This is a genomic window from Variovorax sp. P1_H2, from assembly GCF_056405295.1.
This window is the reverse complement of record NZ_JBFUCJ010000022.1, coordinates 1-57,671: the sequence shown is the minus strand read 5'-3', so window position 1 is coordinate 57,671 and position 57,671 is coordinate 1. Positions and strand designations below refer to the sequence as shown.

Here is a 57,671-nt window from a genome sequence, read left to right as displayed (position 1 = left end):
GCATCAGGCGCGCCGCCACCGCCGCATCGTTGAAGACGCAGAAGCCGCCGCCCTTGCCCGCACTCGCGTGGTGGGTGCCACCGGCCATGTTGGCCGAGACGCCCTCCGCCAATGCGTTTCGGCAGGCCGCAATGGTCGCGCCGGCCGAACGGCGCGAGCGCTCGACCATGGCCTCGCTCCACGGAAAGCCGATCTCGCGCATGGCGGCGGGAGCCACGCTGCCTTCGCTGATCGCGGCGATCCATTGCGGCGTGTGCGCCAGCGCCAGCTCGCCGTCGCTGGCGCGCGGCGCCTCCATCATTCGCACTTCGGGCAATTGCGCCTCGAGCCGTTCGCGCAGCATCGCGTAGCGCCCCATCGGGAAGCGGTGGCCGCTTGGAAGCGGCAATACGAACTGGCCGGAATTGAATGCACGCATGCGGAACATTCTCATGGACAGGTTTTAGAAAGCGCGTTCTAAATTGCTGCGACGCAACAAAAACCCCTTGTCCCAAACGCGTGGCTGCCTATACTTGAGCCCATGCTGCACCGCAACAAAAGTAAAGGGGCAGCTCAAGCGTGAATCTACCTTTTCAATTCAACTGGAGCACCCACATGGCCCTCACCGCCGACCAAATCATCTCTTCGCAAAAAGCCACCCTCGAAACGCTGTTCGGCCTGACCACCAAGGCATTCGAAGGCGTCGAAAAACTCGTCGAACTCAATGTGACCGCTTCGAAGGCCGCCCTGACCGAAGCCGCCGGCACCAGCCAGGCCCTGCTGAGCGTCAAGGATGCGCAAGAACTGATGTCGCTGCAAGCCAGCCTGTTCCAGCCCCTGGCCGAGAAGACCGCCGCCTATAGCCGTCACCTGTACGACATCGCCCAAGGCACCAGCGCCGAGTTCACCAAGGCTTTCGAATCCAAGGCCGCTGAAGCCCAGCAAGCCTTCGTCGGCCTGGTCGACAGCGCCGCCAAGAACGCCCCGGCCGGTTCGGAAACCGCCGTCGCCGTGATGAAGAGCGCCGTGGCTGCCGCCAACAACGCTTTCGAATCGGTGCAAAAGGCTGTCAAGCAAGCTTCCGACGTCGCCGAAGCCAACTTCCAGGCCGTGTCGACCACCGCCGTGAACGCAGCGAAGAGCACCGCTCAAACCGCGACCCGCAAGCGCTGAGCTAGCATTGTCTCCTTGGGTCCTTCGGGATCCAATTCAGGGCCTCGTCTTCGGACGAGGCCTTTTTTTTGCGCCCGAGTCGGGTCTTCGATAATGGCCGCCACACCATTTGGAGATTGGCATGGAAATCAACGGCAAGGTTTTTATCGTGACCGGCGGCGCTTCGGGCCTCGGCGAAGGCACGGCGCGCATGCTGGCGGCCCACGGCGGCAAGGTGGTCGTCGCCGACATGCAGGCGGACAAGGGCGAGGCCGTGGCGAAGGACATCGGCGGTGTCTTCGTCAAGTGCGACGTCAGCCAGGAGGCCGACGGCCAGGCCGCGGTGGCGGCGGCGCTCAAGCTCGGCAAGCTGGTCGGGCTGGTCAACTGCGCCGGCATCGCCCCGGCCGAGAAGACCGTGGGCAAGAACGGCCCGCACGCGCTGGCGGTGTTCAGCAAGACCGTCACGGTCAACCTGATCGGCAGCTTCAACATGATCCGCCTGGCGGCCGACGCGATGGCGAAGAACGAGCCCGAAGCCACCGGCGAGCGCGGCGTGCTGATCTCGACCGCCTCGGTGGCGGCCTACGACGGCCAGATCGGCCAGGCCGCCTACAGCGCCTCGAAGGGCGGCGTGGTCGGCATGACCTTGCCGATCGCCCGCGACCTGGCGCGCAGCGGCATCCGCAACATGACCATCGCCCCCGGCATCTTCGGCACGCCGATGCTGTTCGGCATGCCGCAGGAGGTGCAGGACGCGCTGGCCGCGAGCGTGCCCTTCCCCTCGCGCCTGGGAACGCCCGAGGACTACGCCAAGCTGGCCAAGCACATCATCGAGAACGACATGCTCAACGGCGAGGTGATCCGCCTCGACGGCGCGATCCGCCTGGCGCCCCGCTGACCGGCTCGACGCCGCCGAGGGCGCCGTCGGCGGCTTCATCGGGCTTGAGGCTGCCGGTGCGCTCCAGGCGCTCGAACTGCGCGATCACCTGAGCGCCGAACAGCACCAGCGTGGCGGCGATCTCCAGGCTCAGCAGCACCACGATCGCGGTGGTGAGCGAGCCGTAGACCACGTTCACCTGCGACAGCGTCGCGAAATAGAACACCAGCACCCGCCGCGTGACCTCCCACAGCAGGGCCGCCGTCACGCCGCCGATCAGCGCGTGGCGCAGCCGCAGCCGGCCGACCGGCATCACGAGGTAGAGCGAGGTCAGCATGAAGATCTCGCCCCCCAGCCCCAGCAGGTACAGCAGCACRCCCGAGACGCCCGACAGCGACCAGCGGTAGCCCAGCAGTTCGACGCTCTCCTCCCCGATCACCTGCAGCGCGCCCGACACCAGTGTGACCAGCAACAGCCCGATGCACAGGCACAGGATGTAGATATAGGGCATCACGACCGAGATCAGGAAATGGCGCGAGTGGTCGGCCTTGCGGTGGTGGAAGATCACCGCCATGGCGCTCTCGAGCACCGTGAAGGCCAGCGAGCTGAAAAAGATCATCGTCACCAGCAGCACCGGCCCGAGCACGTCGGAATGGGTCAGGAAGTTCGACAGCTCGGCGACGATCGCCTGCGACTGGCCCGGCAGCAGCCAGGCCAGGTAGCGCCCGACCGCGCCGAGCAGCGCCTCCTGCTCGATGAAATGCGACAGTGCGATGACGCTGACGATCAGCAGCGGCACGATCGACAGCAGCGCGTAATAGGCGACCGCGCCGGCCAGCAGCAGACCGTGGTTGGCCTTGAAGCTCTTGAGCGCCTGCCAGGCGAAACGCAGCGGGTGGCGCAGCACGGGGCCGATCGGGTGGGTGACGGAATGGCGGATCATTCGGTGCTTTCGGGCCATCGGTGGGTCGGGCGGCCGATGCGGGCCTGGCGGCTTGCGTATCATTTGGAGTTCCGAGCCTACATGACCATCCCCGCCTCTTTCATCCAGGAACTGATCGCACGCGCGGACGTGGTGGAAATCGTCGGACGCTACGTCCAGCTCAAGAAGGCCGGCGCGAACTTCATGGGCCTGTGCCCCTTCCACGGCGAAAAATCACCCTCTTTCTCGGTCAGCCCGACCAAGCAGTTCTATCACTGCTTCGGCTGCGGCGTGCACGGCAATGCGATCGGCTTCCTCATGGAGCACGCCGGCATGGGCTTCGTCGAGGCGGTGCACGACCTGGCCGGCCAGTACGGCCTGCAAGTGCCCGAAGACGACGCCTCGCCCGAGGAGCGCGCCCGCGCCGCCGGCCAGCGACAGAAGCAGGCCACGCTGACCGAAGTGCTCGAGAAGGCCGGAGAGGCCTACCGCAAGCAGCTGCGGCAGTCGCCCGGCGCCATCGAGTACCTCAAGGGGCGGGGCGTCTCGGGCGAGGTCGCGAAGCAGTTCGGCATCGGCTACGCGCCGGCCGGCTGGCGCTCGCTGGCCAGCGTGTTTCCGGACTACGACGATCCGCTGCTGGCCGAAAGCGGCCTGGTGATCGTCGGCGAGGCCAATGACGACGGCGACGGCAAGCGCTACGACCGCTTCCGGGACCGCGTGATGTTTCCGATCCGCAACGTCAAGGGCGAGTGCATCGGCTTCGGCGGCCGGGTGCTCGGCGACGAAAAGCCCAAATACCTGAACTCGCCCGAAACACCGGTCTTCAGCAAGGGGCGCGAGCTGTACGGCCTCTACGAAGCCCGCGCCGCCTTCCGCGACCGCGGCTACGCGCTGGTCACCGAGGGCTACATGGACGTGGTGGCGCTGGCGCAGCTGGGCTTCCCGAACGCGGTGGCGACGCTCGGCACCGCCTGCACGCCCGAGCACGTGCAGAAGCTGTTCCGCTTCACCGAATCGGTGGTCTTCAGCTTCGACGGCGACGCCGCCGGCCGGCGGGCCGCGCGCAAGGCGCTCGACGGCGCGCTGGCCTACGCCACCGACGTGCGCAGCATCAAGTTCCTGTTCCTGCCCGCCGAGCACGATCCCGACAGCTTCATCCGCGAATTCGGCGCCGACGCCTTCGCGCGCTTCGTCGCCGAGGCCACGCCGCTGAGCCGCTTCCTGATCGAGGCCGCGCGCGAAGGCTGCGAACTGTCGACGGCCGAGGGCCGCGCCCACATGGCCAGCAACGCCCGGCCGCTGTGGAGCGCGCTGCCCGAAGGCGCGCTCAAACGCCAACTGCTGGCCGAGATCGCCGCGCTGGTGCAGCTCGGCACCCAGGAACTGGGCGAGCTCTGGGCGCCGGCGGCACCGCGCCCGCCGGCCCCGGCGCCGGCCCGGTCGGCACCGGCCTCTTCCGAGATGTCCGAAGCAGACTGGGCCAGCCGCGACCAATGGTTCGACGAACAGGCGCGCCACGGTCCGGAGAAGAAGCGCTTCAAGTCCTTTCGCCAGCCGGCGCCACCTCGCCCGCCCCCGGGCGGCCGCCGCCTGCCGACCAGCCGGGCCGACGTCGCGGCGCGGCTGGTGTTGTCGAACCCGGCCGAGTGGGAAGCGCTGTCGCATGAGCTTCATGCCCTGCTGTGCGACCTGCCCGGCGAGCACGGGCAGTTGTTCGCCTGGCTCGACAGCCAGTCGCACGAGCATGGGGTCCAGCCCTGGGCGGCGCTGCGCGAGGGCCTGCGCGGCCTGGCCTTCGAGTCGCTGGCGGTGCGGGTCATGACCGGCCCGGACGGCGGCCCGATCGGCGACGCCGAAGGCGAACAGGCGGCCGACGCGGCCCGGGAGCTGCGCAACGTGCTCGATTACATGCTGGACGACCTGCTCAAGGCCCAGCAGAGCGAGGCGATCGCGACGGTGGGCAGCGATCCGCGGGCGCTGGAGCGCTACAAGGCGCTCGAGGCGCGCCGGCTGGAGTTGCGAAATCGCCTCAGGCCGAGCACAAACAGTGCTTGAAAAACGAGCGCCGCGCTATAATGTAAGGCTTAGCTAGACGCCAGCCAGCGTCTGGTAACAAGGCAAGAGCGACAGCAGCACCTCCGGGCCGACCCCAAGCGCAATGCACTTCCCGACGGGAAACGGGTCAATACACCGCAAGGACTGCACACCAAATGTTCGCCCGACATCTTGCCTTTTGACGGCTGCCAGGGGGCTCGCGTTCCCTCAGCCGCAGTGTTTGTGCTCCTGCCTGCGCCGGGTTCGAGGCGCGTGTGATTCCGCTTGGTCCATCTTGTTGTACGAGGTCGTATGCCCAGTTCAAAGAAGCCTGCCGTGTCCGCTGCCAAGAAGCCCGCTGCAGAAAAACCGTCGAAGACCGCCGCGCTGCAGGCAACCAAGACGGGTGCCGTCGCCTCCAAGGCGTCAGCAGCTACGAAAGTGAAAACCGTGCCCACCAAAACGACTCTCTCCGCCGAACCCACCACCGCCAAGCCCGCCGCCAAGAAAGTGGGTCGCCCGCCCAAGGCTGCCGGCACCACCACCACCGGCGCCAAGCGCGGCCGCAAGCCGAAGGCCGGCAACGAGTCGGCGGGCAGCGACATCGACCTGTCCGACATCGAAGACGAGCTGGTCGGTGAAGAACCGGCGGCCACGACGACCGAGGAAAAGGTCAAGCCGCTGCGCATGAAGATCAGCAAGGCGAAGGAACGCGCCTTGATGAAGGAGTTCGGCCTCGACGAGACCGTGCTGTCCGAAGAAGACCTGGCCAAGCGCCGCTCGCGCCTGAAGACCCTGATCACGCTGGGCAAGACCCGCGGCTACCTGACGCACGGGGAAATCTCCGACCACCTGCCCGACAAGCTGGTCGACGCCGAGACCATGGAAGTCGTGGTCACGATGCTCAACGACATGGGCGTGGCCGTCTACGAGCAGACGCCTGACGCCGAGACCCTGCTGCTGAACAACACCGCCCCGACCGCCACCACGGTCGAGGAAGCCGAGGAAGAAGCCGAAGCCGCGCTGTCGACCGTCGACAGCGAGTTCGGCCGCACGACCGACCCGGTGCGCATGTACATGCGCGAGATGGGCACGGTCGAGCTGCTCACGCGCGAAGGCGAAATCGAGATCGCCAAGCGCATCGAAGGCGGCCTGATGGCGATGATGGAGGCCATTTCGGCCTCGCCCGCGACCATCGCCGAGATCCTGCGCCTGGGCCAGGAAATCCGTGACGGCAAGGTCGTCATTTCGACCATCGTCGACGGTTTCTCGAACCCCAACGAGGCCGACGACTACGTGGCCGAGGAAGACTTCGACGAGTTCGACGAGGAAGACGACGACGACGGCAAGGGCGGCTCCAAGGCACTGACCAAGAAGCTGGAAGAACTCAAGCGCGACGCGCTCGAGCGTTTCGACCGCATCGCCGCTCTGTTCGAGAAGGTCCACAAGATCTACGACAAGGAAGGCTACGGCACGCCGGCCTACGAGAAGGCGCAGCACGCCCTGTCCGAAGAGCTGATGACGATCCGCTTCACCGCGCGCACGATCGAGAAGCTGTGCGACCTGGTGCGCACCCAGGTCGACGACGTGCGCAAGAAGGAGCGCGAGCTGCGCCGCATCATCGTCGACAAGTGCGGCTTCCCGCAGGAAGACTTCATCCGCGACTTCAGCGGCTACGACAAGAACGGCAACCGCGTGGCCTCGAACCTGCTGAACCTCAAGTGGGTCGAGAAGCAGGCCGCCGCCGGCAAGCCCTGGAGCGCCGTGCTGGCGCGCAACATTCCGCCGGTGCAGGAACTGCAGCAGCGCCTGACCGACATCCAGTCGCGCGTGGTGGTGCCGCTGACGCAGCTCAAGGACATCAACAAGCGCATGAACGAAGGCGAATCGTCTTCGCGCGATGCCAAGAAGGAAATGATCGAGGCCAACCTGCGCCTCGTGATCTCGATCGCCAAGAAGTACACCAATCGCGGCCTGCAGTTCCTGGACCTGATCCAGGAAGGCAACATCGGCCTGATGAAGGCGGTCGACAAGTTCGAATACCGCCGCGGCTACAAGTTCTCGACCTATGCGACGTGGTGGATCCGCCAGGCGATCACGCGTTCGATCGCCGACCAGGCGCGCACCATCCGCATCCCGGTGCACATGATCGAGACCATCAACAAGATGAACCGCATCAGCCGGCAGCATCTGCAGGAGTTCGGCTTCGAGCCCGACGCCAGCATCCTGGCCGCSAAGATGGAGATYCCKGAAGACAAGATCCGCAAGATCATGAAGATCGCCAARGAGCCGATCTCGATGGAAACMCCSATCGGCGACGAYGACGATTCGCACCTGGGCGAYTTCATCGAGGACAGCASCAACACSGCRCCGMTCGAGGCCGCGATGCAGGCSGGCCTGCGCGACGTGGTCAAGGACATCCTCGACAGCCTGACGCCGCGCGAAGCCAAGGTGCTGCGCATGCGCTTCGGCATCGAGATGTCGACCGACCACACGCTGGAAGAAGTCGGCAAGCAGTTCGACGTCACGCGCGAGCGCATCCGCCAGATCGAGGCCAAGGCGCTGCGCAAGCTCAAGCACCCGAGCCGCTCCGACAAGCTGCGCAGCTTCATCGATACGCTGTAGGCTCGCTCCAAGCAGGACAAAGAAGGCGCCTTCGGGCGCCCTTCTTTTTTCAAGAACACGAAGAATCGACCGGAGACCCCCCATGAACCCCGAAGCCGACAAACTCTGGCGCGCGCCGCGCTGGGCGCTGGCCGTGCTGCTGGCGGTGCTCGGCATGCTGGGCCCGTTCTCGATCGACACCTACATCCCGGCCTTCTCGGGCATTGCGCGCTCGATCGGCGCCACGCCGGGCGAGATGCAGCAGACGCTGTCGGCCTACCTGTTCGGCTTCGCCTTCATGAACCTGTTCCACGGCGCGCTGTCGGACAGCTTCGGCCGCCGGCCGGTGGTGCTGTGGGGGCTGGCCGTCTTCACGCTCGCCTCGCTGGGCTGCGCGCTGTCGCAGACCATCGGCCAGCTGGTGCTGTTCCGCGCCCTGCAGGGCCTGTCGACCGGTGCCGGCATCGTGGTCTCGCGGGCGGTGATCCGCGACATGTTCCCGCCGGCCGAGGCGCAAAAGGTGATGTCGCAGGTGACGATCTATTTCGGCATCGCACCGGCGATCGCGCCGATCGTCGGCGGCTTCCTGTTCGTCCACCTCGGCTGGCACAGCATCTTCTGGTTCCTGGTCGGCGTCGGCGTCGTGCTGTGGGTCGCCAACTTCAAGCTGCTGCCCGAAACGCTGCACAAGGACCATCGGCAGCCCTTCGAGGTGCGGCACCTGATGCGCGGCTACTGGGACCTGTGCTCCGACCCGCGCTTCCTGCTGCTGGCACTGGCCAGCGGCGTGCCCTTCAATGGCATGTTCCTGTACGTGCTGGCCGCGCCCGCCTTCCTCGGCGAGCACCTGGCGCTGGCACCGACGCAGTTCTTCTGGTTCTTCATCCTGACGATCGGCGGCATCATGGCCGGCGCCTGGACCAGCGGCCGGATGGCCGGCAAGGTGGCGCCCAAGCGCCAGATCCGCGACGGCTTCGTGATCATGCTGGCCACCTCGGTCCTCAATGTCGCCGCCAACGCGCTGTTCACGCCGCACGCCGCGTGGGCACTGTGGCCGCTGGCCGTGTTCGCCTTCGGCTGGGCGCTGATGGTGCCGGTCGTCACCCTGCTGGTGCTCGACCTGCACCCCGAGCGCCGCGGCATGGCCTCGTCGCTGCAGGCCGTGATCGGCTCGACCGCCAACGGCATCGTGGCCGGCGTGGTCGCGCCGCTGGTGATGCACTCCACGCTGGCGCTGGCCGCCACCTCGCTGCTGATGCTGGGCGTCGGGCTGGTGGCCTGGGTCTGGCTGCACGGACGCTGGCCCGAGATCGGCCGCCGGGTCGCCGGCGAGGCTGCCTGATGACGCCCACCCCCGTTGCTTGCTCACTTCGTGTAGCCGCCTCCGAGTCGCCTCCGGAGGTGGCGGCTCTTCGGGGCCGTCCGAGCCTGCGCAGGCAGGCTCGGAGCCGCGGCCCTCAGCCCCTCAAGGGGGCAACACCAGCGGCCCGGCAAAGCCGGTTCCGCGGTGTTCCTGGCCTCGGGCAGCGACGACTTCATGCGCCGCGCGCCACGCCCACGCCCCGGCCCCGAGAAAAAACGAAGTGATGCGGACCGAAAACCTGCGGAGTTTCGCGCGCGCATGGTTGCCGGCCCGGGCGGCGGTCGATGGGCGCGAACGCCTGCGCGCGGTCGCGGGCGCAGCGCTCGGACTGCTGTTCACCGGGCTGGCTTGCGAATGGCTGGCCGGCGGCAGCGGCTGGCTGATCGCACCGCTGGGCGCCAGCGCGGTGCTGGTGTTCGCGCTGCCGGCCAGCCCGCTGGCGCAACCCTGGCCGGTGATCGGCGGCAATACCCTGGCGGCACTGGCCGGCGTTGCCTGCGCCCGCTGGCTGCCCGCGGACACGGTCTGGGCCGGCGCACTGGCGACCGCACTGGCCATCGGACTCATGTTCACGCTGCGCTGCCTGCACCCGCCGGGCGGCGCCGTGGCGCTGCTGGCCGTGCTCACGCACCGGGCGGAACTGCCCTTCGCGCTGCTGCCGGTGCTGGCCGACTCGCTGCTGCTGGTGCTGGCCGGCGTGGCCTACAACAGCCTGACCGGCCGCCGCTATCCGCACGTGCAACTGGCGCCGCGCCAGCCGGCGGCCGATGCGCGCTTCAGTTCGGCCGACATCGACGCCGTGCTGGCGCGCTACAACCAGGTGCTGGACATCAGCCGCGACGACCTCGAATCGCTGATCCGGCAGACCGAGATGGAATCCTGGCGCCGGCGGCTCGGCACCGTGCGCTGCGCCGACATCATGTCGCGCGACCTGGTGGTGGCCGAGTTCGGCATGCCCCTGCAGGAAGCCTGGACGCTGATGCACGAACGCCGCATCAAGGCTTTGCCGGTGACCGACCGCACGCGCCGGGTGGTCGGCATCGTCACGCAGGCCGACTTCTTCAGACAGATCGACCTGCAGCACCACGAGGGCATCGGCGGACGGCTGCGCGACTTCATCCGCGCGACCCGCAGCGTGATGTCGAGCAAGCCCGAAGTGGTGGGCCAGATCATGACGCGACAGGTGCGCGTGGCCAGCGAGGACCGGCCGCTGGCGGAGCTGGTGCCGCTGTTCTCCGAAGGCGGACACCATCACATCCCGATCATCGACGGCCAGCGCCGGCTGACCGGAATGATCACGCAGTCGGACTTCGTGCGCGCGCTCTACCGCGCGGTCGGTCCGGAGAACTAGGTTCCGGCGGCGGCCAGTGGGCCGGGTCGGCGAAACGGGCCGCCAGGAAATCCAGCAGCACCCGCAGCGACACCGGCATCTGGCGGCGCGAAGCGTAGACGCCGTAGACGCCCAGGCCTTGCGGCACAAAGCCGGGCAGCAGCGCCACCAGCCGGCCCTGCGCGATCGGGCCGCTGGCGGAATAGACCGGCTGCATCGCGATGCCGGCCCCTTCGACGGCCGCCGCCAGCAGCACCTGCGATTCATTGGCGCTCAGGTTGCCGCTGACCGGCACCGCGATGCGCTCTTCGCCATGGTCGAACTGCCACAGGCTCTTTCCGAAGTAGGAATAGGTCAGGCAGTTGTGCAGCGCCAGGTCCTGCACGCTGCGCGGCATGCCATGCGCGGCGAGGTACGCAGGCGAGGCGCAGACCACCGAGGCGCAATGGCCCAGCGGCCGGGCGATCAGGTTCGGATCGAGCTCGTTGGTGATGCGGATCGCCAGGTCGATGCGCTCCTCGACCAGGTTCACCGGCCGGGCGTCGATGTGCAAGTCGATCGCGGCTTGGCGGTGGCGGCGCAGATAGTCGGCCACCGCCCCGGCAAGAACATCCTGGGCCAGCGACTGCGCACAGGCCACGCGCAGCAAGCCGCGCGGTTCGTCCGCGCAGGCACTGGCGGCCGTCGCCATTTCCGCAGCGACCTCGAGCATGCGACGGCAACGCGCCAGCGTTTCCTCGCCGGCCTCGGTGAGGCTGAGCCGGCGCGTCGTGCGATGCAGCAGCCGCGCGCCGGCCCACTGCTCCATCTGCGCTAGGTAGCGAGTGACCATGGCCCGCGACATGTCGAGCGCCTCGGCGGCGGCGCTCATGCTGCCGCGCTCGGCAATCCGCACGAAGACTTCGGCGGCCGTGATGCGGTCCATATTCGATCGATCCAAGCAACAAACCATTGCATGCTAAGCGGTTTTTCGATCGGATCAAGAAACGTACGATCCAGGCCATGTCGGAACCGAACCCCCTCCCCCCGCGCGCGACGCTGCACTACGTCTTCGATCCGCTGTGCGGCTGGTGCTATGCCGCGGCGCCGCTGATCGAGGCCGCGCGCGGTGTGCCGGCGCTGGCGATCGAATTCCACGGCGGCGGCATGCTGACCGGCAGCAACCGCCGCGCGATCACGCCCCAATGGCGCGACTACGTGATGCCGCACGACCGCCGCATCGCCGAACTCAGCGGGCAGCCCTTCGGCAGCGCCTATTTCGACGGGCTCCTGAACGACACCRGCGCGATGCTGGACTCCGCGCCGCCGCTGACGGCGGTGCTGGTGGCCGAAGCCGAAACCGGCCGCGGGCTGGACATGATCCACCGCGTCCAGCAAGCGCACTACGTCGAAGGGCGGCGCATCGCCGACCCCGGTGTGCTGCGCGCGCTGGCTGCGGACCTGGGCCTCGACGCCGCGGCCTTCTCCGACGCCTTCGACTTCACGGCCGGCGAGCCGACCCAGCGCCACATCGTCGACAGCCGCCGCTGGCTGGCCCGGATCGGCGGACAAGGCTTCCCGACCCTGGCGCTGGCCACCGCCGACGGCCGGCTGACGCCGCTGGAGGCCGGCCGCTGGCTCGGTCGACCCGAAGCCTGGGTCGCACACCTCGAGGCCCTCCTTTTGCAACCCCTCTCACCCACGTCACCCAAGGAACTCCCATGAGCAAGATCGCCCTTCTCGGTATCACCGGCCGCGCCGGTTCACGCATCGCCAACGAACTGCTGGCGCGCGGCCACAGCGTGACCGGCATCGCGCGCAAGGTCGACGGTGTCGAAGCCCGGCCCGGCCTGACCGTCAAGGCGGCCGACGCGAACTCGGTCGACGCTCTGGTCCCGCTGCTGCGCGGACACGACGCCATCGTCAGTTCGACCCGATTCGCCGGCGGCACCGATGCCGCAACCCTGATCGCCGCGGCCGGGCAAGCTGGCGTGCCCCGCTTGCTGGTGGTCGGCGGCGCCGGCAGCCTCGAGGTCGCGCCCGGCGCGGCGCTGATCGATGCGCCGGGCTTCCCCGACGCCTACAAGGCCGAGGCAGCGGCCGGCGGCGTGATGCTGGCCGCGCTGCGCTCGGAAAAGGACCTCGACTGGACCTTCCTGTCGCCCTCGGCGATCTTCGAGCCGGGCCAGCGCACGGGACAGTTCCGCATCGGCGGCGACAGCCTGCTGAGCGACGCCTCCGGCAAGAGCTGGATCTCGATGGAGGACTACGCGATCGCGTTGGTCGACGAGATCGAATCGCCGAAGCACTCCCGCCAGCGCTTCACCGTGGGGTATTGAGCACACCCCCAAGGTTGGCCTCACTTCGTGTGGCCGCCCACCCCCTTGCAGGGGGCGCCGCGCTGCGGCCCGGCGAAGCCGGTTCCGCCGCGGCTCCCGTGAAGAGCGCGTGGCGGAGGCTGGACTCAAGCTTCCAGGGTCTTCTTCATTGCCTGCATGCCGGCCGCGATCATGCCGGCAATGGGCGCCGCCATCTCGTGCGGCATCAGGTCGGCGATCCAGACCAGGCGGCTGTGCGTCGGGTCTTCGGCGATCACCTGCAGCGATGCGTTGTGGTGCGTGAGGCGGCCGCCGCTGGCGGACCAGACCAGGCGCCGCGCCGCGTCGTCGCAGTCGACGATCAGCTCGCGCACCACCATGCCGTTGCCGAAGGTGACGACCCGCGTGTCGCCTTCGAGCCGGCAGTCGGTCACGAAGCCCGGCACCAGCCGGCGGTGGATCTCGCCGACGTCGCGAACCGCGTCCCAGATCTTCTCGGCGCCCGCCGCGACCTGGATTTCCTGTCGAATCGATGCCATGGCATTACCTCCCGACGCCCAATAACCGCTCCAGCACCTCGGGCTGCGCCTGCAGCGTGGCCGCATGGTCGGCATGCACCACGGTGCCGTGGTCCAGCACCACCGCCTCGTCGGAGATCGCCAGGATCGCCTGGGGATGCTGCTCGACGATGATAGCGGCCAGGCCCTCGTCGCGGGTGATGCGGCGGATCGCGCGCAGCAGTTCCTCGACGATGATCGGCGCCAGCCCTTCGAGCGGTTCGTCGAGCAGCAGCAGCGTCGGGTTCAGCACCAGTGCACGGCCGACCGCGAGCATCTGCTGCTCGCCGCCCGACAGCTGCGTACCCAGGTTGCCCTTGCGCTCCGCGAGCCGTGGGAACATCTCGTAGACGCGCTGCGGGTTCCACTTGCCCGGCCGCTCGACCGCCGTGAGGTTCTCGTGCACCGTCAGCGACTTGAAGATGTTTCGCTCCTGCGGCACCCAGCCGATGCCGGCCGCCGCGCGCAGGTGCGGCGAGAGCTTGTGCAGCGCGGCGCCGCCCAGCGTGATGCGGCCACCATGCTGGCGCGTGGCGCCGGCCAGCGTATTGATCAGCGTGGTCTTGCCGGTGCCGTTGCGCCCCAGCAGCGCCAGCGTCTGGCCCTCGCCGAGCGCCAGCGCGACGTCGTGCAGCACCACGGCCTCGCCGTAGCCGGCGCTGAGGTTCTCGATGCGCAGCAACTCAGACATGTCAGGCCTCCCGCCGGGGCGCCCCAAGGGAGGCCTGCGCCCCCTCGGGGGGTAGCGAACGAATGTGAGCTTGGGGGTCCACATCACCTCCATGGCCCAGATAGACCTCCTTGACCTTCGGATCGTTGGCGATCGTGTCGGGGTCGCCTTCGGTCAAGAGCGTGCCGTTGACCAGCACCGTCATGCGGTCGGCGAAACTGAACACCAGGTCCATGTCGTGCTCGATCAGGAGCACCGAGACGTCGGCCGGCAACGCCGCCACGGTCTCGAGCAGCTCCTCGCGTTCGCCGGCCGGCACGCCGGCCACGGGCTCGTCGAGCAGCAGTACGCGGGGCTCGCAGGCCAGCGCGATCGCGATCTCGAGCAGGCGGCGCTTGCCGTAGGCGAGATGCCGCGTCTGCTGCTGCGCGACGTCGGCCAGGCGGAACTGCTCGAGCAGCTGTCCGGCCCGTTCGGCCACTGCCTTCGACGACCCGAGCGGCCGCCACCACTGCGCACCGACACCCGCGTGCTGGGAGACCACCAGCACCAGCGTCTCGAGCGGCGTCATCGAGTCGAAGAGCTGATTGATCTGGAAGGTGCGGACCATGCCGCGCGCGACCCGGCGATGCGGCGCCAGCCGCGTGATGTCCTCGCCCTCGAGCACGATGCGGCCTTCGGTGGGCGTGAGCACGCCGGTCAGCAGGTTGATCAACGTGGTCTTGCCGGCGCCGTTGGGGCCGATCAATGCATGCCGGGCACCGCGCCTCAAATTGAGCGAGACATTGTTGGTGGCCGTGATGCCGCCGAAGCGCATCACCAGGCCGGTGGCGGAGAGCACCGTATCGTTCATCGCGCTCATGGCCGTGCCGCCTTGCGGGCGCCGAACCAGGTCCAGGGCTTGAGCAGCCGGTCGCGCCCGACCAGCACCAGCAGCACCAGGATCAGGCCGATCCAGAACATCCAGTACTGCGGCGTGACGGTCGACAGCGTGTCCTGCAGCAGCTTGAAGACGATCGCGCCGGCGATGCCGCCGTAGAGCCAGCCGACGCCGCCGATCACCAGCATCAGCACCACGTCGGCCGAGCGGTCGAAGGCCAGCACGTCGAGCGAGGCAAAGCCGGTGGTCTGCGCCAGCAGGGCGCCCGCAGCGCCCGCAACGGCCGCCGCCACGGTGTAGATCACGGCCAGCCGCGACACCACGGGAATGCCGATCGCCATGGCGCGCAGCCGGTTGTCGCGGATCGCCTTGAGCGTGGCGCCGAAGGGCGAATGCACCAGCCGGCGCATCAGCAGGAACAGCAGCAGCATCACCGAGAGCGAGTACCAGGCCGCCGTGCGGCCGAGGAGGTCGAAGTCGAAGAAGCCCAGCACCGGCCCCAACACCACGCCCTGCAGGCCGTCGGCGCCGCCGGTCAGCCCGTCGAGCTTGTTGGCCAGTTCGAGCAGCAGCAGCGCGGTGCCCAGCGTGACCATCAGCCGGGTCAGGTCGCTGCCGCGCAGGATGGTGACGCTGGCGATGGCGCCGAGCACCGCCGACAGCGCGATGGCCACCAGCAGGCCGATCGTCGGATCGGGCATCACGTGCTTGGCGAACAGCGCCGCCGTGTAGGCACCGAAGCCGAAGAAGGCCGCGTGGCCCAGCGAAACGATGCCGGTGTAGCCGAGGATCAGGTCGAGCGACATGGCGAACAGCGCGACGATGGCGATCTCGTTGATCATCAGCGCATGCGAGGGCATGGCCAGCGGCAGCACGAAGGCCAGCGCCCAGAGCGCGTATTCCCAGGGCCGCCAACCCGCCTTCTTGAGCAAGAGTTGCTGGAAGGACTGTGCCCCCACGCTCGGCACTCGCGTGTCCTCGCTGCCCCCCGAGGGGGCCTTCGCGCCTTGGGGCGGCCCGGCGTCGCTCATCATCACTTGCCCCCCTTGCGCGTGAACAGGCCCTGCGGCCGCCACATCAGGATCAGGATCATCAGCAGGTAGACCGTGAAGGCGCCCATCTTCGGGATGAAGTACTTGCCCGCCACGTCGGCGACGCCGAGCAGCAGCGCCGCCAGCAGCGGCCCGGTGATCGACGAGGTGCCGCCGACCGAGACCACGATGAGGAAATAGATCATGTACTTGAGCGGGAAGGTCGGATCGAGTCCGAGGATCTCGGCGCCGAGCGCACCGCCCAGGCCGGCCAGCCCCGAGCCCACCGCGAAGGTCAGCAGGAACACCACGTTGACATTGATGCCCAGGCCCGCCGCCACGCGCGGGTCATCGACCGCGGCACGCAGCCGGCTGCCGAAGCGCGTCTTCGAGAGGATCAGTTGCAGCACCACGGTGAGCAGCGTGCAGACCGCGATGATGAAGATGCGGTAGTGGCCCATGCCCAGCAGCAGCGCGCCGTCGCCGATCTCGGTGCGGCCGCGCAGCCATTCGGGCAAGTGGATGTTCTGCTGCGAGGAGCCGACGAAATAATCGACCGCGGCCACCGCCATGAAGGCCAGGCCGATGGAGAACAGCACCTGGTCCAGGTGCGACTTGCCGTACATCGGCCGGTAGAGCGTGCGCTCGAGCAGCGCACCCGCAGCGCCGACGACCACGAAGGCCAGCGGCAGGCACAGCAGGAAAGGCACGCCCAGCTTCTGCATCGCGAATACCGTGAGATAGCCCCCGGCCATTGCGAAGGCGCCGTGCGCGAGGTTGATGAAGTTCATCAGGCCCAGCGTCACGGCCAGGCCGACCGCGAGCACGAACAGCAGCATGCCGTAGGCGATGYCGTCGAAAAGAATAGTTAACAAGGCTCGCCCCCAGCTTGCCCGCACTTCGTGTCGGGCGCACACCCCCTGCCGGGGGCAACACCAGCGGCCCGGCAAAGCCGCATCCGCGGTAGCACTGTTGCTCGCCCCCAGGTTGGCTCACTGCGTGTAGCCGCCCACCCCCTGCCGGGGGCAACACCAGCGGCCCGGCAAAGCCGGTTCCGCGGTGTTTCCCGAAGGGCGCTCGGAGTCATCCGGCTGAAGCCCGCGGTCACTGAGTGAATCACTGCTTGTTCTTGCCCGGGTCCTTGACGGACTTGATCACGTCGAACTCGATGTTGTAAAGCTGGCCGTCCTTCTTCTCGACCTTGCGCAGGTAGATGTCCTGCGTGATGTCGCGCGTCTGGGCGTCGATCAGCACCGGGCCGCGCGGGCTCTCGAAGACCTGGCCCTTCATCGCGGCCAGCAGCGCGTCGCCGCCACCCTGGCCCTTGGTGGTCTTGAGGGCCTCGTAGATGATGYGCATGCCGTCATAGCCGCCGATGGCCATGAAGTTGGGCCGCATGTTCTTGTTGGCCGCCTGGAAATCGGCCACGAACTTCTTGTTCATCGCCGACGGGTGGGCCGCCGAATAGTGGTGCGAGGTGACGACGCCGAGCGCGCCGTCGCCCATGTCGTTGAGCTGGTCGTCGTCGGTCACGTCGCCGGTGGCGATCATCTTGATGCCGGCCTTGTCCATGCCGCGCTCGAGGAACTGCTTCATCACGGCCGCGCCGCCCGCCCCCGAGGGCACGAAGACGAAAAGCGCGTCGGGCTTGGCGTCGCGCGCCTTCTGCAGGAAGGGCGCGAAGTCCGGGTTGCGCAGCGGCACCCGCAGCTTCTCGATCACCTTGCCGCCGTTGAGTTCGAAGCGCTCGGCAAAAAACTTCTCGGCGTCGTTGCCCGGACCATAGTCGGCCACCAGCGTGACCACCGTCTTGATGCCGTTCTTGGGCGCCCAGTCGCCCATCGCCACCGCCGCCTGCGGCAGCGTGAAGCTGGRGCGCACGACGTACGGCGAAGCCTGGGTGATGCTCGATGTGGCCGCCGCCATCACGACCTCGGGCGTCTTCGACTGGGTCGCGATCGGCGCCACGGCCAGCGCGGACGGCGTGATGCCGAAGCCGGCCAGCACATTGACCTTGTCGTTGACCACCAATTCCTGCGCGATGCGCTTGGTGACATCGGGCAGGCCGGTGTCGTCCTTGACGATCAACTGGACCTTCTTGCCGGCGACTGTGTCGCCGTGCTGCGCCATGTAGAGCCGCGCGGCGGCTTCGATCTGGCGGCCGGTGGAGGCCTGCTGGCCGGTCATCGGCAGGATCATCCCGATCTTGAAGGTGTTGTCCTGCGCGTGGGCCAGAGGCATGGCCAGCGCGATGGCGGTCAGGCCGGCAGCCCGTACGAGGTGGCGACGAAGCATGGAACTCTCCTTATTCAATGAGATGCGGAACGGGGGATATTGTGACCAGATGCAAGCAAGCCGGAGCGCCGGCAACTACCTAGCCTTCAGGCCGGAGCAGCGAATTCTGCGCGATCAGCACATCGGTCGCGCGATGATCGCGCAAGGTGTGCGCTAGCACGGGTTGTCGGGCCGCCAGGCGGAGTCGAGCGTGATCGTGCCGACCGCCCGCGAGACGCAGGCACAGATGCGGCGGCCCGATGTCTTTTCGTGCGCGCTCAGGAACACGTCGCGATGGTCGATCTCGCCCTCGATCGCCAGCACGTCCATTGCGCACAGCCCGCATTCGCCGCGCCGGCAGTCCCACAGGGTCTGGACGCCGGCGCCTTCGAGCGCTTCCAGCAAGGTGCTGTCGGCAGGCACGGTGATCGCCAGTTGGTGGCGCGGAATGCGCACCTCGAAGGCCTGGGTCGGGAGCCGGCCGCTGCTGCCGAAGGTCTCGAAGCGCAGCTCGGCCTGCGGCCGGCCGGCGGCGGCCCAGGCCTGCCTCACCGCTTCGAGCATCGGCACCGGTCCGCAGGCGTAGAGCTGGCCGCCCGCGGGCAGCGCGGCGATCTCGGCGGCAAAGTCGATCGGCGCACTGCCGGCGAAGGCCTGCAGGCTGGCGCTCGAATGCGGCTCCAGCGCCTCGCGCAGATCCGCCAGGTAGGCCAGCTCGGATTCGTTGCGGGCGCCGTAGAGCATGCGCACGGGGACGCCGCTGCGCGCGGCCAGCGCGGCCAGGCGCTGGGCCATGTAGACCAGCGGCGTGATGCCGATGCCGCCCGCCACCAGCAGGTAGCCCGGCGCCGTCAGGTCGAGGCCGAAGTGGGTCTGCGGCTCGCTCACCAGCAGCCGGTCGCCGACCACCAGCCGCCACATCGCGAGCGAACCGCCGCGGCCCTCGTCCAGCCGCTTGACCGCGATCCGCCAGGCGCGGCCGTCGGGTTCGCCGACGACCGAGTAGGAACGGTTCTGCATGCGCCCCGAACCGGGAGCGCCGACCAGCACCTGCACCTGCAGGTGGGCGCCGGGCTCGTGTCCGGCCACGATGCCCGACTCGGGCGTGATCTCGAACTCGCGCACCGTGGGGCTGAGGTCCTTGATGGCGCTGATGCGCGCCGGCATCCAGTGGATATCGCTTTTCATCTTCGAACTGCCTTCATGCGCGTCGGCGGATCAGCTGCACCCCTGGCAAGGGATGGTTGTGCGCGCCATGCAGCACTTCCCTCAGGTTGCGCTGCGCGATTCGGCTGTGTTCGCGCATCAGCGCCTCGGCACGCGAGCCTTCGCGGTTCTCGATCGCGTCGAGCACCTGGCCGTGCTGGTCCTGCGCGATCAGCAGCATGTCGCGGGCGGCGGGCGAGTTGGCCTGCACCACCACGAAGCCCGAGGGCGATGCGAACGGCAGGTTGATCACGCGCTCCATCTGCTTGGCGATCAGCGCACTGCCCGCCATCTCGGACAGCAGGCGATGGAACTCCTCGTTGAAGGCGACGTAGCGCGAGAAGGCCGCATCGTCGAGCGCCGGCTCGCGCAGCAGTTCGTCGATGCGGCGCAGGCAGGCCCTCGCCTCGCGCAGCACCACCGGCGGCGCGCCGCGCTCGGCCGCCAGCCGCGCCGACAGGCCTTCCAGCGTTCCGCGCAGCTCGATGGCGTCGGCCACGTCCCGCTCCGAGAAGGTGCGCACCGCATAGCCGCCGTTGGGCAAGCCCTCGAGCAGCCCCTCCTGCTCGAGACGCATCAGCGCGCTGCGCACCGGAGTGCGCGAGACGCCCAGCATCTCGGACACCGCCACTTCGGCGATCCGGGCACCGCCGGCCAGTTCGCCGGCCAGGATCATCTCGCGCAGCCGCAACTGGGCCTTGACCGCCTGCGAGCTGCCGGGCTCGACCGGCTCGCCGCTCAACGGGCACCCCCGGCAGCTTCGATCGGGATGGTCGGCGCGCGCGGCTGCTCCCGCGCCACCATCTGGTCGATCAGCCGCCGCGCCCACATCGCGCCGGCATCGATGTTGAGGTTGTAGAAGCTGTAGTCGGGCCGATCGTCGATCGCGCGCTGCTGGGCTTCGAGCACCAGTTCGTCCTCGCGGAAGATGCCCGCGACGCCCTCGCGCAACTGGTGCGTGAGCCGCTGCTCGCCGACGCAGTAGTTGCGGGCAAAGGCCCAGAAATAGAGGCAGCTCTTGTCGGTCTCGGGCGTGATGGTGTTGAGCACATAGCCGTTGACGCCCTTGCTGCGGTCGCCCGGCTGGCCGTCGCGCGGCACGGCGCCACTGCCCGCCTCGGCCACGCCGACGTCGATGTTGACGGTGCACGGCCCCTCGAAGCGGATGATCTGCCAGCGGTCCACCTTGCCCCGGTAGCCGCGCGCGTAGTGGATCTGCCCGGCCCAGAACGGCGGCGCATCGATGGCCTCCATCCAGCGGGTGACCGTGGCCGAGCGGTCGCCGTGGGTGGCGACGAAAGGCGCCTCGGCCACCGCGCGATTGCCGATCGACGAGCCGTGAACGAAAGTCTCGTGCGTCAGGTCCATGAGGTTGTCGACCACCAGCCGGTAATCGCAGGCGACCCGGATCATCTTGCCGTCGCCGGCCCAGGCAGGGTCGTCGTTCCAGTGCATGTCGGGCACCAGCGCCGGGTCGGCCTTGGCCGGGTCGCCGGGCCAGACCCAGACGAAGCGGTGTTTCTCGACCACGGGATAGGCGCGCACGCAGGCCGAAGGATTCAGCGTCTCCTGGCTCGGCATGAAAGTGCAGCGGCCCTGGCTGTTGTAGACCAGCCCGTGGTAGCCGCAGACCACCTCGTCGCCCTCCAGCCGCCCCAGGGACAAGGGCATGAGGCGATGCCAGCAGGCGTCTTCGAGGGCGGCGACCTGGCCATCGGTGCGCCGGTAGAGCGCCAACTTCTGGTTGCAGACCGTGCGCGCGAGCAAGGCGTGCGAGACCTCGACATCGTAGGCGGCCGCGTACCAGGCATTGAGCGGGAAAGGACGGACTTCGGCTTTCATGGGATACGCAATGTATACAGCAATGAGATAAAGTCCATGATATTTAACCTTTACAAGGGTAAGTACCGATCTTTCTGTATCCATTCCATGGGCTTTCTGTGCGGATACGATCGACCGTTCTTTTCCCAGATACGACGGAGCCATCCCATGTCCCAGCACGCGTCCCTGCCTGCCCGCTACGACCACGTCGGCAGCTTCCTGCGCCCCCGGTATCTGCTCGAAGCCCGCGAGCAGAAAGCCAAGGGCGAGATCACGCCCGAGCAGCTTCGCAAGGTCGAAGACAAGGCCATCACCGAGATCGTCAAGTTCCAGGAAGACATCGGCCTCAAGAGCATCACCGACGGCGAGTTCCGCCGCACCTATTTCCACATCGACTTCCTCGAGCAGCTCGGCGGCGTGAAGACCGACATCCCGGTCACGATCCGCAAGCCCGACGGCACCGAGGAGCTGGCGCCGCCCGTGATGCGCGTGATCGACAAGGTGCGCCACGTGAAGAACATCCAGCTCGCGGACTTCGAGTACCTCAAGAGCCAGGTGTCGGCCGGCAACACGCCCAAGGTGACCATCCCCTCGCCCACCATGCTGCACTTCCGCGGCGGCCGCGCCGGCATCAGCCGCGAGGCCTATCCCGAACTCGATCCGGTGTTCTACGACGATGTCGCCAACGCCTACGGCGACGAGCTGCGTTCGCTCGCCGCGGCCGGCTGCACCTACGTGCAGATGGACGACACCAACCTCGCCTACCTGTGCGACGAGAAGATGCGCGAGGCGGCCCGCCAGCGCGGCGACGACCCCAACGAGCTGCCGCACCGCTACGCCGCCTTCATCAACAAGGTGGTGGCGCAGAAGCCCGAAGGCATGATCCTCGCCATGCACCTGTGCCGCGGCAACTTCAAGAGCACCCACGCGGCGGCCGGCAACTACGAGCCGGTCGCCGAGGCGCTGCTCAAGGAGATGGACCTCGACGCCTACTTCCTCGAGTACGACGACGCCCGCTCGGGCGATTTCCGGCCGCTGCGCTTCCTGCCCAAGGGCAAGACCGTGGTGCTGGGCCTGGTGACCACCAAGTTCGGCGAGATGGAGGACAAGGACGAGCTCAAGGCCCGCATCGAAGCGGCCGCCAAGTACGTCTCGCTCGACCAGCTCGCGCTGTCGCCGCAGTGCGGTTTCTCGAGCACGGTGCATGGAAACAACATCGCGGTCGAGGCACAGCGCGCCAAGCTGCGGCTGGTCGTGGAAACGGCCCAAGAGGTCTGGGGCTCGACCTGAGGCGCCAACCGTGGTGAAGTAGCGCCATGTCCATGAAGCTCTTCACCGCCCCCCTCAGCATGTTCGGCGCCAAGGTGCAAATCGCGGCGCTCGAGAAGGGCGTCGCCTTCGAGTGCGTGATGGTGCCCTTCGACCGCGACGACCGCTACGAACCGAAGCACCCGGAGGTGCTGCGGGTCAACCCGAAGCGGCAGGTTCCGGTGCTGATCGATGGCGATGTCGAGCTGTTCGACTCGACGCAAATCTTCGAATACCTCGAGGACCGCGTTCCGGAGCCGCCGCTGTGGCCTGACAACGTCGCGGCACGGGCGCGAGCCCGGCAGCTCGAACTGAAATCGGATGAAGTCTTCTTTCCCCACGTGATCAAGCTCTTCGGCCTGCAACAGGACATGGAAAGTCCGGCGGCGCTGGCGGCATGCGCCGGCTGCGCCCGCTTCTACGAAGAACTCGAAGCGAAGCTGGCCGACAGCGAGTTCCTGGCCGGTCCCTACTCCTTCGCCGACATCGCCTTCTACATGGCGCAGGTGTTCGCCGAGCGCAAGGGCGCGCCCATGACCGCGGCGACGCCCAGGCTGCTGGCCTGGCGCGAGCGCGTGGGTGCGCGCGGCCCGGTGCGGGACGTGGTCGGCCCGATGATGAACTTCCTGGCCTCGCAAGGGCGCCCGGTACCGGCCCATCTGCAGGCCCTGGTCCGCTCGTGAACCGGATCGACGACCTGCTCGACTGGCTGCCCTCGCCCTCGCAGCACCTGCTGGTGGTGACTTTTGCCTTGCTGGTCTACGTGCTGACCACCCGCGCGCGGCGCGAGCAGCGCGCCCCCACGACCGCCATCGCCTGGGTCATGGGCCTGGCGTTGCTGCCCTACGTGATCCTGCCGATGTACCTGCTGTTCGGGCAGCGCAAGCTCCGGCCGGTGGGCACGCCGCGGCCGCCGCGCGCGGCGCCGGCGGGGCACTGGGCGGCCGAACTGGTCGAGAGCTTCGGCCTCGCGGCGCCCAGCCTCTGCGAGGTGCGCCTGCATTCCGACGGCGCCGCGGCGCGTGACGCGCTGTTCAAAGTGATCGAGGGCGCACGGCGATCCATCGACGTCTCGACCTTCATCATCGGCGACGACGCGCTCGGCCACGAGGTGATCAACCGGCTCTCCCGCCGGGCCCGCGAGGGCGTCAAGATCAGGGTGCTGCTCGACGGCTTCGGCGCCCTGTCGCTGCCGCGCACGCACTTCGATTCGCTGCGCGACGCCGGCGCCGAGGTGGCGGTGTTCCGCCCGATCTTCAGCCTGCGCCGCAGCGGCCCGCGCAACCTGCGCAACCACCGCAAGCTCACGATCGCGGACGACCGCTGGCTCTGGTCCGGCGGCAGGAACCTGGCCGGCGAATACTTCACCGGCAACGATGCGCACCCGGTGGCCTGGCGCGACCTGTCCTTCGATCTGCACGGCGACGTGGCGACCGCGGCGGCGCGCCAGTTCGACCATGACTGGGCCTCGGTGCGCGGTCGGCAGTCGCGCCCCATTGCCGGCGATGCCGGCCCGCAAGAAGGTGGCAGGCCGGCGCAGTTCCTGCCCAGCGGGCCCGACCAGACCGAGGACACGGCGCAGGCGCTGCTGATCGACGCCTGCTTCCGCGCCGAGCACCGCCTGCTCGCCGTCACGCCCTACTTCGTGCCCGGCGACGGACTGCGCGACGCGCTGCGGCTGGCGGCCCGGCGCGGCGTGCAGGTGACGATCGCGATTCCCGGCCAATCGAACCACCGGCTGACCGATTTCGTGCGGGCCCGCAGCATGCGCGACCTGGCACGTGCCGGCGTGGTGTTCAAGATGCTGCCCTACATGGCCCATGCCAAGGCAGTGGTGGTGGACGAAGACCTGGCGCTGTGCGGTTCGATCAATCTCGACCTGCGCAGCCTGCTTCTCAACCACGAGGCAGCGGTGGTGTTCTATGGCCGCGCCGAGATCGACGAACTGGCGCATTGGATCGAAACCACCGCCTCGGCCGGCGAAACCTACCGGGCGCGCACGCCCGGACTGCTGCGCGACGTCGCCGAGGGCCTGCTGCTCACGATCGCCTTCCAGCTTTGAGCGCCATGGCCGCTAGCGCTTTCGCACCGACTCGACCACCTCGTCCCACAGCATCAGCACCTGTTCGTCGGACAGGCTGGAATTTCCTCTGCGGTGCACCATTGCCTTGTCCTGCGGCGAGTAGAAGACCTTCGCGGTGTTGTCCGGACGCTCGCTCGGATCGACCACCGGAACCATGTATTCGTTGCCGGTGCTCAGCATGACGCTGAAGTAAGGCCGGTCCAGCGTACGCGCCGCGCTGTCGCGCCGCTCGATCATGAAGTTGTGGCTGGTCGAACGCAGACCGACCTTGCTCAACAGCTCCTCGGCGGGGAGGCCAGCCAGTGGCCGATCGCCGCGTCGGAACTCGAAGGTGGCGAGCTTCAGCGGGGGATACCGCCTCTGGGCCTCATCGATCCGTTCATACAAGCCAATTCGGGGTTGGCCCGTGACCGCGTGATAGTCGACCTTCACTCGGACATCGGGCACATCCTTTGTCAGAAAATTGAATGTTGCCGTCTCATCGTCCTGCCCGACATCGAACAGCACGCCCTGCATACAGAAACCGGGCTTGGCGCGCGCCGCATTCTCATACGGCAGCAGCTTGCTCGCGATCATCTTGAGACGGGCCTCGGCGGGACCGGGATCGGCTTTCAGGTAGGTGATGTCGTTCTCGTCTTGGCTGTGTGACTTTTGCTCCAACGTCACATAGCGCTGACCCACAAGCACATGCACTTCGGACTTGATTGAACCTGCCGAGGTTTCTGCGGGAAGTCGTCGTAACAGTGCCGAGGAGGTATCGATCTGTTCGCCATGCAACAACATCGGCCCATTCGCCTTGAGGTTTGTCGTGCCCTGCAATTCAAACCGCCGCTTGTTGACCTCGTCCCAGAACTCCTCATTGGTGTAGCGGCCCTGCTTGACCGTCGCATAGACCCGCTGGAAATTCTTGTCGAGCCCGTAGTACAGCTCGATGTCGCCCCATCCTCCGGTCCTCAGTTCGAAGTTCGAAGGCAGGTCGATCAGATAGCGGCCGATGCAATGGGTGGTCCGTTGGGTCGTCAGGGGCGTCATGGTTTCAGGGCTGTAGGGAGGGGCATAGAGAAACGGAAGCCAGCCGCGCAGCAGCGCAGCGGCAACAGCGAGCACAAGCATCGACAGCACCAGGCGGCGATGACTGTAGTGGCGGCGCAGCCAGCCGAAAGCGTTGGCGTTCACCGCATCGTCGCCTTGAGGACGGAGGGCGTATCTTTCGGGACCCGAGCTTCCAAAGCGATCTTGCTGATCGCATACACGGTCACCTGTTGCGCTGTCGCACTCGCGCGAAACGCGCCTTCGTGCTCGACGCCGCTGAGCCGGAACACCTGCCGCACCGCCTCGCAGTCGGCCGGCGCCCTGCCTGATGAAGCCGGGACCGTGCCATCCCCCGTTCCATCCTGCAAATCGGCGTACAGCAACCACTGCGGCTTCGGCGTCGGGGCGGTGGCAGTGGACATGCTCCCGACCGGCCGATTCGCTCTGACGATTTCCGGGTTGACGCCGTCCATTTCGATTTGAGCCGATCTCATGTCGTAGACATCGACGCCGCCGGGCAACGTCTGTTCTGATGGGCGCACATCCACGCCTCCGGCCCGACCGGGAAAATGCTTCATCTGCCACACGATGCGTTCGAAGCTCTTTGTCTTCCCCTTTGAGTCAGCACCGTAGAAGGCGTAGGTGTTCGGGTGATATGTGCGTTCAGTGACTCGCATATGAAAGTCTTCGGCGAGTCCGAGAAACTCTAGATAGTCTGCCCAGGTGATCGGCTCTCCACCCTCTGGCGACAACCACTCTTCCTTGACCAGCGCCCACCAAGGGTCGCGCAGCTTGTAGATCTCGCCGTAGGGATTCGACCCGGGCAACGCCTTCCTGACGGTCTTGCCGTCGGCGTCGCGCAGTTCCAGCCAGGGGCCATAGCGTTGGGTGGGCAGCAGTTGCAGCGCGCCGGGCGCCTGCGCGAACACCGCGGTCACTTCCGGGCCCGTCGTGCCGATCACGCGCGCTGCAACAGGATCCTCCTCGATCATGCCGACCTTGCAGCGCCGGTAGGCCACGGGCGCGCCGTTGGCCGGCATCACGCCGTGCACGATGCCGGCGATCTTCTCTTGCATGCCGGACAGTTGCTGGCAGGCTCGGGCGACCAGTCCGCCCATGCTGTGCGTGATCAGGATCACCTGCTCGCAGCGCGACCACGGCCCGTTGTTCTGTGCGATCACCTGCTCGATACGGCCCTGGAGGCGCAAGGCGGCATTGGCGTTGTCGTCCAGCCAGTTGTAGCCGCAGGCGTAGACGGGCATGTACCAGTTGCGCAGGGCGGCGATGTCGGAGGGATCGCTCGGGTTGAATTCCTTCTGCGCCCGCCATGCCGAATCTTCGCCCGAGCGCACCGCCATGAGGGCCGCCACCTGCGCTTCGACCGCGGTCAGGGCCTGGCCGGAGCGAAATCCATTGAATACTTCCTCGAGTTTCAGCAGAAAGCCGTGATAGCTGCGTTCACCTACTTCGCCCCAGCCGCGCTCTATGTACTGCTCGACCTTTTGCACGGATCCGCAGGGTCGGGAAGGCACGTTGCCGCGGGTATCGACCACCGTTCGATCGGGATGCAAAGTCTTCTGGCGCTCGCCTGCGCGTTCGAACGCCTTCTGAGCGGCAAGTTCTACTTCAGCTAAACCAGCGACAGTGTCCAACTCCCACACTGAGGTCTGCCCATCCTTGGACCGCAAATTGCTACCCATGATCCCCGGCACGAACACGATGGGCAGCGTATTGACCACGCTCACCTGAAGCACGACAAGATCGGTCAGCGACTTGTCCGTGAGGTGCCATCCGCAGCACAGCGTGCCATCGGGCTGCGGCATGGGGTAGGCGATGCGTTCTGGCGGAGGGGTGGTACTCATGGTTTCCGGATCCAAGTCGAGCGTGCGCAGGCAGTGGTTGCTGACCACCGAACGAGAGAATTGCTGGAGGAGGTGTGCGGCCCGCGAAGACCGCGATCACGCCGCCTTCGGACCTACGTCATCGCCGCGGAGGCGATGCCGCGGAAGACGGGCTTGCGAGTTCCGATGCGCCGCGCGCGGGCGCTCGATGAAATCGACGGACAAGAGATGGCCACGCTGCGATCGACAGCGTGCGTGACAGTGCCTGCATGAAGAACTCCCTAAGCTCGAACGCACGCCTCTGTCATTGACAGACATTGGAGACTTGCGCGGCGCGAATTATGCCGCCCCCGCGCAAGCCGCCGCGCCGCTTTGTCAACAACTGTCACGACGCCTGCCCCCGGACGCCTCAAGCCTTCGAGCGGAGCCTGCTTGTTTAGCTCGCATTGCCCAGCCCGGTCCCGATGGTCAGCACCGCCCAGCGCTTCACGTCCTGCATGAAGGGCAGCTCGCTCAGCCCCTGTACCACGGCGTCGTTGTGCATCAGCACCACGGTCGGCTCGCACGAGGTGCACCCAGCCGAGCAGGCCGCCGCCCCATGTCCGATACTCCCTGTCTTGACCCCAACATCAGGAGAGCTTCATGGGAACCATGATCGAATTCAAGCGCCCGGATGGCGGCGCCGTGCAGGGCTATCTGGCCGAGGCCGAGAAGGCCTTCGGATCGGTGGTCGTGATCCAGGAATGGTGGGGGCTGAACGACCAGATCCTCGGCGTCGCCGAGCGTCTCGCTCAAGCCGGCTTCACCGCGCTGGTGCCCGATCTCTATCGCGGAAAGAAGACCGTCGAGGCCGAGGAAGCCCACCATCTGATGAGCGGGCTGAACTTCGCCGAAGCCGCCTCGCAGGACGTGCGCGGCGCGCTGCAGTATCTGAAGGCGCGCGGCGGCAAGGTGGGCGTCACCGGCTACTGCATGGGCGGCGCGCTGACCTTGCTGGCATCGACGATGGCGTCCGAGGCCGATGCCGCCGTCATCTGGTATGGCTATCCGCCGCTGGAGTTTGTCGATGCCTCGAAGATCAGCGTGCCGTTGATGGCACATTGGGCCACGCAGGACGCGGCGTTCGCCATCGCGGGGGTCGATGCCCTCGAAGAGAAGCTGCGCGCGGCGGGCGTGCGCTATGAAGGGCACCGCTACCAGGCGCATCACGCCTTCGCCAACGAAACCGCGCAGGGCCCGGGCCGGATCCCCATCACGCAATACGACGCCGTGTGGGCCCGGCTCGCATGGGATCGCACGCTGCGTTTCTTCGGCCGGGAACTCGCCTGACCGGCCGGCCTACTTCTGCTTGTTGGTGTAGCTGGCGTTGCCCAGTCCGGTGCCGATGGTCAGCACCGCCCAGCGCTTCACATCCTGCATGAACGGCAGTTCGCTCAGGCCCTGCACCACCGCATCGTTGTGCAGCAACGCGACCGTCGGCTCGCCGCCGATGGTCGGCAGCCGCTTGCACAGCTCGGTGGGGAGGTGGAAGTTGTCGCTTTCCCAATCGCCGGGCAGGTTCTGCGCGCCGCGCGAGATGGATCCGTCCTTGCGAACGAGTCCGGGGCAGGCGATGCCGATGAAGGGCGCGAGCCGGATGCCCTGCCGCTTGCAATAGCCGATCTGGGCCCCGAGTATTTCGGCCAAGCGGTCGATCAGCGCCTTGCGGCTCGGGCTGTCGTCCGCATGGCGCCACTTCTCGCGCCGCACCACCTTGGCCTTCGACAGGTCGGCTGCGCGCTTCTTGCGCAGCTTGACGATGCCGCAGCGTACGTTGGTGCCGCCGATGTCGAGCGCGAGGATCGCGTCGTGGCCTTTCAGCATCGGCGGCGGCACCAGATGCACCCATCCCAGCAGGCCGCCGTCGTCCGGCTCGTGGCAGATACGGGCCAGCTGCACGGAAACATTCATGTCCTGCAGGATCGCTGCCGCCTGCAGCACCGCGCGCTCGCCCACGTCGCTGCCCGGGAAGCCGCCGCCGATCACGATCCGCTGCACGCCATGCCACGACGGCTGGCGCAGGAAGCGGTCGATCACCCAGGCCAGTTCCTCGGCGAACTGCTCGATCACGCCGTCAACCACGTCCGCGGCCTCGGAACTCTTGGTTTCGCCCAGTGCCGCGTCGAGTTCGCTCTTGCTGAGGTCCTTGGAATGCACGCCGCCCAGCGGGTCCTTGCCCTTTCGGCGACGGCGCTGCCGCCAGCGCTCCAGCAATTGCCTGAAGGCGGTCTGGCTGGCCTGGTCGCCGATGAAGCCGTCCTTGTCGCGCAACTGGAGGCTGTAGCCCTCGACCGTCACGGCGGGCAGTTCGCGGGCGCCATGCGCGGCGGGGCCCTCGGCGGGCGGCCGATCCGATGCGGGTTCGTCGTTCTTTTTCATTCGGGGTGGGATCCTTCAATCGGCCGTGGCGTCGAGGATCAGCCGGGCGGTCTCTTCGGGCTGGTCCCAGTGGGGATAGTGGCCGCAGCGCTCGAACCAATGCAGGCGCGCATCGGGAAACAGCTGTTGCGCGCGTGCCGCCTGGCTCGGAAGGCAGATCCTGTCGAGCCGGCCCCAGCCGATCACTACCGGCTTCCCGAGCGTCCYGGCGGCGGAGCCCTCGAGCGGCGATCCGCGCACGAAATCCCTCAGCATGAGACTGAGGGACGGGGCGGACGCGAAGCTGTGCATCTCCTCCAGCACCAGCGCCGGCGGCAGCCGACGCGCCTGGGACGAGAACCGGGCCAGCAACAGCATGCGCGACCATTCGTGGGCAGCCAACGCGGGCATGGCGAATGCGAGGCCTCGCGCCAGCCGCATGGAGAGCCACAGCGAGGCCTGGTACGCCATGCGCTCCCAGCCGGCCCAGAACCCGCTCGGTCCGAGCAAAACGACCGTGCCCAGCACTCCGCCGCGGCGCGCCAGCTCGAGCACCAGGCGCGCTCCGAACGAACTGCCGACCGCATCGACACCCAGCAGGTCGTGCTCGCCGAGGAAGCGGGCCACGGCGGTCGCCAGCGTGCGCATCGACACCTCGCCTTCCAGTGGCGGACTCTTGCCGAAGCCCGGCAGGTCGAGCGCGACCACGGCGCGCTCGGCAGCCAGCGGGTCGAGGATGGTCTGCCAGGTCCGCCAACTGCTGCCCAGCCCGTGCACCAGGAGCAGGGGCTTGCCTTGACCGCGACGGATGTAGTTGATCAGCACGTTCGGACTGTGCAGTGCGGCCGAGCGGCGCCACATCAGCGGCACGCACGATCGGTTGTAGGAGAAAGGGAATCTTCACCCAACATGAGGACGCGGCCGGGCCTGGCGCCGATACACTGGCCGCGATGCAACTGCTGCGCCGCACCGGGCTCGCTGTCCTGGCCTTCATCCTGCTGCTGGGCGCCGCCGTGGCCGCGACCGCCCAGGAGCAGGCGCTGCGCATCGGCTCCAAGCGCTTCACCGAGTCCTACATCCTGGCCGAGGTGCTGGCCCAGACCGCTGCGCCCCGGACCGCGGTTGCGCCGGTGGTGCGGCAGGGGCTCGGCAACACGGCCATCGTCTACGAGGCCCTGCGCTCCGGCGGGATCGACCTCTACGCCGAGTACACCGGAACCATCGCGCTGGAGATCCTCAAGGGCCAACCCTCGATGACGCGCGAAGCCATGAACGCCGCCCTGCGGCCGCTCGGGCTCGGCGTGGCCGTGCCGCTCGGATTCAACGACGGCTATGCGCTCGCCATGCGCGCCGCCGACGCCGACCGGCTCGGCGTTCGTACCCTGAGCGATCTGGCCGGCCAGCGCGAACTCCGCTTCGGCCTCTCGAACGAGTTCATCGGCCGCGCCGACGGCTGGCAGGGCCTGGCGGCGCGCTACGGCTTCAGCCAGACGCCGACCGGACTGGACCACGGCCTGGCCTACGAAGCCATCGCCGCCAAGCAGGTCGACGTCATCGACATCTACACCACCGACGCCAAGATCGACCACCTGGGCCTGCGCGTGCTCGCGGACGACAAGGGCTACTTCCCGCGCTACGACGCCGTGCTGCTGTACCGGCTCGACCTGCCGGCGCGGCTGCCCGCCGCCTGGGCCGCCCTGCAGCCGCTCGAGGGCCGCATCGACGAACGCGCGATGATCGCGATGAACGCGCGCGCCGAACTGCAAGGCGTGGCCTTCGACGTCATTGCGCGCGACTTCCTGGCGACGAAGCAGCCGGGTTCGCCGGCCGCCCTCACGCCCGACAACGCCGCCCGCGGCTTCAGGGCCAAGCTGTTCGGCCCCGACCTCGGCCGGCTGGCGCGCCAGCACCTGCTGCTGGTCGCGATCTCGGTCGGCGTCGCGATCCTCATCGCCGTGCCGCTCGGGATCGCGGTGTTCGCGCATGTGCGGCTGCGCGCCCTGGTGCTGGGCCTGACCGGTCTGCTGCAGACCATCCCGTCGCTGGCGCTGCTGGCCGTGCTGATTTCGCTGCTGGGCGCGATCGGCACGCTGCCGGCGCTGATCGCGCTGACGCTGTATTCGCTGCTGCCGATCATGCGCAACACCGTGACCGGGCTGGCCGAAGTGCCCGCCGGCCTGCGCGAGGCCGGCACCGCGCTCGGCATGACCGGCGGCCAGAACCTGCACGTGGTGCTGCTGCCGCTGGCGCTGCCCACGCTGCTGGCCGGCGTGCGCACCGCGACCACCATCGCGATCGGCACCGCCACCATCGCCGCCTTCATCGGCGCTGGAGGCTTCGGGGAACGCATCGTGACYGGGCTCGCGCTCAACGACCGCGCGCTGCTGGTCGCCGGCGCCGTGCCCGCCGCGGCGCTGGCACTGCTGAGCGAGGCGCTGTTCGAGGCTCTCGAACACCTGATGCGCCGCCGCCGCGGGCAACTGCCGCCCAGCGCCTAGACTCGGCCTCAAAAAGGAGCGCGACTACGTCCGTGAAAATCCCGACGAGGTGAACCTTGCTATTGCGGCATAGTCGCAGGCTGCCTTGCGGGCCCGGGCCCGCACTCTTTCCCATTCTGGAGACATCCCCATGAAATTGAGCCAACTGGCCGCAGGCCTGATCCTCGGCTTTGGCATCGCGAGCGCGGCCCTTGCGCAGACGACGATGAAGATCAGCATCTCGACCTCGCAGAACTCGCACCAGGGGGTCGCCATCGACACCTTCGCGAAGGAAGTCGCGACGCGCACCAACGGCCGCTACAAGGTCGAGACCTTCTACAACGGCTCGCTCGGCGGCGAGCGCGAATCGATCGAGGCCGTGCAGCTCGGCACCCAGGAACTCGCCTTCTCTTCGACCGGCCCGGTGCCGAACTTCGTGCCCGAGACCAAGATCCTCGACGTCCCCTTCCTGTTCCGCGACAAGGCACACGCCCGCGCCGTGCTGGACGGCCCGATCGGGCAGGACATGCTGGTCAAGTTCGACGCCAAGGGATTCAAGGCGCTGGGCTGGGGCGAGAACGGCTTCCGCCACATGACCAACAGCAAGCGCGACGTGAAGGCGCCCGAGGACCTCAAGGGCCTGAAGATGCGCACCATGGAGAACCCGGTGCACATCGCGGCCTACAAGGGCTTCGGCATCATCACCACGCCGATGGCCTTCCCCGAGGTCTTCACTGCGCTCCAGCAAGGCACGGTCGACGGCCAGGAGAACCCGCTGCCGGTCATCATCTCGGCCAAGTTCGACCAGGTGCAGAAGCACCTCACCCTGACCGGCCACGTCTACTCGCCCTGCATCTTCGTGATGAACAAGGCCGCCTTCGACAAGCTCGGCGCCGCCGACAAGCAGGCCTTCCTCGACGCCGCCAAGGAAGCCATCAAGGCCAACCGGGCTCGCGTCGACGAGGACGATGCCAAGGGCGTCTCCGATCTGCGCGCCAAGGGCATGACTGTGATCGACAACGTCGACAAGGCCAGGTTCGTCGCCGCGCTGGCACCGGTCAACGCCGAGTTCGAGAAGCAGTTCGGCAAGGCCAACCTCGACAAGATCCGCGACGTCAAGTAATGCCATCCGCGGCCGCGACATTCTCGCGGCAGCGCGCGCCCGCTCAGTCTCACTGGCGGGCGCTTTTTCGTTCGAATCCCTGATGCCCCTATGAAATCCGCCTTCCTCGCACTCGACCGCTGGACCACCGGCCTGGCGATGGCGATCGCCTGCTTCATGCTGGTGGTCGCCTCCTCGCTCGGCGTGTTCCAGATCGTCACCCGCTTCGTCCTCGAACAACCGGCCGAATGGTCCGAGATCCTGATCCGCATCAGCCTGATCTGGATGGTCTTCATGGGCATCCCGACCGCCTTCCGCCAGGGCGCGATGGTCAGCGTCGACGTGCTCTACCGCTGGAGCCCGCCCAAGGTCCGCCGGGTGCTCGACTGGGTCGTATGCCTGGCCGCGCTGACCCTGATCGCAGTCATCATCTGGTGGGGCTGGGACTACGCGCAGCGCGGCAGCGTGCAGTCGATGGCCGGGCTCGAATCGGTCTCGATGTTCTGGGCCTACGCGGCGCTGCCGGTGGGCGGGTTGTTCTGCGTCATCGGCATCATCGCCAACCTGATCGACCCGCAGCGCAACGAACTGGAAACCGCTCAATGACCGCCGTGATGATCACGACCATGGTGGTGTGCTTCGCACTCACCATCTCCGTCGCCGTCTCGATCGGCCTGGCCTCGGTGCTCGGCATCCAGGCCTCCAACGCGAACATGCTGATTTCCGTCAAGGAGATGTTCAACGCGATCAACAAGTTTCCGCTCGCCGCCATTCCTTTCTTCATCCTGGCCGGCAACCTGATGGAGACCGGCGGCATCTCGCGCCGGCTGGTCGACTTCGCCAAGAGCCTGGTGGGCGGCGTGCAGGGCGGCCTGCCGATGACCTGCGTGCTGACCTGCATGATCTTCGCGGCGGTGTCGGGCTCTTCGGTGGCGACCACCTTCGCGATCGGCGCGATCCTGATCCCGGCGCTGATCAAGCACGGCTACCCGGTCGGCTACGCGGCCGCGCTGCAGGCCACCAGCGCCGAACTCGGCGTCATCATCCCGCCCTCGATCCCGATGATCCTGTACGGCGTCAGCGCCGAGGTCTCGATCGGCGAGCTGTTCATCGCCGGCTTCGGCCCGGGCATCCTGATCAGCCTGGCGCTGATGGCCTTCGTCTACGTCTATTGCAAGTTCAAGGGACTGGGCAAGAACGACGGCGACGGCCGGCTCGGCGTCGGCACCGCGACCTGGCGCGCCGGCTGGGCGCTGCTGATGCCGGTGATCATCCTGGGCGGCATCTACGGCGGCATCTTCACGCCCACCGAGGCGTCGGCGGTGGCGGTGCTCTACGCGCTGATCGTCGGCACGCTGATCTACCGCGAGATCAGGCCGGCCGAACTCTATGCGGTGCTGCGCAAGTCGGTGGTGTCCTCGTCGGTGATCATGTTCATCATCGCCAACGCCGGCCTGTTCGCCTTCCTGATCACGCGCGCCGGCGTGCCCGACGCGATCGGCCGCTGGCTGCAGGAGGTGCTGCAGTCGCCGGCAATGTTTCTGCTCGGCGTCAATGCGGCCCTGTTCGTGATCGGCATGTTCATCGAGACCAGCGCGGCGATCATCGTGCTGGCGCCGATCCTGGCGCCGGTGGCGCAGCACTTCGGCATCGATCCGGTGCACTTCGGGCTGGTCATGGTGGTGAACCTGGCGCTCGGCATGATCACGCCGCCCTTCGGCGTCAACCTGTTCGCGGCCTGCACGGTGGCACGCATCTCGCTCGACCGCATCGTGCCGTACCTCATCCCGTTCGTGCTGGTGATCCTGGCCTGCCTGATGGTGGTCACCTACGTGCCCGGCATCTCGCTCGGGTTGCGTGATCTGGTCTACGCGAAATAGCGGCTGGGCGGGCGGTTTCATCAAACCGTCACGCGGGGGCTCCATGCTGCGGCGCTCGTCTACCGATCGCCACCGCAATCCATGTTCCTCACCAAGACCGACAAAGCGCGCCTGGAGCTCCAGCCCGGCCGCCGCACGCTGGGCCAGCGCGAGCGCGCCCTGCTGCTGATGGCCGACGGCCAGCGCTCCTTGACAGATTTCGGGGCGCTGTTCGGCGGCCGCGAAGAAGCCGGCCGGGTGGCGCGCCACCTGGTGCAGGAGGGCTACCTCCGCGACCGCCCGATCGACGATGCGCCGGTCGCGGCGGACGCCTTCGACGGCAAGCCCTCGATGGCCACCACGCGCATGTTCCTGTTCGACCTCTGCGAGCGCATGTTCGTGCGCCGCGATCCGGTGCTCGCCGAACGCCTGCGCGAGGCGCTGCGGGCGGCGCGCGACCGGACCTCGATGCTGGCCACCGCCAGCACCATGCTCGACGAGATCGAGAAGATGGCGGGCGTCGCGCGCGCCGAGGCGATCCGCGAGCGCATCGACAAACTGCTCCCCGCGTCGCCGGTGCATTGAAGTCGCCGGCCGGCGGCCCGCCGATTCCCTTACACTCCAACGGTCAGGAGAGCGTCCCGCCGCGGTGGGGCCGCCGAAGGCGCAGGTCCCCCGAACCAAGGGCCCGAACGCTCAGGCAAAAGGACTGACAAGACGCCCCAATTCAGGGCGTTTCCTTGCTGGAGAGAGGCGGTTGGTCGCGAAAGTCGCGTCGCACCGCCCACCGAAGGAGCAAACCCCGATCGTGGGGCGAATCTCTCAGGTAAAGCGGACAGCAGGGGTGGCCCATGGCTTCTCGCCATGGAACAAGCACTGCCCCTTTTGGAGAACCGCCCTTGGCTGCCGCATCCGACGATCTGCTGAAGACCCCGCTCCACGGCCTGCACCTGGCGCTCGGCGCCCGCATGGTGCCCTTTGCCGGCTATTCGATGCCGGTGCAATATCCCACCGGCCTGATGGCCGAGCACAAGCACACGCGCGAGGCCGCGGGCCYGTTCGACATCTCCCACATGGGACAGCTGCGCCTGGCCGGGCCCGATGCCGCCGCCGCCTTCGAAAGCCTGATGCCGGTCGACGTCATCGGGCTGGCGCCCGGCAAGCAGCGCTACGGGCTGCTGCTGAACGAACAGGGCGGCATCCTCGACGACCTGATGTTCTTCAACGAAGGCAACGATTCACTGTTCGTGATCGTCAACGGCGCCTGCAAGCAGGCCGACATCGCCCACATCCAGGCCCGGATCGGCCAGCGCTGCCAGGTGCTGCCGATGCCCGACCACGCCCTGCTCGCGCTCCAGGGCCCGCAGGCCGCGGCCACGCTGGCCAGGTTGTCGCCCGGCGTCGAGCGCTTCGTCTTCATGACCGGCGGCGCGGTGCAGATCGGCAGCATCACGGCCTTCGTCACGCGCAGCGGCTACACCGGCGAAGACGGATTCGAGATCTCGGTCGCCGCCAAGGACGCCGAAGCGCTGGCCCGCCTGCTGCTGGCCCAGCCCGAGGTCAAGCCGATCGGCCTGGGCGCGCGCAATTCGCTGCGGCTCGAGGCCGGCCTGTGCCTCTACGGCAGCGACATCGACGAAAGCACCACGCCGGTCGAGGCCGCGCTGGGCTGGGCGATCCAGAAGGTCCGGCGCAGCGGCGGAGCGCGCGAAGGCGGCTTCCCGGGTGCGGCCCGGGTGCTGGCGCAGCTCATCGCCGCCAATGGAACGGCCGGCCATCTCGACCACGAGACACTGAAGCGCAAGCGCGTCGGCCTGGTGGCGCTGGAGCGCGTGCCGGTGCGCGACGGCACCGTGCTCGAGTCCTTCGAGGGCTTGGCCATCGGCCAGGTCACCAGCGGCCTGCTCGGCCCCAGCGTCGACCGGCCGATCGCGATGGGCTATGTCGCGCTCGCCTATGCCGAGCCCGGCACGCGGATCCAGGCCATGGTGCGCGGCAAGCCGGTGCCGATGGAAGTCAGCACGATGCCCTTCGTGCCGGCCCGCTACCACCGGGGCTGACAGTCCCTCACCCGATTTTTCCAAGCCAGCCTTTCTTCAAGGAGTTCTTCCCATGACCCTCAAGTACACCAAGGACCACGAGTGGGTGCGCCCCGAAGCCGACGCGGCGCTGGTCACCGTCGGCATCACGGTGCACGCGCAGGATGCGCTCGGCGACGTGGTCTTCGTCGACCTGCCCGAAGTCGGCAAGGGCTTCGCGCAGGGCGACGTCGCCGGTGTCGTCGAATCGGTCAAGGCCGCGGCCGACGTCTTCATGCCGGTCTCGGGCGAAATCACCGAGGTCAACGAGGCGCTGCGCGCCGACCCCTCGCTGGCCAACAGCGCGCCGATGGATGCGGGCTGGTTCTTCAAGGTGCGCATGAGCGACCCGACCCAGCTCGAGGCGCTGCTCGACGGGACCGCCTACGAGAAGTTCTCCGCCGAAAGCTGATTCCCGCACCATCACCCGAGCCCTCCATGCCGACTCCCGTGCCTTCCCACCTCTCGCTGCGCGACCTCCAGAACGCCGAGGAATTCATCGCCCGCCACATCGGCATCGAAGCCGACGACGAGCAGACCATGCTCGCTGCGGTCGGTTCGACCACACGCGCCGAACTGATCGACGGCATCGTGCCGCCGGCAATCCGCCGCAGCCGCCCGATGCGGCTGCCGGCGCCGATCACCGAGGCCGACGCGCTGGCCGAGCTGAAGGCGATCGCGGCGAAGAACAAGGTGGCCAGGAGCTTCATCGGCCAGGGCTACTACGGCACCCACACGCCCGGCGTGATCCTGCGCAACGTGCTCGAGAATCCGGCCTGGTACACCGCCTACACGCCCTACCAGGCCGAGATCTCGCAGGGCCGCATGGAGGCGCTGGTCAATTTCCAGACCATGGTCTGCGACCTCACCGGCATGGCGATCGCCAACGCCTCGATGCTCGACGAGGCCACCGCGGCCGCCGAGGCAATGACGCTGGCCCGGCGCAGCGTCAAGAGCAAGAGCAACGTGTTCCTGGTCTCGGGCGACTGCCATCCGCAGACCATCGAGGTGATCCGCACGCGCGCCGCGCCGCTGGGCATCGAGGTCAAGGTCAGCACCGCGTCCGAGACCCTGCCGCATCTGATGGCCAGCGGCGGCTTCTTCGGCGCGCTCGCACAGTACCCCGCCACCACCGGCCAGGTGCACGACCTGCGTCCGCTCGCCGGCTATGCACACCAGTGCGAAGCCGCCTTCTGCGTGGCAGCCGATCTGCTGGCCTTGACGCTGCTGGCACCGCCCGGCGAGTGGGATGCCGACATCGTCTGCGGCACCACCCAGCGCTTCGGCATGCCGATGTGCAACGGCGGCCCGCATGCGGCCTACCTGGCTTGCCGCGACGAGTTCAAGCGCTCGCTGCCCGGCCGACTGGTCGGCGTCAGCGTCGACACCCACGGCCAGCCGGCCTACCGGCTCGCGCTGCAGACGCGCGAGCAGCACATCCGGCGCGAGAAGGCCACCTCCAACATCTGCACCGCGCAGGTGCTGCCGGCGGTGGTCGCCAGCATGTACGCGGTCTACCACGGGCCCGAGGGTCTGCGCCGCATCGCGCAGCGCGTCGCCCTGCTGACGGCGGTGCTGGCCCAGGGCCTCGAACAGATGGGCCGCGAGCTGGTCAACGGCACGGCCTTCGATTCGCTCACGATCCAAACCGGCGAGGACACCCAGGCCATCCACGAACGGGCCCTGGCTGCCGGCGTCAACCTGCGCCATCGGCTGCAGCATCACCTGGGCCTCTCGCTCGACGAGACCACCACCCGGGCCGACGTCGAGATGCTGTGGAGACTGTTCGCAACGGCCGGCACGCGGGGACCCGACTTCGACGCCATCGCCGCCACGGCGCAGCTGCGCCTTCCCGAGGACCTGCGCCGCAGCAGCGCTTTCCTCACGCACCCGGTGTTCAACACCCACAAGAGCGAGACCGCGATGCTGCGCTACATCCGCAGCCTGAGCGACAAGGACCTCGCGCTCGATCGCAGCATGATCCCGCTCGGCAGCTGCACCATGAAGCTCAACGCGACCAGCGAGATGATCCCGATCACCTGGCCCGAGTTCGCGAACATCCACCCCTTCGCACCGGCCGACCAGTTGCATGGCTACGCACAGCTCGACGCCCAGCTGCGCGCCTGGCTCTGCGAAGCCACCGGCTACGCGGGCATCAGCCTGCAACCCAACGCCGGCTCGCAGGGCGAGTACGCGGGCCTGCTCGCCATCAAGGCCTTCCATGAAGCCAGGGGCGACACGCACCGCAACGTCTGCCTGATCCCCTCGTCGGCGCACGGCACCAATCCGGCCAGCGCCCAGATGGTCGGCATGAAGGTGGTGGTGACCGCCTGCGACGCCGACGGCAACGTCGACATCGACGACCTGCAGCGCGCCTGCGAGAAGCACAGCGCCACGCTCGCCGCGGTGATGATCACCTACCCCAGCACCCACGGCGTGTTCGAGACCCGCGTCAAGGAGCTCTGCGAGATCGTGCACGCGCACGGCGGCCGGGTCTACGTCGACGGCGCCAACATGAACGCGCTGGTCGGCGTGGCGGCGCCGGGCGAGTTCGGCGGCGACGTCAGCCACCTGAACCTGCACAAGACCTTCTGCATTCCGCACGGCGGCGGCGGCCCCGGCGTCGGCCCGGTGTGCGTGGTGGAAGACCTGGTGCCCTACCTGCCGGGACACGCGACCGGCGGCTTGCCGTCGAACGGCGCGGTGGGCGCGGTGTCGGCGGCGCCGCTGGGCAACGCGGCGGTGCTGCCGATCAGCTGGATGTACTGCCGGATGATGGGCGCCAAGGGGCTGCAGGCCGCGACCGAGACCGCGATCCTCAGCGCCAACTACATCAGCGCGCGGCTCAAGGACCACTACCCGACGCTGTACGCAAGCCCCAACGGCCACGTGGCACACGAGTGCATCCTCGACCTGCGCCCGTTCAAGGACGCCAGCGGCGTCAGCGCCGAGGACGTCGCCAAGCGGCTGATCGACTACGGCTTCCATGCGCCGACGCTGAGCTTCCCGGTGCCCGGCACGCTGATGGTCGAGCCGACCGAGAGCGAGCCGCTGGCCGAACTCGACCGCTTCATCGAGGCGATGATCGCGATCCGCGGCGAGATCCGCCGCATCGAGGAAGGCATCTGGCCGAAGGACGACAACCCGCTGAAGAACGCGCCGCACACCGCGGCCAGCCTGCTCGGCACCGAATGGACCCGGCCCTACTCGCGCGAGCTCGGCGCCTTCCCGCTGACCAGCCTGCGGCAGGCCAAGTACTGGCCGCCGATCGGCCGGGTCGACAACGTCTACGGCGACCGCAACCTGTTCTGCAGTTGCGTCCCCACGGAAGACTACGCCGGCAGCTGACGCGAGAAGCATTCTTTTACAAGTCGATGGCCAGCTGGCTGTCGATTTCGCGCCTGCTGCTTCGACGTCCATTCAGAGCCCCGGAACTGTGCGGTCGATCCCCGACTGCCGCCGGCCTCGAAACCGAAGGAGCAAGAACATGCGATTCATGGTGATCGTCAAGGCCAGCAAGGAATCGGAGGCCGGCGTGATGCCGAGCCAGCAGCTGCTGACCGACATGGGCAACTACAACGAGGCGCTGGTCAAGGCCGGCGTGCTGCTCGCGGGCGAAGGCCTGCACCCGAGTTCGAAGGGCGCCCGCATGCGTTTTTCCGGCAAGGAGCGGACCGTCATCGACGGCCCGTTCAGCGAGACCAAGGAGCTGATCGCGGGCTTCTGGCTCTGGCAGGTGCGCTCCAAGGAAGAAGCGCTCGAATGGCTGCGACGCGCCCCCTTCGACGACGGTGCCGAGCTCGAGCTGCGCCAGGTGTTCGAGATGGAAGACTTCGGCGCCGAATTCACGCCCGAGCTGCGCGAGCAGGAAAAGYGGGTCTTCGACGAGGCCCGCGCCAAGCAGCAGCCCTGACACGCCCGAACGTGGACTCGGCCGAGACCTATCGCACGGTCAACGCGGTCTGGCGCATCGAGTCGGCCCGCATCATCGGCGCCCTGGCGCGCCGGGTGCGCGATGTCGGCGTGGCCGAGGAGCTGGCGCAGGATGCCCTGCTCGCCGCCCTCGAGCAGTGGCCGCGCGAAGGCATTCCGGACAATCCGGCGGCCTGGCTGATGGCGGCCGCGAAGCACCGTGCCATCGACCTGCTGCGCAAGCGCACGCTGCATGCCGGCAAGGAAGGCGAGATCGGCCGCGAACTCGATGCCCGGCATGCGTTCGCAGCCGACGACTTCGCCGAAGCAGTGGACGCCGCACTCGACGACGAGGTCGGCGACGACCTGCTGCGGCTGGTGTTCACGGCCTGCCATCCGGTGTTGTCGCCCGATGCTCGCGTCGCACTGACACTGCGCCTGCTGGGCGGACTCACCACCGACGAGATCGCGCGCTCCTTCCTGGTGCCCGAGGCCACGATCGCGCAGCGCATCGTGCGCGCCAAGCGAACGCTGGCCGCCGCCCGCGTGCCCTTCGAGGCGCCGCGCGCACAGGAACTCGGCGCCCGCCTGTCGTCGGTGCTCGAGGTCATCTACCTCGTGTTCAACGAGGGCTACTCGGCCACCGCCGGCGAGGACTGGATGCGGCCCGCGCTGTGCGACGAAGCCTTGCGGCTCGGGCGCATCCTGGCCGAGCTGGTCGCGGACGAGCCGGAAGTCCATGGCCTGGTGGCGCTGATGGAGATCCAGGCCTCGCGCGCGGCTGCCCGCGTCGACGCCGATGGCGAGCCGGTGCTGCTGCTCGACCAGAACCGTGCGCGCTGGGACAGCTTGCTGATCCGCCGCGGCCTCGCCGCGCTGGCGCGGGCCGAGAAGCTCGGCGGCGCGCTCGGTCCCTACGCCCTGCAGGCCGCGATCGCCGCCTGCCACGCGCATGCAACGACCGCAGCGCAGACCGACTGRCCCCGCATCGCCGCACTCTACGAGGCGCTGGCCCAGCTTTCGCCCTCGCCGATCGTCGAGCTGAACCGGGCGGTCGCGCTGTCGATGGCCTTCGGACCGGCGGCCGGCCTCGAGCTCGTCGATGCCCTGCGGGCGGAACCGCAGCTGCGCGGCTACCACCTGCTGCCGAGCGTGCGAGGCGACCTGCTCGCCAAGCTCGGGCGACGCGCCGAGGCCGGCGAGGAATTCAAGCGGGCGGCGGGCCTCACCCGCAACGCGCGCGAACGCAAGCTGCTGTTGCTGCGCGCACAGGCCTGCTCCGCCGACGGCGAGGCAGGCGGCGCCTGAGGGCGTGCCGCGCTACTTCTTCGCGACCGCACCGGTCGCGACCTGGGCCCGCAGTTCCTTCAGCTTGGCCTTCATCCGGCGCTCGTTGACCGGCCCCATGCGCACCAGCATCTTCTGGCCGGCCGAGAGCGACTCGAGCTTCGGGTCGGCGAATTCGTAGCTGATCCAGGGCCGCTCCGCAGCCATCTCGCCCTTCACTTCGGTCAGTTTCACCGGCACCGCGCCTTCGGTTTGCGGCGCCTGCAGCAGATGGTCGATGACGGCCACGAGGCGGTCGTTGAAGTAGCGGTTCGGGTAGCCCAGTTCCTCGTAGGCCTGCTGGAACAGCGGATAGAGCCGGGCATAGAGCGCGGCTGCGCGGGCACTGTCGACCGACTCGACGAAGAGCACGAAGGGCGTGTAGCGGCTGGCATTGTCGGCGCCGATGGTCTTGAGCTCGCCCGTGCCCTGGACCTCGAAGGACTTGGGTGCGCGCTGGACCGGCCACAGGCGCGAAGTGGCCTGTGCGCGCGGCAGGTTGTCCACGGTGGCGACGAAGCGCCGCACGAAGCCGCTGGGCTCGAGGAAGGACCCGACCGATTTCTTGCCGACCAGGTCGTTGAGCGCCGCGGTCACGCGGCTGTCGGCGTCGTTCAGCGGCGGCAGCGCGGCCTCGGGGGCGGCCAGGGCATCGACCAGGTTCTGCGGCCCCGTCGCGACCGCTGCGGGGGGAATGTCCGCGGGACGGTCCTGCGGCGGCGGTGCGCTGGCGGCGGGTGGTGCCGGCGGCGGTTCCTTCTGCAAGGACCAGCGCCACCAGGCGAAGGCTGCGGCGAGAATCACCACCACGACGAGAACCGCGGTCCATATCGAGGACTCTTTGGCTGGCCTGAATTCTGCTGGGTCCCTTTCGGGCATGGTTGAATCCTCCTTTGAATCACGGGCGTTGCTGCATGCGCTCCATTGGAAACCACGCCGGCGCGTCGTGCCGTAACGCCCTGTGACCGCCAAGGAACCCGACATGGACATCGACTTCTCGACCCTGACCGAATACCAGCGCTACAAGTTGATGGCCAGCCTGATCGTGCCGCGGCCGATCGCACTGGTCACCACGCTGGGGGCCGACGGCATCGTCAACGCCGCGCCCTTCAGCATGTTCAACATGCTCGGCGAAGAGCCGCCGATCGTCATGATCAGCGTCAACCGCCTGCAGGACGACACGCTCAAGGACACCGCGGCCAACATCGTGCGCAGCGGCGAGTTCGTGGTCCATCTGGCCGACGAGGACATCGCCGAGCAGATGCACCGCTGCGGCGATCGCCACCCGCCGCACGTGAGCGAGCTCGAGGTGGTCGGCTTCACGCCGCTTGCGAGCCGGGCCGTGAAGCCGCCGCGCATCGCCGAGGCGCCGGTGGCCTTCGAATGCACGCTGTGGGAAACGCTGGAGACCGAGAGCCGGCAGATCTTCATCGGCCAGGTGCGCTGGATGCACGCGCGCGACGAATTGATCGACACCGAGGCCTGGCGCGTGCGGCTGCAACACTATTTTCCGGTCGGCCGCTTCGGGGCCAGCTTCTACGTGAAGACGCGCGAGCGCTACGCGCTGGCGGCGCAGGCGCAGACCCGGAGCACGCAGATCGACGAGATGTAGGCCGCATGATGCCAAGCTGGTTCTTCTCGTCGCTGCGCGGCTATCGGATCGAGTCCTTGCCGCGCGACCTGGTCGCCGGCCTGATGCTGGCGGCCATCGCCATCCCCGGCCAGCTCGCCACCGCCCGGCTCGCCGGCATGCCGCCCGAAACCGGGCTCTATGCCTTCATCGCCGGCTCCATCGCCTTCGCAGCCTTCGGCGCCAATCGCTTCATCTCGGCGGCGGCGGATTCGACCATCGCGCCGATCTTCGCCGGCGGCCTGGCGTCGATCGCCGCCGCCAGCGCCAACAGCTATGGCGAACTGGCCGCGCTGCTGGCGCTGATGGTCGGCATCGTGCTCGTCTCGGTCGGCCTGCTCAAGGCAGGCTGGCTCGCCACGCTGCTGTCGGTGCCGGTGACGACCGGATTCCTCGCCGGCATCTCGGTTCATATCGTCGTCGGCCAGTTGCCGACGCTGCTGGGCATCCCGGACGCGCACGGCCACCTGATGACGCAACTGGTCCACTTGCTGGCCCGCATCGGAGACGCGAATCCGTACGCGCTGGCGCTCGGCGCCGGCGTGCTGATCGTGACCCTGGTCGCGGGGCGCATCAGCCCGCGCATTCCGGGGGCGCTGATCGGCCTGGCGACGGCCGCTCTCGCGGTGGCCGTGTTCCACCTCGACGCCCGCGGCGTGAGCCTGCTCGGCGCGCTCTCGGTGCAGTTGCCGCAGGTCGCCGTGCCGTCCTTCAGCGGCGCGGCGGAGTTCAGCCGCATGGTGCAGCTTGCGCTGGTGATCGCGATGGTCTGCGTCATGCAGACGGCGGCGGTGTCGAGCACCTTCCCGTCGGACGAGGGCCGGTCCGACAACGTCAGCCGCAACTTCGGGGCGGTCGGCGCCGGCAATGTGCTGGCCGGCCTGATCGGCGCCTTCGCCGTCGACGCGAGTCCACCCAGCACGGCGGTCGTGAAGGAGTCCGGAGGCCGCTCGCAGATCGCCGCGCTGATCGCGGTCGGCCTGGTGATCGCGCTCGCGCTGCTGGCCTCGGGCGCGTTGGCCTACGTGCCGCACGCGGCGCTGTCCGGCATCCTCGTCTACATCGCCTGGCGCATCTTCAGGGTCGACGAAATGGCGCTGATCATTCGTCGCGGCGGGCTCGAGATCCTGCTGGTGGCCGCGAGTGCGGCGCTCGTCGTCGCGCTGCCGATCGAGAGCGGCATGCTGCTGGCGATCGTGATGTCCTTCGTGCACAGCCTGTACATCGTCGCCCGGCCCACCTGCGTCGAACTGGCCCGCGTGCCGGGGAGCACCGTGTGGTGGCCGCCGGCCCCGGGCGCCGCCCTCGAACATGAGCCCGGGGTGCTGGTCTTCGCACCGGGGGCGCCGGTCAACTTCACCAATGCCGAACGGATCTGCGCCTGGGTCCGGTGGGCCATCGCCGGCCGGAGCGAGCCGGTGAGGCTGCTGGTGATCGAGGCCAACGGCGTCATCGACATCGACTACACGGGGTCGCAGATCCTGCGGCGCGCCATCGTCGAACTGCTTTCCGCCGGCACCATCGTGGCCATCGCCAGGCTGTCGGACGAACGGGCGCAGGCGCAGGCGCTGCGTACCGGACTGATCGAGGCCATCGGCGCCGACCATGTGTTCATGTCGGTAGAAGAAGCGGTGCGCAAGCTGGTTCCGCGCCCCTGAGCGCGATGAACGAGCGCCCAGGAAAAAGGCCACCCGGGGGTGGCCTTCATTTCCTGCACGATTCGCGTGTCGTGCAGCAGATTCGAAATCTGGAGCGGGAGAAGAGTCTCGAACTCTCGACCTCAACCTTGGCAAGGTTGCGCTCTACCAACTGAGCTACTCCCGCGAAGCCTTCGATTATAGAGCATTTTTAGACCGCTTCTTCGCCGGCCGGCAAATGAATGAGTCCGGTGCGCAGATCGAACTCGAACACCTCGCCGTAGCGACCCCATTCGATCGCGGTGCGCAGCACGCGCTCGGCAGTGGCGCGGTCCAGGCTCTCCTCGAGCAGATCGAGGAAGGGCTCCTGCGGCAACTCGCCCGCAGGCGCCTGCTCGAGGCTGTGGCGGATGTGCGCGGCGAGCGGTACATGGGCGAGCAGCTGCTGGCCGAGCAGCTCTTGCCGCAGCGTGTGCGCGCCGGCGACATAGCGCCGGCCCAGCGCCGTCAGATGCAGGTCGGCATCCGCCAGATGCGCGAAGCCCAGCAGCGCGAGCGCCTGCGCCAGCGGCAGCAGGTCGTGGTCGGTGAGCTCGGCCTCCTCGGCGAGCTGCGGCAGGTCGGCGCGGCCTTCGCGGCCGTCCTCCATCAGCATCTCGAGCAAGGCTTCCATGCGGCCGATGTCGGCATCGGGCAGGCGATCGCCCAGGTGCATGCGCACCGGCTCCTCGGGCGCACGGCCGGCCGCGGGCGCGCCGGCGGTCATCAGCGCGTAGGCCTCGTCGATCAGCGCCCGCACCTCCAGGCTGTCGGCGTCGCGCGGCCGCGCGAGGTGGATCGGCAGCTCGGCGCGCACCCGCCCCGGGTCGGCGGCAAAGATCAGGATGCGGTCGGCCATCAGCACCGCCTCCTCGATGTTGTGCGAGACGATCAGCATCGCCTTGGTCGGCATCGCGCCGCCGCTCCACAGGTGCAGGATGTCGTCGCGCAGGCGCTCGCCCGTGAGCACGTCGAGGGCCGAGAAGGCCTCGTCCATCAGCAGCACCTCGGGCTCGACCACCAGCGCGCGCGCGATGCCTACCCGCTGCCGCATGCCGCCCGACAACTCGCGCGGCAGCGCGCCCTCGAAGCCCGCCAGGCCGATCAGTTCGATCGCGGCACTCGCGCGCCGTGCTCGCTCGGCCGGAGCGACACCGCGCGCCTCCAGCCCGAGTTCGACGTTCTGCTGCACCGTCAGCCAGGGAAACAGAGCGAACGACTGGAACACCATCGCGATGCCGCGTGCCGGTCCGTAGAGCGGCTGGCCGCGGTAGCGCACGCTGCCGGCGTCGGCGCCGATCAGGCCCGCGAGGATGCGCAGCAGCGTCGACTTGCCCGAACCCGACTGCCCCAGCAACGCGACGATCTCGCCTTCCGCCAGCCGGAAGTCCACGCCCTCCAGGACCGAGCGCGCCGCGCCGTCGGCTGAGCGAAAGGACTTGCCCACGCCCTCGAGTTCAATGATCGCCTCGGCCATGGGCCCTCCTCTCGCGGTTGTCAAAAGTGCATCCTGTTTTCTGCAAGCTCGTAGAGTCTGCGCCAGACGAAGTGGTTCATGCCCATCACGAAGACGCACATCACGCCGATGCCCAGCGCGATGCGCGGGAAGTCGCCGATGGCCGTCATGTGCGCGATGTAGCTGCCCAGGCCCGCGGCCTGCAGCGTGGTGTCGCCCCAGGTCACGTACTCGGCCACGATGCTGGCGTTCCACGAGCCGCCGCTGGCCGTGATGGCGCCGGTGACGAAACTGGGGAACACCGCAGGCAGCAGGTAGCGGCGCCAGCGCAGCCAGCCGCCGAGCCCGAGGTTGCTGGCCGCATAGCGCAGTTCGGTCGGCACGGTCGACGCGCCGGCGATCACGTTGAAGAGCAGATACCACTGCGTGCCCAGCACCATCAGCGGCGCCAGCCAGATGTTGGGGTTCAGCTGCCAGCGCACGATGAACAGCACCGCCACCGGGAACATCAGGTTGGCCGGAAAGGCCGCCATGAATTGCGCCACACCCTGCAGCCTCCCGGCCCAGCGCGGGTTCATGCCGATCCAGATGCCGATCGGCACCCACACCAGCGCAGCCAGCGCGATCAGCACCACCACGCGGATCATCGTGTAGAGGCCGAGCACGAACACACGGCCGACTTCCGCCCAGCCGACCTCGGTATGGATGAAGCGCACCAGCCAGACCACGGCGAGCAGCACCGCCGCAGCCAGCACCGCGTCCCAGACGCGCGCCACGGCCGGATTGGGCGAGCGCGGACGGGCCTTGATCGAGGTCCCGTCGTGGTCGCGCCGGAACAGCACCAGCGATCGCTCGAGCAGCCGCGCCGCGCCGCCCATGCCCTGCTTGATGCGCTCGGTGCGCCGCAGCCAGGTCAGCAGCCAGGAGCGCGGTGCGTCCTCGCCGCTGCCCTCCTCGAAACGGAACTTGTCGGCCCAGGCGATCAACGGGCGGAAGAACAGCTGGTCGTAGAGCGTGATGCCGATCAGCATGCCGCCGATGGCCCAGCCGATCGCGCCGAGGTCGCGGGCCTGGATCGCCATCGCGATGTAGGAGCCGACGCCGGGCAGCATGATGCTCTGGTTGGAGACCGAGATCGCCTCCGAGGCGACCACGAAGAACCAGCCGCCGGACATCGACATCATCATGTTCCACAGCAGCCCGGGCATCGCGAACGGCAGCTCGAGCCGCCAGAAGCGGTGCCAGGCCGAGAGCTGGAAGACCGAGGCGGCCTCGCGCAGTTCCGAGGGCACGGTGCGCAGCGACTGGTAAAGGCTGAAGGCCATGTTCCAGGCCTGCGAGGTGAAGATGGCGAAGATCGCCGCGCACTCGACGCCCAGCAGATTGCCCGGAAACAGCGCGATGAAGCCGGTCACCGTGATCGACAGGAAGCCGAGGATCGGGATCGACTGGAGGATGTCCAGCATCGGCACCAGCACCTTCTCGGCCGCACGGTAGCGGGTCGCCAGCACCGCGAAGACGCAAGCGAACACCAGCGAGGCGCCCAGCGCGAGAAACATGCGCAGCGTGGTTCGCAGCAGGTAGTACGGCAACACCCGGGGGTCGAGGCTGATCGGCAGCGGCTGCCCGAGTTCGTAGGGCCGCGCCATCTGGGCGCCGCCGTAGGCCAGCGCGAACAGCACGGCCAGTACCAGCGGCAGCAGCGCCCAGTCCCAGCGGTTGCCGCCGGACGCGACGGCCTGGCGCGGAAAAAAACGTTTGTCGAGCATGGTCGGGGACGGAGGGTTCGGTTCACGGACCCGGTCCGCGGCGCGGCGCCATTTTGCCCTCGCTGGCGGACCTCCACCTGACCCCGCGCGTTTCAGGCCGAGCACGCCCGCGCTGGAAGCTCAGCGCTCGCGCAGCGCCTCGCGCGCCTTGTTCAGCGGCTTCAGCAGGTAGTCGAGCACGGTCTTGCTGCCGGTGTGGATGTCCACCGTCGCGATCATCCCGGGCACGATAGAGAACACCTTGTCCGCCTTGTTCCTCAGGTGGTCCGCCTCGGTGCGGATGTAGACGCGGTAGTAGTAGACGTCCTTCTTGACCTCGTCCTGCAGCGTGTCGGGCGAGATCGTCGCGACCTTGCCCTTKAGGCCGCCGAAGATCGAATAGTCGTAGGCCGTGATCTTGACCGTGGCGTCCTGCCCCGGATGGATGAAGGCCACGTCGCGCGGCGAGATGCGCGCCTCGACCAGCAGCTTCTCGTCCAACGGGATGATCTCCATCAGCTGGCCGTTCGGCGGCACCACGCCGCCGACGGTGGTCACCGCGATGTCGTTCACGATCCCCCGCACCGGCGAGGTGAAGGTCAGCCGGGTCAGCGAGTCGGCGCGGCCGCGCGTGACCGAGCGCTGCGCCTCCACCTCGGCGTTGGCCTTGGCGAGTTCCTCGCGCGCCTTGACCTGGTATTGGCTGCGAATGTCGGCCGCCTTGGTCTCGAGGTCATTGATCTGGCGCTTGAGCCTCAGCACCTCGACGTCGCTGGCCGCGCCGCGCTTGACCAGCGGCTCGGTGAGCCCGAGCTCGCGGCGCACCAGCACCAGCGCTTCCGACACGCCCGCGAGGCTGCTCGCCAGGCTCTGCCTGCGCGACTGGTAGAGCGCGGTCTCGGTGCGGATCAGGCCGGCCTCCTCGCGGACCTCGGGCGGGAACACCAGCGGCGTGCCGCCGACCTCGGCGGTCAGCCGGGCCGCGGTCGCGAGCGCGGCGCGCACCCGCGACGCGCTTTCCTGCACGCCCGACTCGGTCTTCGTGCGGTCGAGCTGGGCCAGCACCTGGCCGGCTTCGACGATGTCGCCCTCGCGCACCTTGAGCTCGACCAGGATCCCGCCTTCGAGCGACTGGATGACCTGCTCCTTGGACGACGGCACCACGGTGCCGGTGCCGGCCGAGACTTCGTCGAGCTCGAACAGCCAGGCCCAGGCCAGCAGCACCAGCAGCAAAGCGCCGATGATCCTGACGACCCAGGAGGAACGGGGAAGCGCGGGCTCGGCCTGGGTGCCGAAGCCTGCGGGGGCGGAGCCCGGGTTGTTATGCGTTGCCATGCGAGAGCTTTCCGAGAATCTGGTCCTTGGACCCGTCCATCACGATGCGGCCGCCGTCGACGACGACGATGCGGTCCACCCACTTCAAGACCTGCATGCGGTGCGTGGCGACCACCAGCGTGCGCGAAGGCAGCCAGGCGTCCATCGCCTCGATCACCTGGCGCTCGGTCATCTCGTCGAAATGCGCGGTCGGCTCGTCGAGCAGCACGATCGAGGGCTGCCGAATCAGCAGGCGCGCCAGCAGCAGCGCCTGGCGTTGGCCGCCCGAGAGGCCGAGGCCGCCTTCCTGGATCATGTCGTCCAGTCCTTCGGCGCGCGACTGCAGGAAGGGCATCGCGCCGGCCATGCGCAGCGCCTCCATCACCTCGGCGTCCGATGCCAGCGGCATGCCCATCACGAGGTTCTGGCGGATCGAGCCATGGAACAGCCGCGCGTTCTGGGTCAACAGGCCCATGTCGCGCCGCACGTCGGACGGATCGATCAGCGATAGATCCAGGCCGTCGAGCGAGACGCTGCCTTCCTGCGGCGATTGCAGCCCGGCCAGCAGTTGCAGCAGGGTCGACTTGCCGGCACCCATGCGGCCCAGCAGCGCCACCTTCTCGCCGGCCTCGATCTGCAGGCGCGGGATCTCGAGCGCCGCGCGCTTGTCGTCCTCGCCGTACTTGAACTTGACCCCTTCGAATGCATAGTCGCCGCGCAGCGCCGGCACGTGCACCAGGCGGGCCGCCTCGGGCTGGTCGACCGGGCGCTGCATCAACTGGTCAAGCCCGTTGCGCGCCACCTTGGCCTGCTGCCAGCGGGCGAACACGCCCGACAGCTGGGCCAGCGGCGCGATCATGCGCGAGGCCAGGATCGACGAGCCGACCAGCGCGCCGGTCGTCATGTCGCCCTTCATCACGAGGTAGCAGCCCGTGAGCAGCACCACCGCGTAGACGATGTTCTGCACCTGCTGGGTCCAGGTCAGCAGCAGCCCGGTCAGGAAGCGCTGGCGCATGCTGACGCTGGCCGAGACGCTGTTGACGTGGTTCCACTGGTTCTGGAAGCGCGGCTCGGCGCGCAGCAGCTTGATGTCCTCGATGCCTTCGACCGCCTCGACCAGCAGCGCGTTGCGCAGGGCCGATTCGCGCATGCCCTCGTTGGCCATGCGGGCGAGCGGACGCTGGATCAGCAGGCCGGGGACGACCAGCAGCGGGATCGCGGCCAACGCCACCAGCGCCAGCGGACCGGCCACCAGCCACATCACGACCAGGAACAGCAGGAAGAAAGGCACGTCGGCCACCGCGCCGATCGTGGTCGAGGTCATCAGCTCGCGCACCTGCTCGACCTCGCGCACCTGCGCGATGAAGGACCCCGTCGACTTCGAGCGCGCGGCAGTGCGGATGCGCAGCGCATGGCCGAAGACCAGGTCCGACACCTTGAGGTCGGCGCGCTTGCCGATCAGGTCGGAGATGTGGGTGCGCGACATGCGCAGCATGAACTCGAAGGCGATCGCCACCATGACGCCGCCGAACAGCACCCACAGCGTGGACGCCGACTGCGCCGGGATCACGCGGTCGTAGATCTGCATCGAGAAGACCATGGCCGCCAGGGCCAGCAGGTTGGCGAACACCGAGGCCAGCAGCACGTCGCCGTAGCGGCGCCAGTCGCGCAGCGCGATGGCGCGGAACCAATCGGCCTTGTAGGGCTTGATGTAGTCGTCGACGCGCGAATCCGCGACGGCGGTCTGCGGGCGCAGCAGCACCACGCGGCGCGCGCGCTGGCGCACCTGCTCGACCGCCAGCGCGGTCTCCAGCCCCTGGTCGCCGGCCAGCACCACGCCGAGCATGCCCTTGCCGTCGGCCGATCGGATCAATCCGACCTTGCCGTCTTCGAACTCGACCAGCGCCGGCAGCCGCCACGGATCGAGCACCGCGTCGCTGAAGGCATCGAAGCGCAGCGCCAGGCCGAGTTGCCGGGCCATGAGATCGAGCAGCGCGTCGAGCGACGCACCACGCTCCCAGGCCAGGGACACGCGCACGCGCTCTTCCGAGGCGCCGAGGCCGTAGTGGCGGGCGACCGCGAGCATGGCCTCGAGCCATGCGATGTAGGACGGGGGCAGCTTCACGACTGCACCTCCATGCCCTGGACGGTGGTGTTCTCGAGGCCGTAGAACTGGCGTGCCTGGCCGGTCGCGCCGATGTAGCCCAGGCGGCCTTCCCAGAGGTCGTGCCGCACGGCTTCCTCGTCGGCCGCGGCCTGGTGGATTTCCTGCTCGGCATTGAGCAGGTCGAGGATCGAGCGGGTGCCGAGCGTGTACTGCTCGCGGTACAGGTCGCGCGCCTCGATGATGCTGCGCTTGCGCGCGGCCAGCACGCCGAGCCGCTCCTGGGCCCCGATGGCGCGCTCGCGATGGCTGCGCGCCTGGTCGCCGGCGTCGAGACGTGCGGTCTCGACGCGCTGCAGCGCGGCCTCTTCGGCCGCCACCGCCGAGCGGATCTGGCCCGACAGCGCACCGCCCTGGTAGAGGGGGCTGGTGAGGTTCAGCATCAGCGAGTGGTAGGTGCCGTTGCGCGCGAGGGTGTTCGGGTTGACGCCGCCGATCGCGCGGTTGACGGAAGCGTCGAGGCTGATCGTCGGGTAGCGCTGGGCCTTGGCGACCGCGAGCTGGGCTTCGGCCGCCTTGCGGTCGGCGCGAGCCATGAGCACCTCGGGCAGCAGGCTGGTGTCGGGCTGCGCCTCCATGTCCAGTTCCTTCGCGATCTTCTCGGGCAGCGGCGCCACCACCTGCGGCACCGGGCCGCCGATCAGGGTGCGCAGGCGCTCGCGCCACTGGGCATGCTGGGCCTTGACCTGCAGGTAGTTCGCGCGCGCGCCGTCGACGCGCGATTCGGCCTGGATCGGGTCCGCCTCGGGGCTCAGGCCCGCATGGGCGCGCAGCTTGGCAGTTTCGAGCACCTTTTCGACCGCGGTCACCTGCTCCTGCGCGATCCTGAGCAGCGACTGGTAGCGGTGCACCATCACCACGGCCTCCGCGGTCTGCTGCGCGATCGTGTCGATCTGCTTGAGCACCGCGGCCTGCTGGCGTCGCACCAGCGCCTCGGAATGGTCGACCGTGCCGGAGACCTTGCCGAAGTCGTAGAGCATCTGCGACAGCGAGGCCGTGGCCAGCGTGCCGTTGCCGGGGTCGGTGCCGTTGGTGGTGCTGCCGTTGTTGCTGCCGCCGCCGAAGCCGGCGCGGATCTGCGGGTAGTAGCCCGCGCGGGCGACGTCGACGCCGCCCTCCTGCTGCGACAGGGTGGCGACCGCGTCGGCGATCGAAGGATGCCGGCCGACAGCCTGGCGCACGGCCTGCGTGAGTTCGAGCGCACCGGCCGGCGCCGGGGCATCGAGCGCGGGCTGCGGCGCGCCGGCGCCGAGCGATTGCGCCAGGTCGCTGGGCGCGAGACGGCGCGCGGGGCTGTTTCCGGCGGCACTCGCCAGGCTCGGCAGGCATTGGACCGCCAGCAGGAGCATGGCGGCCGCGGAAAGCCGGTTCAGTCTGGCGCGCGGCCTGAATGCGGCGCGGCAGGAAGAGACCTCGAAGTCTGGAATTGGATGCATGGTGCTGATTTCTTGATGGAGGCGAGGCGGCTCCCCGGAGGCGGTCTTTTCTCGAGGATCAATTTCGACTGCTCGAGAATTAATTCAGAGGCTCGCCACCTCGAATTGACCGCAAGATCATTTCTCTTTTATTGACTCACTGCGGCGTGGCGCCGAAAAGCAATAAGCAACACATAAATGTTAGAACTTTTCATTTCAAAATAAACTGAGAAATATCTGAAACCGCCAGCCAAAAAAAAAGGGGCGCCGAAGCGCCCCTTTTTGCTCACGGGGAGTTGCAGGCTCAGAGAACCAGCTGGTGGTTGGCCAGCAGGGTCGCCAAGTCGGTGGTGACGTCGTTGAGCGTCACCAGCGTGGTCATCGCATGCGCGCTGCCGCCGCCATCGCGGTCGATGCTGATCACGGTGTTGCCTTGCACATTGCTCACCTGCACGAACTGATCCAGCGGCGAACCTTCCGCGTAGCCCGTCAGCAGTTCGCCGATGTCGATGCGGTCCGCATTGGCATCGGTGCCGAAGGCGCCCACGGTGAAGCCGTTGACAGCGTCCGAACCGTTGCCCCCGGTGGCGTCGGCGGTGGCCAGCAGCTTGTACAGCAGCGTGTCGTTGCCGCCCTGCGTCAGGAAGAACGCATCGTTGCCGCCGGCACCTTCGATGGTGTTGTTCGCCGCCGTGTCGGTGAGGATGTCGCTGTCGGCCGTGCCCAGCATCTCGCTGCGCAGTTCGACGCTGACGCCCTGCTGCACCCACAGCGAGGCCGTGCCGCTGAGCTGGTTGACGTAGACCTGGTAGGTCTCGCCCTGCCAGACCTGCGAACCGGCGCTGGTCCAGGTCGAATCGATCACCACACGGTCGCCGCTGCCACCCTGCACCGTCAACGTGTCGGTCGTGCTGGAGATACCCAGGACGTCGTTCAGGCTGAGCGTCAGCGTGTTGGCGTTCAGGTCGCCGAGGTGGATCGTCTCGATGTTCGACACCTTCGAAGCGATGGTGCTGAAGTCCAGGTTCTCCGTCGACTGCCAGATCAGCGTATCGCGGCCGCTGCCACCATCCACCGAAGTGAAGTTCGCGTCCTTCACGATGATGAAGTCGTTGCCGGCCCCTGCATCGAACACGGTCGCGCCGTTGCGGCCGTCAAGCGTGTTGACCGCGTCATCGCCGGTCAACGTGCCCGTGCCGTCCAGGTAGCTGGCCGTCGTCGCATAGGTTTCACCCGTGCCGCGGATGGTGCCGTCGGCGTTGACGATCACGGTCTTCACGTCGCCGGTGCGGTTGCCCACAAAGTCCGCGGCGTTGGCGTTGGTCCAGGCCACCGCGTAGCCGCCGTCCACGAGGGCGGTCACCGAAGGCATCAGGTCCAGGCGGTCGCCGCTGTTGACGCTGATCAGCGTTTCGCCGCCCAGCTTGTTGCCGGCTGCATCGAAAGTCTGGCCGTACACCTCGGACCGGCTGTCGCTGGTGAACTTCGTCCACACCACCACGTAGCCGCCGTGCTCGAGCGCGGCGACGTCGAAGTGGACGCTCAGGGTGTCGTAGCCGACGCCGTTCACGCCATCGGTGCTGGTGTTCACCCGCACTTCCTGGCTGTCGATCGCGACGATCTGCGAGCCGTTGAAGTCGAAACGGCGGGCATAGACGTCGAAACCGTCCATCGTGCCGGCGCTGCCGGATGCCGATGTGTGGTTCGAGGCCCAGGTCGTGATGAAGCCGCCTTCCTTCAGGGCCACCACCTTGGCGCCGACCTGATAGAACTGGCTCTGCGCGTTGGCCTTGACCTCGGCGCCGACCTTCAGGCCGGTTTCGTAGTCGTAGACCTGCAGGAACATCTCGCTATCCCGTCCGGCCGTTCCGTTCTCCTTCGAACTCATGTACTGGACCACGTAGTACTTGCCGCCCAGGCTGGCGCTCGACAGGCCTTGGGTGTCCAGCTGGAAGTTGCCGCCCGTCGGAACGCCGTTCAGGCCCTCCATGTTGTAGGTGAAGCCGTTGCCGAGGTTGGTTCCGGTCGTCAGCGCCACGGGTGCCGCGTCGATCGCCGTGCCATCCGCCCTGTAGCGCACCTGGTAGACGTTGTAGTTCCAGACGGTGCCCGACACGTACAGCAGCACGTAGCCACCGTTGTCCATCGCCACGTAGGTGGGCGTCAGCTCGTAGGTCAACGTATTGGTCAGTCCCACTGCGGCGCCCGCAGCCGTCCCGTCCGCATTGAAGTTGCGGATGTAGGGCACCGTCGACGCGTCCGACGAGTAGAACACGCTGAACGAACCATTGGCATGCACAGAGACGTCGTAGCTGCGGATGTACTGCAGCGCGTCGTTGTAGCCGTAGCCGTCGGAGCCCGCACCGTTGGCGATCACTACCTGGCCTCCCACCTTCTCGCCAAGCTTCGAGTAGCGCTGGGCGTAGAGGTTGGTGTTGTTCGAGGCGGCGGACCCATCGGACACATAGAACAGCCAGTAACCGCCATCCGCCAGCGCATAGATCTTCGCGGCGGTATCGTCGTTGGCCGTGGTCACGGCCGCGTTCACGATGGGTTGCACCACCGTGAAGGTCGAATCCTCGCCCACCTGTCCGCCACTGCCGTCGGCCACCTGGACGTGCACCTTGACCGTGTATTCGCCCGACGCGAGCTGCGTCGTGCCCCAGTTGGCCGTCGAGATCGACCAGCTGCCGGTCGCATCGTTGAGCGTCAGGCCGCCGTTGCCGGCCACACCGCTCGCGAAGGTCTTGATCACCGCGCCGTTTCGATCGAAGACCTCAATGATCAGCTTCTCGTTCAGGCCAGCGTTGATGCGGCCGGTACCCAGCAGGGACGGCTGCAGTTCGGCCACGTAGTCGCTGTTCGACRACTGGATCACCGACACGTCGCGGTAGACCGTCAGCTCATTGGCGGAGCTGTCCAGAGTGCGGTTGCCCGCCGCATCGACGATGGCCGCATCGACGTTCAGCAGTGCATCGGCCTTGCCGTCCACGTTGAGGGCGTGGGCATCGTCGATCTTCAGCGACCAGGTCGTGCCCGTCACCGTCAGTTGCGAATCGACGCCTTCCTTGTAGGTGACGCCGTTGACCGTCACCCAGACCGTCTCGCCGGACGCGCGATCGATGCCGGTGACCGTGCCGGTGATGACCGGCGTGGTATCGCCGGTCCTCAGGGTGTTGACCACGATGCTGCCCGTGGGCGCGGTCGTGTCGACCGACAGTTCGAAGGCGTTCGAGCTCGTTCCCGGGTTGCCGGCGGCGTCGATCACCACGGCCGTGTAGCTGTGGCTGCTGCCGTTGTCGAGGGTCGGCAGATCGAAGGTCCAGTCGGTGCCGTCCACGGTGGCCGTGCCGAGCAGGGTCGAGCCTTCGTAGATGTACACCACCTCGCCGTCGGCCAGGGGCACGCTCAGGCGGCCGTTGAGCACCGGCTGGGTGTCGTCGGTGGCGCTGCCACTGGCGAAGTCGCCTTGGCTGAGGCCGAAGTCGTCGGAGTAGGAATCGATCGTGGGCAGTGCTGCCGGCAGCGTGATGTCCAGCACGGCGCTGTCGCTGTCGCTGGCCGGGTTGCCGGCTGCGTTGCTGACGTTCGCCGTGATCGTGATCGTGCCGTTGGCCAAGCCGCTGAGATCGGCGGCCGAGGTCGTCCACACACCACCGTTGACGAAGGCCGTGACCACCACGCTGTTCACGCCGTCGCTGAAGGTCAGCGTGACCGTCTGGCCGTCTTCCACATTCGTCGTCGTTCCGCTCACCACCAGGGCTTCGGCTTCGGCGGCGTTGATCACACCGTCGCCCGCGATCGGGCCGCCCACCGTGATGGTGGGGACCGTCGAGCTGACGCCGTAGGC

Annotated in this window: 47 protein-coding genes, 1 tRNA gene, 1 pseudogene and 2 riboswitches (1 of these 51 running past the window's edge); of the genes and pseudogenes, 24 read left to right on the top strand and 25 right to left on the bottom strand. The window is 67.9% G+C overall.

From position 1 onward, the window contains the following. Positions 1 to 427, bottom strand: partial view of a histone deacetylase family protein gene (locus tag AC1D2E_RS10660; RefSeq protein WP_478197388.1) — the start only. Its footprint begins 512 nt before the window's first position; only the first 427 of its 939 coding nucleotides appear in the window; its start codon is at positions 425 to 427; its stop codon lies off the left edge, out of view. 167 nt (positions 428 to 594) lie between these two features. Between AC1D2E_RS10660 and AC1D2E_RS10655 the strand changes: the two genes are divergently transcribed. Both AC1D2E_RS10655 and AC1D2E_RS10650 read left to right on the top strand, forming a co-directional pair. Next, complete coding sequence (locus AC1D2E_RS10655; RefSeq protein WP_478171942.1) at positions 595 to 1,152, top strand: phasin family protein; 558 nt, start codon at positions 595 to 597, stop codon at positions 1,150 to 1,152. A gap of 121 nt (positions 1,153 to 1,273) precedes the next feature. Then, complete coding sequence (locus tag AC1D2E_RS10650) at positions 1,274 to 2,032, top strand: 3-hydroxyacyl-CoA dehydrogenase (RefSeq protein ID WP_478197372.1); 759 nt, start codon at positions 1,274 to 1,276, stop codon at positions 2,030 to 2,032. On the opposite strand, the gene AC1D2E_RS10645 is transcribed toward AC1D2E_RS10650, so the two are convergent. Continuing rightward, positions 1,980 to 2,954, bottom strand: coding sequence for a YihY/virulence factor BrkB family protein (locus AC1D2E_RS10645; RefSeq protein WP_478197371.1), 975 nt, complete (start codon positions 2,952 to 2,954; stop codon positions 1,980 to 1,982). The two genes, AC1D2E_RS10650 and AC1D2E_RS10645, sit on opposite strands and share 53 nt — an antisense overlap. 81 nt (positions 2,955 to 3,035) lie before the next feature. On the opposite strand from AC1D2E_RS10645, the gene dnaG reads away from it, so the two are divergent. The 4 genes from dnaG to AC1D2E_RS10625 all read left to right on the top strand — a co-directional run bounded on the left by dnaG (position 3,036) and on the right by AC1D2E_RS10625 (position 10,288). Continuing rightward, positions 3,036 to 4,991, top strand: a complete 1,956-nt coding sequence (gene dnaG / locus AC1D2E_RS10640; protein ID WP_478197370.1) for a DNA primase — start codon at positions 3,036 to 3,038, stop codon at positions 4,989 to 4,991. 291 nt (positions 4,992 to 5,282) lie between these two features. Then, positions 5,283 to 7,595 (top strand): RNA polymerase sigma factor RpoD, encoded by a 2,313-nt coding sequence (gene rpoD / locus AC1D2E_RS10635; protein ID WP_478197369.1) that lies wholly within the window; start codon positions 5,283 to 5,285, stop codon positions 7,593 to 7,595. Between the two features lie 82 nt (positions 7,596 to 7,677). After that, positions 7,678 to 8,916 (top strand): multidrug effflux MFS transporter, encoded by a 1,239-nt coding sequence (locus tag AC1D2E_RS10630; RefSeq protein WP_478197368.1) that lies wholly within the window; start codon positions 7,678 to 7,680, stop codon positions 8,914 to 8,916. A gap of 244 nt (positions 8,917 to 9,160) precedes the next feature. After that, positions 9,161 to 10,288 carry an HPP family protein gene (locus AC1D2E_RS10625; protein WP_478197367.1) on the top strand — a complete coding sequence of 376 codons (1,128 nt, stop codon included), beginning with the start codon at positions 9,161 to 9,163 and terminating at the stop codon, positions 10,286 to 10,288. On the opposite strand, the gene AC1D2E_RS10620 is transcribed toward AC1D2E_RS10625, so the two are convergent. Then, positions 10,233 to 11,192 (bottom strand): LysR family transcriptional regulator, encoded by a 960-nt coding sequence (locus AC1D2E_RS10620; RefSeq protein ID WP_478197366.1) that lies wholly within the window; start codon positions 11,190 to 11,192, stop codon positions 10,233 to 10,235. The genes AC1D2E_RS10625 and AC1D2E_RS10620 overlap by 56 nt on opposite strands. Positions 11,193 to 11,269: 77 nt before the next feature. On the opposite strand from AC1D2E_RS10620, the gene AC1D2E_RS10615 reads away from it, so the two are divergent. Beyond that, on the top strand, positions 11,270 to 11,971 hold the full coding sequence (locus AC1D2E_RS10615; protein WP_478197365.1) for a DsbA family protein: 702 nt from the start codon (positions 11,270 to 11,272) through the stop codon (positions 11,969 to 11,971). Then, entirely contained in the window at positions 11,968 to 12,585 is a 618-nt protein-coding gene (locus AC1D2E_RS10610; RefSeq protein WP_478197364.1) for an NAD(P)-dependent oxidoreductase, read from the top strand. Before AC1D2E_RS10615 ends, AC1D2E_RS10610 begins: the two co-directional genes overlap by 4 nt. Positions 12,586 to 12,710: 125 nt before the next feature. Here AC1D2E_RS10610 and AC1D2E_RS10605 read toward each other — a convergent pair whose 3' ends face one another. The 9 genes from AC1D2E_RS10605 to AC1D2E_RS10565 form a co-directional block, all read right to left on the bottom strand. Next, a complete protein-coding gene (locus tag AC1D2E_RS10605) occupies positions 12,711 to 13,103 on the bottom strand; it encodes an SRPBCC family protein (protein ID WP_478197363.1) in 393 nt (130 codons plus the stop codon). Positions 13,104 to 13,107: 4 nt separating this feature from the next. Further along, positions 13,108 to 13,812 (bottom strand): ABC transporter ATP-binding protein, encoded by a 705-nt coding sequence (locus AC1D2E_RS10600; protein ID WP_478171987.1) that lies wholly within the window; start codon positions 13,810 to 13,812, stop codon positions 13,108 to 13,110. A 1-nt stretch (position 13,813) separates the two neighbouring features. Beyond that, positions 13,814 to 14,644, bottom strand: a complete 831-nt coding sequence (locus AC1D2E_RS10595; RefSeq protein ID WP_478197387.1) for an ABC transporter ATP-binding protein — start codon at positions 14,642 to 14,644, stop codon at positions 13,814 to 13,816. 5 nt (positions 14,645 to 14,649) lie between these two features. Then, positions 14,650 to 15,705 carry a branched-chain amino acid ABC transporter permease gene (locus AC1D2E_RS10590; protein WP_478197362.1) on the bottom strand — a complete coding sequence of 352 codons (1,056 nt, stop codon included), beginning with the start codon at positions 15,703 to 15,705 and terminating at the stop codon, positions 14,650 to 14,652. Then, positions 15,705 to 16,577: a branched-chain amino acid ABC transporter permease gene (locus AC1D2E_RS10585; protein ID WP_478197361.1), complete on the bottom strand. Its 873-nt coding sequence runs from the start codon at positions 16,575 to 16,577 to the stop codon at positions 15,705 to 15,707. Before AC1D2E_RS10585 ends, AC1D2E_RS10590 begins: the two co-directional genes overlap by 1 nt. A 241-nt stretch (positions 16,578 to 16,818) precedes the next feature. Then, entirely contained in the window at positions 16,819 to 17,997 is a 1,179-nt protein-coding gene (locus AC1D2E_RS10580) for an ABC transporter substrate-binding protein (protein WP_478197360.1), read from the bottom strand. A gap of 153 nt (positions 17,998 to 18,150) precedes the next feature. Beyond that, the gene (locus AC1D2E_RS10575; RefSeq protein WP_478197359.1) at positions 18,151 to 19,164 is read right to left on the bottom strand and encodes a PDR/VanB family oxidoreductase; all 1,014 of its coding nucleotides are present in this window, start codon (positions 19,162 to 19,164) and stop codon (positions 18,151 to 18,153) included. Positions 19,165 to 19,177: 13 nt separating this feature from the next. Then, the gene (locus AC1D2E_RS10570; RefSeq protein ID WP_478197358.1) at positions 19,178 to 19,924 is read right to left on the bottom strand and encodes a GntR family transcriptional regulator; all 747 of its coding nucleotides are present in this window, start codon (positions 19,922 to 19,924) and stop codon (positions 19,178 to 19,180) included. After that, a complete protein-coding gene (locus AC1D2E_RS10565) occupies positions 19,921 to 21,024 on the bottom strand; it encodes an aromatic ring-hydroxylating dioxygenase subunit alpha (RefSeq protein WP_478197357.1) in 1,104 nt (367 codons plus the stop codon). The genes AC1D2E_RS10570 and AC1D2E_RS10565 overlap by 4 nt, the downstream gene beginning before the upstream one ends. Before the next feature lie 147 nt (positions 21,025 to 21,171). Between AC1D2E_RS10565 and AC1D2E_RS10560 the strand changes: the two genes are divergently transcribed. The 3 genes from AC1D2E_RS10560 to AC1D2E_RS10550 are packed head-to-tail and all read left to right on the top strand — an operon-like array spanning position 21,172 to position 24,373. Then, positions 21,172 to 22,293, top strand: a complete 1,122-nt coding sequence (locus AC1D2E_RS10560) for a 5-methyltetrahydropteroyltriglutamate--homocysteine S-methyltransferase (RefSeq protein WP_478197356.1) — start codon at positions 21,172 to 21,174, stop codon at positions 22,291 to 22,293. Between the two features lie 32 nt (positions 22,294 to 22,325). Beyond that, positions 22,326 to 22,994, top strand: coding sequence for a glutathione S-transferase family protein (locus AC1D2E_RS10555; RefSeq protein ID WP_478197386.1), 669 nt, complete (start codon positions 22,326 to 22,328; stop codon positions 22,992 to 22,994). After that, a complete protein-coding gene (locus AC1D2E_RS10550) occupies positions 22,991 to 24,373 on the top strand; it encodes a phospholipase D-like domain-containing protein (RefSeq protein ID WP_478197355.1) in 1,383 nt (460 codons plus the stop codon). Before AC1D2E_RS10555 ends, AC1D2E_RS10550 begins: the two co-directional genes overlap by 4 nt. 12 nt (positions 24,374 to 24,385) lie before the next feature. On the opposite strand, the gene AC1D2E_RS10545 is transcribed toward AC1D2E_RS10550, so the two are convergent. The 3 genes and pseudogenes from AC1D2E_RS10545 to AC1D2E_RS10535 all read right to left on the bottom strand — a co-directional run. Then, positions 24,386 to 25,570, bottom strand: coding sequence for a T6SS immunity protein Tli4 family protein (locus AC1D2E_RS10545; protein ID WP_478197354.1), 1,185 nt, complete (start codon positions 25,568 to 25,570; stop codon positions 24,386 to 24,388). Then, entirely contained in the window at positions 25,567 to 27,336 is a 1,770-nt protein-coding gene (locus AC1D2E_RS10540) for an esterase/lipase family protein (protein WP_478197353.1), read from the bottom strand. Before AC1D2E_RS10540 ends, AC1D2E_RS10545 begins: the two co-directional genes overlap by 4 nt. A gap of 367 nt (positions 27,337 to 27,703) precedes the next feature. Then, a pseudogene (locus AC1D2E_RS10535) lies at positions 27,704 to 27,823 on the bottom strand (ROK family protein); the annotation flags it as partial. 95 nt (positions 27,824 to 27,918) lie between these two features. Between AC1D2E_RS10535 and AC1D2E_RS10530 the strand changes: the two are divergent. After that, positions 27,919 to 28,596 (top strand): dienelactone hydrolase family protein, encoded by a 678-nt coding sequence (locus AC1D2E_RS10530; protein ID WP_478197385.1) that lies wholly within the window; start codon positions 27,919 to 27,921, stop codon positions 28,594 to 28,596. 9 nt (positions 28,597 to 28,605) lie between these two features. On the opposite strand, the gene AC1D2E_RS10525 is transcribed toward AC1D2E_RS10530, so the two are convergent. Then, positions 28,606 to 29,685 carry an ROK family protein gene (locus tag AC1D2E_RS10525; RefSeq protein WP_478197352.1) on the bottom strand — a complete coding sequence of 360 codons (1,080 nt, stop codon included), beginning with the start codon at positions 29,683 to 29,685 and terminating at the stop codon, positions 28,606 to 28,608. A gap of 15 nt (positions 29,686 to 29,700) precedes the next feature. Next, on the bottom strand, positions 29,701 to 30,525 hold the full coding sequence (locus AC1D2E_RS10520; protein ID WP_478197384.1) for an alpha/beta fold hydrolase: 825 nt from the start codon (positions 30,523 to 30,525) through the stop codon (positions 29,701 to 29,703). Between the two features lie 89 nt (positions 30,526 to 30,614). On the opposite strand from AC1D2E_RS10520, the gene AC1D2E_RS10515 reads away from it, so the two are divergent. From AC1D2E_RS10515 to AC1D2E_RS10470, 10 genes are all read left to right on the top strand, one after another. Continuing rightward, entirely contained in the window at positions 30,615 to 32,162 is a 1,548-nt protein-coding gene (locus AC1D2E_RS10515) for an ABC transporter permease/substrate-binding protein (RefSeq protein WP_478197351.1), read from the top strand. A 130-nt stretch (positions 32,163 to 32,292) separates the two neighbouring features. Continuing rightward, positions 32,293 to 33,264 (top strand): TRAP transporter substrate-binding protein, encoded by a 972-nt coding sequence (locus AC1D2E_RS10510; protein WP_478197350.1) that lies wholly within the window; start codon positions 32,293 to 32,295, stop codon positions 33,262 to 33,264. 90 nt (positions 33,265 to 33,354) lie between these two features. Continuing rightward, the gene (locus tag AC1D2E_RS10505) at positions 33,355 to 33,849 is read left to right on the top strand and encodes a TRAP transporter small permease (protein WP_478197349.1); all 495 of its coding nucleotides are present in this window, start codon (positions 33,355 to 33,357) and stop codon (positions 33,847 to 33,849) included. After that, on the top strand, positions 33,846 to 35,123 hold the full coding sequence (locus AC1D2E_RS10500; RefSeq protein ID WP_478197348.1) for a TRAP transporter large permease: 1,278 nt from the start codon (positions 33,846 to 33,848) through the stop codon (positions 35,121 to 35,123). Before AC1D2E_RS10505 ends, AC1D2E_RS10500 begins: the two co-directional genes overlap by 4 nt. An 81-nt stretch (positions 35,124 to 35,204) precedes the next feature. Continuing rightward, complete coding sequence (locus AC1D2E_RS10495) at positions 35,205 to 35,687, top strand: hypothetical protein (protein ID WP_478197347.1); 483 nt, start codon at positions 35,205 to 35,207, stop codon at positions 35,685 to 35,687. Between the two features lie 34 nt (positions 35,688 to 35,721). Further along, a riboswitch (glycine riboswitch) is annotated at positions 35,722 to 35,820 on the top strand. Between the two features lie 15 nt (positions 35,821 to 35,835). Next, a riboswitch (glycine riboswitch) is annotated at positions 35,836 to 35,951 on the top strand. Between the two features lie 50 nt (positions 35,952 to 36,001). Then, a complete protein-coding gene (gene gcvT, locus AC1D2E_RS10490) occupies positions 36,002 to 37,162 on the top strand; it encodes a glycine cleavage system aminomethyltransferase GcvT (RefSeq protein WP_478197346.1) in 1,161 nt (386 codons plus the stop codon). A gap of 52 nt (positions 37,163 to 37,214) precedes the next feature. Beyond that, entirely contained in the window at positions 37,215 to 37,592 is a 378-nt protein-coding gene (gene gcvH / locus AC1D2E_RS10485; protein ID WP_478197345.1) for a glycine cleavage system protein GcvH, read from the top strand. 26 nt (positions 37,593 to 37,618) lie between these two features. Beyond that, on the top strand, positions 37,619 to 40,528 hold the full coding sequence (gene gcvP / locus AC1D2E_RS10480; protein ID WP_478197344.1) for an aminomethyl-transferring glycine dehydrogenase: 2,910 nt from the start codon (positions 37,619 to 37,621) through the stop codon (positions 40,526 to 40,528). Positions 40,529 to 40,667: 139 nt separating this feature from the next. Then, positions 40,668 to 41,093, top strand: a complete 426-nt coding sequence (locus AC1D2E_RS10475) for a YciI family protein (RefSeq protein WP_478197343.1) — start codon at positions 40,668 to 40,670, stop codon at positions 41,091 to 41,093. 11 nt (positions 41,094 to 41,104) lie between these two features. Then, entirely contained in the window at positions 41,105 to 42,400 is a 1,296-nt protein-coding gene (locus AC1D2E_RS10470; RefSeq protein ID WP_478197342.1) for an RNA polymerase sigma factor, read from the top strand. Positions 42,401 to 42,412: 12 nt separating this feature from the next. Here the strand turns inward: AC1D2E_RS10470 and AC1D2E_RS10465 are convergent, their stop codons facing one another. Beyond that, positions 42,413 to 43,297 carry a DUF3014 domain-containing protein gene (locus tag AC1D2E_RS10465; protein ID WP_478197341.1) on the bottom strand — a complete coding sequence of 295 codons (885 nt, stop codon included), beginning with the start codon at positions 43,295 to 43,297 and terminating at the stop codon, positions 42,413 to 42,415. A gap of 103 nt (positions 43,298 to 43,400) precedes the next feature. Here AC1D2E_RS10465 and AC1D2E_RS10460 point away from each other — a divergent pair, with 103 nt between their 5' ends. Both AC1D2E_RS10460 and AC1D2E_RS10455 read left to right on the top strand, forming a co-directional pair. Beyond that, on the top strand, positions 43,401 to 44,030 hold the full coding sequence (locus AC1D2E_RS10460) for a flavin reductase family protein (protein WP_478197340.1): 630 nt from the start codon (positions 43,401 to 43,403) through the stop codon (positions 44,028 to 44,030). 5 nt (positions 44,031 to 44,035) lie between these two features. Next, positions 44,036 to 45,706, top strand: coding sequence for a SulP family inorganic anion transporter (locus AC1D2E_RS10455; RefSeq protein WP_478197339.1), 1,671 nt, complete (start codon positions 44,036 to 44,038; stop codon positions 45,704 to 45,706). 90 nt (positions 45,707 to 45,796) lie between these two features. On the opposite strand, the gene AC1D2E_RS10450 is transcribed toward AC1D2E_RS10455, so the two are convergent. The 7 genes from AC1D2E_RS10450 to AC1D2E_RS10420 all read right to left on the bottom strand — a co-directional run. Continuing rightward, a tRNA-Gly gene (locus tag AC1D2E_RS10450) sits at positions 45,797 to 45,872 on the bottom strand. A gap of 24 nt (positions 45,873 to 45,896) precedes the next feature. Continuing rightward, positions 45,897 to 47,201 carry an ABC transporter ATP-binding protein gene (locus tag AC1D2E_RS10445; RefSeq protein ID WP_478197338.1) on the bottom strand — a complete coding sequence of 435 codons (1,305 nt, stop codon included), beginning with the start codon at positions 47,199 to 47,201 and terminating at the stop codon, positions 45,897 to 45,899. Between the two features lie 20 nt (positions 47,202 to 47,221). Further along, on the bottom strand, positions 47,222 to 48,949 hold the full coding sequence (locus AC1D2E_RS10440; RefSeq protein ID WP_478197337.1) for an ABC transporter permease: 1,728 nt from the start codon (positions 48,947 to 48,949) through the stop codon (positions 47,222 to 47,224). A gap of 120 nt (positions 48,950 to 49,069) precedes the next feature. Further along, a complete protein-coding gene (locus tag AC1D2E_RS10435; protein WP_478197336.1) occupies positions 49,070 to 50,263 on the bottom strand; it encodes an HlyD family type I secretion periplasmic adaptor subunit in 1,194 nt (397 codons plus the stop codon). Further along, entirely contained in the window at positions 50,250 to 52,367 is a 2,118-nt protein-coding gene (locus AC1D2E_RS10430; protein WP_478197335.1) for a type I secretion system permease/ATPase, read from the bottom strand. Before AC1D2E_RS10430 ends, AC1D2E_RS10435 begins: the two co-directional genes overlap by 14 nt. Continuing rightward, the gene (locus AC1D2E_RS10425; RefSeq protein WP_478197334.1) at positions 52,364 to 53,842 is read right to left on the bottom strand and encodes a TolC family outer membrane protein; all 1,479 of its coding nucleotides are present in this window, start codon (positions 53,840 to 53,842) and stop codon (positions 52,364 to 52,366) included. The genes AC1D2E_RS10430 and AC1D2E_RS10425 overlap by 4 nt, the downstream gene beginning before the upstream one ends. 283 nt (positions 53,843 to 54,125) lie before the next feature. After that, a partial coding sequence (locus tag AC1D2E_RS10420; RefSeq protein ID WP_478197333.1) for a beta strand repeat-containing protein occupies positions 54,126 to 57,671 on the bottom strand: 3,546 nt, incomplete at its 5' end.

What these genes read in the sequence shown, in the direction of transcription:
- AC1D2E_RS10655 (WP_478171942.1), top strand. Translation starts at nt 595, where the DNA reads ATGGCCCTCACCGCCGACCAAATCATCTCTTCGCAAAAAGCCACCCTC.
- AC1D2E_RS10650 (WP_478197372.1), top strand. Translation starts at nt 1,274, where the DNA reads ATGGAAATCAACGGCAAGGTTTTTATCGTGACCGGCGGCGCTTCGGGC.
- dnaG (WP_478197370.1), top strand. Translation starts at nt 3,036, where the DNA reads ATGACCATCCCCGCCTCTTTCATCCAGGAACTGATCGCACGCGCGGAC.
- AC1D2E_RS10630 (WP_478197368.1), top strand. Translation starts at nt 7,678, where the DNA reads ATGAACCCCGAAGCCGACAAACTCTGGCGCGCGCCGCGCTGGGCGCTG.
- AC1D2E_RS10625 (WP_478197367.1), top strand. Translation starts at nt 9,161, where the DNA reads ATGCGGACCGAAAACCTGCGGAGTTTCGCGCGCGCATGGTTGCCGGCC.
- AC1D2E_RS10620 (WP_478197366.1), bottom strand. Translation starts at nt 11,192, where the DNA reads ATGGACCGCATCACGGCCGCCGAAGTCTTCGTGCGGATTGCCGAGCGC.
- AC1D2E_RS10610 (WP_478197364.1), top strand. Translation starts at nt 11,968, where the DNA reads ATGAGCAAGATCGCCCTTCTCGGTATCACCGGCCGCGCCGGTTCACGC.
- AC1D2E_RS10605 (WP_478197363.1), bottom strand. Translation starts at nt 13,103, where the DNA reads ATGGCATCGATTCGACAGGAAATCCAGGTCGCGGCGGGCGCCGAGAAG.
- AC1D2E_RS10600 (WP_478171987.1), bottom strand. Translation starts at nt 13,812, where the DNA reads ATGTCTGAGTTGCTGCGCATCGAGAACCTCAGCGCCGGCTACGGCGAG.
- AC1D2E_RS10595 (WP_478197387.1), bottom strand. Translation starts at nt 14,644, where the DNA reads ATGAACGATACGGTGCTCTCCGCCACCGGCCTGGTGATGCGCTTCGGC.
- AC1D2E_RS10590 (WP_478197362.1), bottom strand. Translation starts at nt 15,705, where the DNA reads ATGATGAGCGACGCCGGGCCGCCCCAAGGCGCGAAGGCCCCCTCGGGG.
- AC1D2E_RS10575 (WP_478197359.1), bottom strand. Translation starts at nt 19,164, where the DNA reads ATGAAAAGCGATATCCACTGGATGCCGGCGCGCATCAGCGCCATCAAG.
- AC1D2E_RS10565 (WP_478197357.1), bottom strand. Translation starts at nt 21,024, where the DNA reads ATGAAAGCCGAAGTCCGTCCTTTCCCGCTCAATGCCTGGTACGCGGCC.
- AC1D2E_RS10560 (WP_478197356.1), top strand. Translation starts at nt 21,172, where the DNA reads ATGTCCCAGCACGCGTCCCTGCCTGCCCGCTACGACCACGTCGGCAGC.
- AC1D2E_RS10555 (WP_478197386.1), top strand. Translation starts at nt 22,326, where the DNA reads ATGAAGCTCTTCACCGCCCCCCTCAGCATGTTCGGCGCCAAGGTGCAA.
- AC1D2E_RS10530 (WP_478197385.1), top strand. Translation starts at nt 27,919, where the DNA reads ATGATCGAATTCAAGCGCCCGGATGGCGGCGCCGTGCAGGGCTATCTG.
- AC1D2E_RS10525 (WP_478197352.1), bottom strand. Translation starts at nt 29,685, where the DNA reads ATGAAAAAGAACGACGAACCCGCATCGGATCGGCCGCCCGCCGAGGGC.
- AC1D2E_RS10510 (WP_478197350.1), top strand. Translation starts at nt 32,293, where the DNA reads ATGAAATTGAGCCAACTGGCCGCAGGCCTGATCCTCGGCTTTGGCATC.
- AC1D2E_RS10505 (WP_478197349.1), top strand. Translation starts at nt 33,355, where the DNA reads ATGAAATCCGCCTTCCTCGCACTCGACCGCTGGACCACCGGCCTGGCG.
- AC1D2E_RS10500 (WP_478197348.1), top strand. Translation starts at nt 33,846, where the DNA reads ATGACCGCCGTGATGATCACGACCATGGTGGTGTGCTTCGCACTCACC.
- AC1D2E_RS10495 (WP_478197347.1), top strand. Translation starts at nt 35,205, where the DNA reads ATGTTCCTCACCAAGACCGACAAAGCGCGCCTGGAGCTCCAGCCCGGC.
- gcvH (WP_478197345.1), top strand. Translation starts at nt 37,215, where the DNA reads ATGACCCTCAAGTACACCAAGGACCACGAGTGGGTGCGCCCCGAAGCC.
- gcvP (WP_478197344.1), top strand. Translation starts at nt 37,619, where the DNA reads ATGCCGACTCCCGTGCCTTCCCACCTCTCGCTGCGCGACCTCCAGAAC.
- AC1D2E_RS10465 (WP_478197341.1), bottom strand. Translation starts at nt 43,297, where the DNA reads ATGCCCGAAAGGGACCCAGCAGAATTCAGGCCAGCCAAAGAGTCCTCG.
- AC1D2E_RS10460 (WP_478197340.1), top strand. Translation starts at nt 43,401, where the DNA reads ATGGACATCGACTTCTCGACCCTGACCGAATACCAGCGCTACAAGTTG.
- AC1D2E_RS10455 (WP_478197339.1), top strand. Translation starts at nt 44,036, where the DNA reads ATGATGCCAAGCTGGTTCTTCTCGTCGCTGCGCGGCTATCGGATCGAG.
- AC1D2E_RS10445 (WP_478197338.1), bottom strand. Translation starts at nt 47,201, where the DNA reads ATGGCCGAGGCGATCATTGAACTCGAGGGCGTGGGCAAGTCCTTTCGC.
- AC1D2E_RS10440 (WP_478197337.1), bottom strand. Translation starts at nt 48,949, where the DNA reads ATGCTCGACAAACGTTTTTTTCCGCGCCAGGCCGTCGCGTCCGGCGGC.
- AC1D2E_RS10425 (WP_478197334.1), bottom strand. Translation starts at nt 53,842, where the DNA reads ATGCATCCAATTCCAGACTTCGAGGTCTCTTCCTGCCGCGCCGCATTC.